The following is a 57,464-nucleotide window of genomic DNA, read 5'->3' as shown; positions in this document are numbered from 1 at the left end:
GGTGTCTCCTTCGTCAGCGTGGCGGGCGCCCGCCAGAACGCCGCCGCCGAGCAGCACACGGACTCCTACGACCAGGTCCGGCGAGCCGCGCGCGCCCGGTGGAACGACTGGCTCGGCCGCATCGCGGTCGGCGGCGGTACCGGCGCCCAGCGCCGAGTCTTCTACACCGCCCTGTACCACGCGCTCCTGCACCCCAGCGTCCTCAGCGACACCGACGGCCGCTACCCCGGCATGGACGGCACCCTCCACCGCGCCCGAGCCGGACACGCCCAGTACGCCGACTTCTCCGGCTGGGACGTCTATCGCTCCCAGGTCCAGCTGCTCGCCCTGCTGGCCCCCCGCGAGGCCTCCGACATCGCGCAGTCCGTCCTCAACCAGGGTCTCCAGGCGGGCTACTTCGACCGCTGGACCCTCGCCAACGGCGGCACCGGCGTCATGGTCGGCGACCCGCTGCCCGTCATCGCCTCGGCCGTGCATGCCTTCGGTGCCACCGACTTCGACGCCCGTGCCCTGCTGCGCGCCGCGCTGGCGGGCCGCCGGGACGAGCGCCAGCGGCCCGGACACGAGCACTACGACACCCTCGGCTACGTACCCGCCGGTGCCAAGGGCGTGTGGGGTTCGGCGGCCACCACCCTCGAATACGCGGTCTGCGACTACGCGTTGGCCCAGCTCGCGCACCGCCTCGGCGACAGCACTGCCCACGACACCCTGCTGAAGGCCTCCGGGAACTGGCGCCACCTCTTCAACCGCGCCACCGGCTACCTCCAGCCGCGCGCGGCCGACGGCACCTGGCCGGCCTTCACTCCCGCGCAGACCAAGGAGTACGTCGAGGGCAACGCCGCCCAGTACACCTGGATGGTCCCGCACGACCTGCCCGGCCTCTTCACCCTGATGGGCGGGAACGCCGCGGTCACCGCCCGCCTGGACACCTTCTTCACCCAGCTCAACGCGGGCGGCACCCAGCCCTACGCCTACCTCGGCAACGAGCCCTCCTTCGACACCCCCTGGGCGTACGACTACGCGGGCCGTCCCGACCGCGCCCGCGACACCGTCCGGCGCGCCCTGACGACACTGTTCAGCGATCGCCCCGACGGTCTTGTCGGCAACGACGACCTCGGCGCGATGTCCTCCTGGGCCGTCTGGGCGAGCATCGGCAGGTACCCGCAGGCGCCGGGCTCCGGGCAACTCGCCCTGGCCGATCCGGTCTTCCCCACCGTCGTCCTGCACCGCCCGGGCAGCCCGGCCGTCGCGATCACCCGTTCCCCCTCCGCCGCCCGGACCGCCGATGTGCGCGGCCTCATCACGGGGGAGCGGCCCGGCCGCTGAGCACGCGGCGGCGGGGCCGCCGGACGAGCGGCAGGTGAGGTGAGGCGAGGGTCGGGGTCGTCAGACGGCGACGACCGCGATCCCCACCTCCTCGAACCGCCGTACCGTCTCCTCGGGCACCGCCGCGTCCGTGACCAGTGTGTCCACCGACTCGGCCGCGCAGATCCGGGCGAAGGCGCGCCGGCCCAGCTTGCTGGAGTCGGCGGCGACGATCACGCGCTCGGCACGCTCGCACAACAGCCGGTTGACGGCGGCCTCGGCCTCGTCGTGGGCGGCCGCCCCGTGCGTCACGTCGAAGGCGACCACACCGAGGACGGCGACGTCGAGGGTGATCTGGCTGAGCACACCGTCCGCGAGGGGGCCGACCAGCTCGTAGGACTGCGGGCGGGCCACCCCGCCGGTCAGTACGATCTTGAACTGAGGGCGCACCGCCAGCTCGTTGGCGATGTTGAGCGCGTTCGTCACCACGGTCAGCGCGGGCGACCCCGAGCCGAGATCGGGGCGTACGGCCAGTGCGCGGGCCACCTCGGTGGTGGTCGTACCGCCGGTCAGACCCACCGCTTCGCCGGGCGCGACGAGATCGGCCACCGCCTTCGCGATGCGCTGCTTCTCCGGGGCGTGCCGGGCGGTCTTGTAGCGCAGCGGCAGTTCGTACGACACCCCGTGCACCACCGCGCCGCCCCGGGTGCGTACCAGCATCTGCTGCTCGGCGAGCTGGTCGAAGTCGCGCCGGATCGTCGCGGCCGACACCTCCAGCTCGGCCGCGGCCTGCTCGACATCCAGCCGGCCCCGCTCCACGAGCAGGTCCAGCAGCGCCTTCCAGCGGGCGTCGCGCGACATCCGCACCCCTCCGTTCCTCGATCCTCCGCGACCCTAGCGCACCGCGACACACGGCATTTCGCGGCATTTCCGACACATGAATGCTTGATTGTGCTCGAAAGCTCGCTGTATCTTGCACTATCTTGCATGTGCGGTATCGGTGGGAGGGGCACGGCATGACCCATGTCGAGAACGAACTGAGCAGTCAGCCCGAGTGCTGGATCCGCGCCGCCGAGCAGGCGACGGCCCACGGCGGCGCGCTTCCGGCGGCGGGGGAGCGGGTCGCGATCGTGGGGTGCGGAACCTCCTTCTTCATGGCGCAGTCCGCCGCCGCGCTGCGCGAGGGGGCCGGGCAGGGCGAGACGGACGCCTTCGCCGCCTCGGAGTTCCCGGACACCCGCTCCTACGACCGGGTGATCGCCCTCACCCGCTCCGGCACCACCACCGAGGTGCTCGAACTCCTCGGCCGGCTGCGCGGACGTACCCGGACCACCGCGATCACCGCCGACCCCGAGACACCCGTGACGGAGTCCGCGGACGACCTCGTCGTCCTCGACTTCGCGGACGAGCGTTCCGTGGTGCAGACCCGCTTCGCGACCACCGCGCTCACGCTGCTCCGCGCCCACCTCGGACTGCACTGCGACGCGGTCGTCGCCGACGCGCGCACCGCGCTCGCGACGCCGCTGCCCGAAGGGCTCGTCGACTGCGCACAGTTCACCTTCCTCGGCCGCGGCTGGACCGTCGGCCTCGCCAACGAGGCCGGGCTGAAGATGCGCGAGGCCTCCCTGGCCTGGACCGAGGCGTATCCGGCGATGGAGTACCGGCACGGGCCCATCAGCATCACCACCGGCGGCACGGCCACCTGGATGCTGGGCGCGGCACCCGAAGGACTGGCCGAACAGGTCCGGGCCACCGGCGGCCGGTGGGTGGCCGGCGCTCTCGACCCGCTCGCCGAACTCGTCCGCGCCCAACGGCTCGCGGTCGCCGTCGCCGCGGCCCGCGGACTCGACCCCGACCGGCCGCGCCACCTCACCCGCTCGGTGATCCTCGGCCGGGCGGCCCACCGAACCGGCCCGACGGGCCGCTGAGAAGGAGGAGTCGTGCCACTCGCAGCCACCGGTGACCTGGTCACCGCCGCGGCCGAGGCGCGGACCGCCGTCGCCGCGTTCAACATCATCACCCTGGAGCACGTCGAGGCCGTCATCGCGGGCGCCGAGTCCGTGGCCGCCCCCGTCGTCCTCCAGGTCAGCGAGAACGCCGTGAAGTTCCGCCACGGACGTCTGCTCCCGCTGGCCCGCGCCGCCGCCGCGGCTGCCGAACGCGCCTCGGTGCCCGTCGCCCTGCACCTCGACCACATCCAGAGCGACGACCTGCTCCGACAGGCACCCGGCGCCGGATTCAGCTCCGTGATGTACGACGCGGCCCGGCTGCCGTACGAGGAGAACCTCGCCGCCACCCGGACCGCCGCCGACTGGGCGCACGCCCAAGGGCTGTGGATCGAGGCCGAGTTGGGTGCGATCGGCGGCAAGAACGGTGAGCCGCCGCTCGACGCGCACGCGCCCGGCGCCCGCACCGACCCCGCCGAGGCCCGCACCTTCGTGGCCGACTCCGGCGTGGACGCCCTGGCCGTCGCGATCGGCAGCTCGCACGCGATGACCACCCGCACCGCCGCCCTCGACCACGACCGCCTCAAGCGGCTGACCGCGGCGCTCGGCGTGCCGCTTGTCCTGCACGGCTCCTCAGGAGTGCCGGACGGCGAACTGGCGGCGGCCGTCACGGGCGGTATCGCCAAGGTCAACATCGGAACCGCCCTGAACATCGCGATGACCGGCGCCGTACGGGAGTTCCTCGCCGCCCACCCCGAAGTCGTCGACTCCCGCACGTACCTCGGTGCGGGACGGGAGGCGATGGCCCGGACGGTGGCGCGCCTGATCGGCGTACTGCGTGTCTGACCTCAGACGGACCCGAGGTCGACCAGCTTCTCGAAGAAGAACTCGTGCTTGAGGAAGGACACGTCGTACTCGGCCCCCGGATACGGCGGGATCAGCTGCGCCGCCTGGAACAGCCGCCAGCCGTCCTTCAAGGCGTCCACACCCGACTCGTACGGCGGCTCGTCGCTGTCCCCGGTCGTGGGGGACGTACGGCCGGTGCCGTCGTAGACCGACCAGCCCACCACCTCCGCGTCCAGGGCGGAGGTGGCCAGGTAGAGGACCAGAACCTGCTGACGGACGCTCATACGGCTTCCTCCTGGGGGCGGTTGGAGACCCGGGTCACCCAGTGGTCCAGGTCGAAGGAGTCGTCCCCGGTGAGCGAGCGCCACAGCAGGACCCGGTTGTAGATCTCCAGGCGGCCCGTGGCGGGCTCGTACCACGGGAACATCGTGGAGAGTTCCTCGGCGACGCGCGGGTCGCCGAGGTCCGAGGTGTCCCACAGTCGCCGCTGCCGCACCGCCGGATTGAAGCGGATCTTGAACATCCGGCGGACCACGTTGCTGTCGTTGCGCCGCCCGCTGTGCCACAGGCCATGGTGCAGAAACACCACGGTGCCCGCCGGGCAGACCAGTCGGCTCTGGCCGCGCAGATTCTGGTAGCGCCCGGTGTCCGTCTCGTTCGTGCGCCGCAGATGACTGCCCGGCACACTGAGCGTGCCGCCCATGGCGAGGGTGACGTCCTGTGGGTAGTACATCAACTGCACGTCGAAGGCGTCGGTGCGCACATCGATGATCGCGTCACCGTGCAGCGGCTGCGCCCGCCCCTCGCGCGGCTCGCGGACGTGGACGTAGTGGTGGTCGACGCGGGGGCCGGGGCCGACCAGGCTCCACAGGGTCCCGGCCACGGCGGGAATCTCCAGCAGTCGCCGGACGAAGGACCCCGCCGGATAGGCGTCCGGCACGCCGCTGCCGTACGGCACCTCGGGCACGCCCGCGCCCAGGACCTCCATGCCCTCGGCATTCATCCCGGGCGGTACCACGGCGTCCAGCCGCAGCGAGCCGTGGGCCACGAAGTGCGCCATCCGGACCGAACTCAGGAGTGGGGTGCTCATGGTGCTCGTGGTGTGCTCCAACGTGTGGGTCATGTGACTCACCGTAGGGTCGGTGCCGTCGCCACCGCGTTGGCCCGGCTCACCACTGCTGGTAGTTTTTCACCATGCGGGAGACGGAAGTGCACCTCGGAGAGCCGCCCGCCGTCGTCAACATCGGCGTCGGTGTGCACGGCGTGGTGAACCGGACGGATGTCTTCCGGCTGCCCCGGCTGTGGCAGCTGCACCTCTACCAGTACGACGCCGAGCTCACCGTCGACGGCACCGCGCACACCATCCGCCCCGGCCGCGTGAGCCTCGTACCGCCCGGCACCACGGTGCGCTACCGCTACCAGGGCCGCTCCGAACACCTCTACGCCCATCTGCGCATCGCCCCCGTCGGCCGGCCCCGTACGGTCCCCGTGATGCAGGACGCCGGACCCGAACTCCCCATGCTCTCAGGGCTGTTGCTGAACGCGATCGCGGCGGCCCCCGCGGCGCCCGAGCACACCAGGGCCGAGATCTGGACCGCCCTGTGGCGCATCGCGCGGCTGACCCCGGACACCGCCGCGAGCCGCGGCCCGCATCCGGCGGTCGGCACGGCGATCGCCCACATCGAGGCGCGGCTGGCCGCGCCGCTGACGATCCCGGAGATCGCCCGCGCCGCCGGAATCTCCCACAACCACCTCACGCGGCTCTTCCGCGCCGAGACCGGGACCACCGTCGTCGCCTACATCCGCCGCCGCAGACTGGAGCGCGCCCACCATCTGCTGCGCGCCTCGACGCTCTCCATCCCGGCGGTCGCCGCGTCCGTCGGCATCCCCGACCTGCAGGCCTTCAACAAGGCGTGCCGTCGCGAACTCGGCGCCTCGCCCCGCGTGCTGCGCGGGGCCGCCTCCTGACGGCCCGAGGAGCCGCGGAGCGCCCGCCGGCTATTTCTTGACGGCCCGCAGCACCACGAACTTCGCGTCGCTCGCCATGAGTTCACTGTTGCCGAAGAGGCGGCGCAGCTTCAGGTGATAGCCGAGATGGCGATTGCCGATCACCCACAGCTCGCCCCCGGGCCGCAGCGCGCGCCGCGCTCCCGAGAACATCCGCCAGGCCGTGGTGTCCGTGGTCGCCTGGTGCGAGTGGAACGGCGGATTGTTGAGGACGAGGTCCACGCTTCCGGCGGGGACGCCCGCGACGGCGTCGCCCACGAGGAACTCCGCGCCGCCACCCCCGGTATTCGCCCGGTACGTGTCCTGCGCCGAGGCGACCGCCTGGTACGACTCGTCCACGAACAGCACCTCGGCCTCCGGGTTGGCCAGCGCGATCGCCGTACCGAGCACCCCGTTGCCGCAGCCCAGGTCCATGACCCGCTCGGCGCCGCGACTGCGCGGCAGATGCTGGAGGAGGAAGCGGGTGCCGATGTCGAGCCGGTCGGCGCAGAACACACCGGCGTGGTTGACGACGGTACGGCCGGAGACCGTTCCGATGCCGTCGGGGAGCTGGTAGCTGTACGGCCACGGGTTGGCGGCCCGGGCGATCCCCGGGTACGGGGTGCAGAAGATCAGCCGGGCCTTCTTCTCGGCCAGCGAGGTGCGGGTCGGGCCGAGGATCCGCTCGAAGAGGTGCAGCGTCGAGGTGTGGATCTCCTTGACCATGCCCGTGCCGACGACGACCGTGCCCTCGTGCACGCCGGGCGCCAGCCGGTGCAGCTGGTCCTCCAGCAGGGCGAGGCTCCTGGGTACCCGGACGAGCAGCACGTCGATGCGGCCGGGAGGTGTGTCCTGGGTGGTCAGCAACTGTACGGCGGCCGCATCGATCCCGTTGCGGGCGAGGTTCGCCCGGGTTGCCTCCTGGGCGAGGAACGAGTCGGTGATCTGGGTGGGCCGGTGTGCGGAGAGCGCTGTCGCCAGCGCGCCCCAGCGGTCGCCGACCACCACGACCGACCCGGTCAGCGGGGTTCCGCCGTCCGCGAGGTGCCGCAGCAGATAGGTGTCGGCGGCGTCCCAGGCACGCAGCTGGTCGCGGGGGTCCTCGGGGAAGCGGGCCAGCGCGTACTCGGCCCAGGGCGCGGTCATCCGGTCGTTCATCGTGGGTCAAGGCTAGCCGAGCCGCAGCTCAGCCAGGTTCGCGCCGGTCCGGCCCGGGTCCGGGCACAGTGCGGGCGGGGTGCGCGAGGATGGTGGCATGTCCATGGATGCGGAGCTGTTCCCCCGGAGCCGGACGGAGGTCGCACCGGGCGCGGTGCACCTGCCGGACTGGTTGCACCCCGACGCCCAGCGGGAACTTCTCGACGCCTGCCGTGAGTGGGCGCGCCCACCGGCCGGACTGCGCACGGTCCGCACGCCCGGCGGCGGCACGATGACCTCCCGGCAGGTGTGCCTCGGCTGGCACTGGTACCCGTACCGGTACGCGCGCACGGTCGTCGACGGCGACGGCGCCCCGGTGAAGCCCTTCCCGGCCTGGCTGGACGAACTCGGCCGCCACGCGGTGCGGGACGCGCTCGGCCCCGAGTCCGCCACGGCCCCGTACGACATCGCGCTGATCAACTTCTACGACGCCGAGGCCCGTATGGGCATGCACCGCGACAGCGACGAGCGGGCGGACGCGCCGGTGGTGTCGCTGAGCCTCGGCGACACCTGTGTCTTCCGGTTCGGGAACACCCGGTCGCGCTCGCGGCCGTACACGGATGTCGAGCTGCACAGCGGGGACCTGTTCGTCTTCGGCGGAGTGTCCCGGCTCGCCCACCACGGTGTGCCCCGGGTGTACGCCGGCACCGCGCCGCCCGAACTGGGCCTGACCGGGCGTCTGAACGTGACCCTGCGAGTGAGTGGCTTCCAGGAGCCGCCGGACGGGGTGCCGCACGAGCGGATCATGGGAGACTCGCCCTCATGAACGGCAAGGCGGGCCCCCGGACGGCGGGGGAAGGGAACACGCGGACGCGGCTGGACCGGGGGCGCGGGGCGCTCGGACCCGCCCTGGAGCTCGTGCACACCGGACGTGCGCCGACGCGTGCCGTACTCACCGCGGAGCTGGGCGTCACCCGGGCGACCGCGGGCGCGGTGGCCGCGGAGCTGGAGGCGCTGGGGCTGATCCGGGTCGACGCGCGGCCCGGCGCGGCAGCGGGATCGCAGGGACGGCCCTCGCACCGCCTGGAGGTCGCCGAGGACGGGCCGGTCGCGCTCGCCGCGCAGGTGCACGCCGACGGCTTCCGCGCCGCACTGGTCGGGCTCGGCGGCCGGATCGTCGCCACCGCGCCCGGCTGCGAGACCGTCGACGCCGATCCGGCGAAGGTGCTGGGCTCGGTCGTCGAGGCCGGCGCCGAGCTGCTGCGCACGACCGGGCGGCGCTGTGTGGGCGCCGGACTCGCCGTGCCGTCCGCCGTCGCCGAGCCGGAGGGGCTGGCGCTCAACCCCCTCCACCTCGCGTGGCCCGCGGGCGCCCCGGTACGCCGGATCTTCGCCGAGCAGGTGCGTGCGGCGGGCATCGAGGGCCCGGCGTTCGCCGCGAACGACATCAACCTCGCCGCCCTCGCCGAACACCGCCACGGGGCCGGACGCGGCTCCCGTGACCTGCTGTGCGTGGCCACCGGTCACCGGGGCGTCGGCGGCGCGCTCGTACTCGACGGGCGGCTGCACACGGGCAGTTCGGGCCTCGCTCTCGAAGTCGGCCACCTCACCGTCAACCCCGAGGGCCGCCCCTGCTACTGCGGCAGCCGCGGCTGTCTCGACGTCGAGGCGGACCCGCTGGCCTTCCTCGACGCGGCGGGCCGCGACCCCGGCCCCGAGGTGTCCCTGCTCCAGCAGGCCAACGACCTGATCCGCAGCCGGTACGCCACCGACACCGCGATCCGCACGGCCACCGAGGCGCTGATCGACCGCCTCGGCCTCGGTCTCGCCGGGCTGGTCAACATCCTCAACCCCGACCGGATCATCCTCGGCGGACTGCACCGCACCCTCCTCGACGCCGACCCCGACCGCCTGCGCGCCGTCGTCGCCGACCGCAGCCTGTGGGGTCAGAGCGGCGGCGTCCCCATCCTCCCCTGCACCCTGGACCACAACACCCTGGTGGGGGCGGCGGAGTTGGCATGGCAGCCGGTCCTGGACGATCCGCCGGCGGCGCTGGCTCAGGCCTGAGACGAGTCCGCCGGGGTGGTGGCGGCCACCGGCCCGGGTGTCCTCAGACTCCACAGGGCGGCCACCAGCGGTCGCCGCAGATCGGCCCGGCGGACGCACAGGCCGATCGGGAACGGCTCGGGCGGCGGATCGGCGGGCACCACGGACAGCCGGTCGCGCACCGCGCTGTTGTCGAGCACCAGTCGCGGGACGACCCCGGTGCCGCAGCCGAGCGCCACGAGCGTCAACAGCCCTTCGTGGCCGTCGGGTTCGGCGGCCGTCTCGGCCGTCCTGCCGCGCGCCCGGAACCAGCGGTCGGCCGCCTCGCGGACCAGCCCGCGCAGGGGGAGTACGAAAGGGCCTTCGAGGCCGGGGTCCGGACGGTCGCGGGAGGTGACGAAGACCAGCCCGGTCGTCGCCACCGTACGGCCGGCCAGCGGCTCCGGCAGTCGCGCCGGAAGGCCCGCGACCGCCACGTCCACCTCGCCCTCGTCGAGCCGGGCCAGCGCGGCCGCCGCGTCACCGGTGCGCAGGTCGAGCCGGACCTGGGGATGGGCGGCCCGGAACGGTGCCAGCAGATCGGGAAGCAGCACCTGACAGGCCGTCACCGTCGCGAACACCGCGAGACGCCCGGTGAGTTCGACGGGGTCAGGATGCTCCTCGCGGTACGCGCGCCACAACTCCAGCGCCTCGACGGCGTAAGCGCGGAAACGATGCCCCTCCGCCGTCAGCGACACACCCCGCGGGCCGCGGTCGAGGAGCCGGTGCCCGAGCTCCGCCTCCAGGCGCTGCACGGTACGGGTGAGGGTCGCCGGACCGACGTGACAGTCCAGACTCGTGCGCCCGAAGTTCAGCGTCTGCGCCAGGTGGAGGAAGAGCCGCAGCTCGCGTTGGTCGTCCCGCACGCCCCCACCTGCATCTTTCACTTCGCGCAACACGGCGCTGCAGAAGTTGCGCTTGTCGCAACACTCTGGCCGAGCCTACAACTCCACCATGACCTCGACGACGTACACCTCCCCGTACACCTCCGCCGTCTTCCCGCTCGAAACCATGGACGTCCCCGGCGGTACGGAGACCATCCTGCGCGGCGGCCGCCACCTTTTCCCGCTGCTGCCGACGGCCTTCGCGGGCGTCCGTCGCATCGGTGTCATCGGCCGGGGACCGCAGGGCCGCGCCCAGGCCCAGAACCTGCGGGACTCGCTCGCGGGCAGCGACATCCGGGTGGCCGTCGGCCTGCGCCCTGGATCCGCCTCCGCCGCCGACGCCCGTGCGCACGGCTTCACCGAGGAGGACGGCACGCTCGGCGACTGGCTCGCCGTCGCCGCCGACAGCGACCTCGTGGTCCTGCTGATCGCCGACGCCGCGCTCGCCGCGCACCACCGCGAGATCTTCGCGGCCCTCAAGCCCGGCGCCACTCTCGGCCTCTCGCACGGCTTCCTGCTCGGTCACCTGCGCGAGACCGGCGGCGAGTTCCCGGCCGGACACGGGGTGATCGCCGTCTGTCCCAAAGGCATGGGCGACTCGGTACGGCGGCTGTACCAACAGGGCACGGAGGTCAACGGTGCCGGGATCAACAGCAGTTTCGCCGTGCACGCCGACCCCGACGGCCGTGCCACGGACCGCGCCCTGGCCTGGTCGGTCGCCCTCGGCTCCCCGTACACCTTCCGCACCACGCTGGAGAGCGAGTACCACTCCGACATCGTCGGCGAACGCGCCATTCTGCTCGGCGCCGTCCACGGCATCGTCGAGAGCCTGTACGGCCGCTTCCGCCTCGCGGGCGACGACGCGGTGACGGCGTACGAGCGGTCCTGCGAGAACATCACCGGGCCCATCGCCCGTACCGTCTCGCGCGACGGGCTGCGGGCGGTGCGCGAGGGCCTCGACGCGGACGGGCGTGATGTCTTCGACCGGGTGTACACGGCGACGTACGGCCCCGCCCGCGAGATCGTCGCCGAGATCTACGACGAGGTCGCCGACGGCACCGAGCTGCGCAGTGTCGTCCTCGCCGAACGGCGGCTCGGCGCCCGCCCGATGAGCCGGATCGGCGGTTCGCCCATGTGGGGCACGGCGGGCGAGGAGGTGCGGTCCCGGCGGAATCGACGCGCCCTGCCTGTCGACCCGTTCACCGCCGGGGTGTTCATCGCCACCATGACGGCCCAGATCGACGAGTTCGCCGAGCGTGGCCACCCCTGGTCGGAGATCGTCAACGAGTCCGTGATCGAGGCCGTCGACTCGCTGCTGCCGTACATGCACGCCCGCGACGTGGCGTACATGGTCGACAACTGCTCCCGCACGGCCCGTCTCGGCGCCCGCCGCTGGGGCCCGCGCTTCCAGGCGGCGTACGAGCAGATCGCGTATCCGGGGGCCGACGCACCCGCCGACGCGGAGCTGATCGGGGCCTTCGTGGCCCATCCGATGCACGAGGCGCTGGCCGCGGCGGCGAAACTCCGTCCCTCCGTGGACATTTCGGTGGACCGTCCCGTGGAGAGCGCGGTGGGGGGTTCGGCGGCCTAGTGCCACGCCACGGCGAAGGCCCGCGCCGGGTTCGCGGTGAGGATGTGGTCCACCAGCTCCTTGCCCAGGGCGAGTTCGAGCCTCGGGCGCACCCGCCGGAGCAGATACGGCATCCCCGGGCCGCCGTCGACCGAGCGCGCCGCCGCGGTCGTCGTGTCGCCGCCGAGCAGCAGGCGGTGGCCGAAGCCGGCTTCGGCGAGGGCGCGTACGGCGTCCGGCATGCGCCGGTCCGTGGCGTGGTTGGCGCGTGAGGGGCCGTCGAAGGCGAGGTAGCAGCCGGCTTCGGCGGCCTGGCGGTGCACCACGAAGTCGGGGGAGCGGTTGAGGTGTCCGAGGACCACCCGGTGCGGGGGCACCCCCAACTCGCCGCACAGCAGATCGAGTACGTCGAGGGCGGCCGTGCCCAGCTCCAGATGGACGGCGATCGGCGCCCCGGTGGCGTGGTGGGCCTCGGCGGCCGCGGTCATCGTCCAGCGGGCGTGCGCGTCGAGCGCGTGGAAGCCGCCCGCGACCTTGACGAGTCCGGCGCGGACCCCGGAGGTACCGATGCCCGACGTGAGTTCGGAGACGAACACGTCCGTCAGCTTGCCGCGGAGTCGGGTCAGCGACTCCGGCGCGTAGTGGACCGCTTGGTGCAGCCCCGTCGCGGCGACCACCTGGACACCGGTGTCACGGGACAGCAGCGGCAGGTCCGCGGCCCGTCGGCCCAGTCCGTACGGCGTCCACTGCACCACCGCGGCGCCGCCCTGTGCGCGGAACGCCGCCAGTTCGGCCCGGGCGGCGGACGCGTCCCGCAGTTCCTGGCCGGGGAGTCGGGGGCTGCCGAAGAAGAGGTGGTCGTGGGCGTCGCACACCCCGAGGTGCTCGGGCGACACGTCCCCGAGGACCGTACGGACCATCGGACGGCCCGCTCCGCCGGCGCTCGGCGGGACCGCGCTCACCACTGCCGGCCCCGCGGCAGCCGGTCGCGTCCCGGCGCGGACAGGTGCAGCACCTGGAAGACCTCACCCGAGGCCTTGGGCGCGTCATGGTCCCAGAGCGAGAAGTGGACCAGCTCCCAGTGCCGCGGGTCGACGGCGGCGGCCGCGCAGACCGCGCCGTCCAAAGCGGCCAGCCGCGCGGTCTCGGCCACGGCCGCCGCCGTCACCTCGGACAGCTCACCCCCCTCCGGCAGGGGCTGACGCCGCCGCACCGCGACCTGGGCCGGCGCACCGGCGGCGCCGCCCTCCTCGTACGCGAGGCCCGTCCAGTGCTGCACCACCGGCCGACCGAAGTCGTTGACGAGCCCCTGGAAGGCGCCGCCCCAGAGGAAGGAGTTCATGCCCTCGACGGTGTTCCACAGGTAGAAGGGCGCGTACTGGTTGACCGGTGAGCCGTGCACCCCGCGCTCACGCATCAGATACGTCTTGAAGCCGAGTCCCGCCCAGTCGTCGAGGCGATGTCCGATGCGGGAGACCCGGGCACGGATGATCCCCATGTCGTAGTCGGCGGGGAACGTCAGTTCGTACTGCATCGCGTGCATGCATGCCTCCTTGAGTGGCCTTCAGCCGAGGCCCTGACGGGCGGGGGAGAGCAGGGCGAGCAGCCCGCGGACCGCGGTGTCGAAGGCGGCCGGAGAGCCGGACGCGCGCGCCAGCACATAGCCCCCCTGGACGGTCGCGAGGATCGTCGCGGCGATCTCCTCCGCGTCGAGCGACTGCGCGAACTGCCCCTGCTCCTTGCCCTCTTCGACGATCCCGGCCAGCCGCTCGCGCAGCCAGTCGATGGTCTCGTCGACGGGAGCGCGCAGCTCGGCACTGGCGATCACGTCCGGGTCCATCGTCAGCCGTCCGACCGGACAGCCGCGCAGGACGTCGCGCTCGCGACGCAGATACGCCGCGATGCGCTCGTACGGCGAGCCGGGCGCGCCCAGGACGCCCTCCGCGGCGGCCCGCAGCTCCTCGGCGGTACGGCGGATCGCGGCCAGGGCGAGATCCGGTTTGCCGTTGAAATGGTGGTACATGCTGCCTTGTCCGGCGCCCGCGTGCTGCTGGATCGCCTTGGGGCTGGTGCCCACGTAACCGCGCTCCCACAACAGCTCGCGGGTGGACTCGATCAGCCGCTCCGGAGTGCTCATGAACTCACTGTACATACTAGTAGGTACAGAATCGAGGTCTTTCGCGGCGACCCGAGGAAGCAGGCGGCGACGCCCCGCGTACTCCCACGGAGGTACCCGTACGACCGCTGGCCGTACGACGACTCGGACCCCCTCCGGGAGCGAGTCTCGATGCGTCGAAACAGCAGCTTCCACCTAGGAGATGACCCGAGATGCAGACCCTGGCGAACTGGGACGGCGGACCCGGCCCGTGGATCCTGTTCTTCCCGCTGATCTGGGCGGCCGTCGTGATCGGCGTCGTGACGGTCCTGCGCCGCACCGCCGGGCGCGGTCGCCGCGGACCATGGCGCGCGATGGGCGACTTCGGTCCGCCCCGTGACCTCCGCCCGACGGGCGACTCGCCGCTCGCCGTGCTGGGCCGCCGCTTCGCCTCCGGCGAGATCGACGAGGACGAGTACTGGCGCCGGCTCTCCGTCCTGGACGAGCAGTTCGGCCGGACGGGCAAGGGAGGAGCGGCATGAGCACCGCGACCGCGACGCGTCACGCCGCGGCCGTCGCCGACGCCGTCAAGGTGTACGGCACCGGTGACACCGCCGTCCGGGCCCTGGACGGGGTGAGCGTCGGCTTTCCGGCCGGACGCTTCACCGCGATCATGGGGCCCTCGGGCTCCGGCAAGTCCACCCTGATGCACTGCGCCGCGGGCCTGGACACCCTCACCTCCGGTGCCGCGTTCATCGGCGACACCGAGCTGGGCACACTGGACGACCGCCGCCTCACCCTGCTGCGCCGCGACCGCGTCGGCTTCGTCTTCCAGGCGTTCAACCTGGTTCCGACGCTGACTGTCGCGGAGAACATCACGCTGCCCCTGGACCTCGCCGGGGCCAGGGGCTCCCGTGAGTGGATCGACGCGCTCGTCGACGTGGTCGGCCTGCGCGACCGGCTCCACCACCGTCCGGCCGAACTCTCCGGCGGACAGCAGCAACGCGTAGCCGTGGCACGGGCGTTCGCCGGCCCGCCCGAGGTCGTCTTCGCCGACGAACCCACCGGCAACCTCGACTCCCGCGCGGGCGAGGAGGTCCTGAACCTGCTCGGTCGAGCGGTGCGCCGGATGGACCGCACGGTCGTCATGGTCACGCACGACCCGGTGGCGGCCGCCCACGCCGACGAGGTCGGGACCAGGGCACAGCTGCGCGCCATGGTCCGCTGGGAGTCGATCCTCGTCGCCGCCTTCGGCACGGTGGGCGGACTCGTCCTCGGCGCCTTCCTGGGCTGGGCGCTCGTCAAGGCCTCGGACGGCGCGTCGGACAGTGCCTTCGCCTTCGCCGTCCCGCCCGGACGGCTTGCCGTGGTGGCACTGGTGGGCCTCGCGGCCGGAGCCCTGGCGGGTCTGCGCCCGGCCCGGCGGGCAGCACGCCTGGACGTGCTGCGCGCCATCGCCACGGAATGACGTACGGCGGAAGGGCATACGACGGGAGCACGTAGGACGGAATGACGTATGGCGAAGAGTTGTGCGACGTAAAGGTGAGCAGCGAAAGGGTGAGCGACAGAAGGGTGTTCGAGGTGAGAGTCACCGCCCGGTCAACCGGCAACGGCGGACCGGGCGGGAGCGTGTTCGTGTATGTGCTCGTGCTCGTGCTCGCGTTCGGGCCTGAGTCCGTCGCGGGGGTCGAGCGTGTCGACGATGGGTCGGCGCTTGGTCTCACGGGCCGTGTCGTACGCCGGAAGGACGGGCGTCGCAACCGGAGGCAGGGCCGCCGGGAGCGTGAACCACACGACCTTTCCCGACTCGCCGTCCGGGCGCACACCCCAGCTCTCGCTGACCGCGGCGACCATCGCGAGACCGCGACCGCAGGTTTCCGTGATGTCCACGTCCCGCACCTCGGGCAGGCGGGGATCGTGGTCGTGCACCGAGACCGTGAGCCGGTCGAGCAGCAGCTCGATTTCCACGGTGCACAGTTTGTCCGGCTGGGCGTGCCGGTGGACATTGGTCAACAGCTCGGTCACTCCGAGTGCGGCCCGGTCTATCAAGGCGTCCAGATGCCAGTAGCGCAACTGCGCAGATACGATTCTGCGGACCTGGCCGATCCGCGACGGCAGGGCTTGGAGCTCCACCGTGCAATGCCTGCTTGGCTGGCTGATCACGGCTGCGACTCCCCGAATTGAGGTCCGGAAGAAGACGGAGATCGGATCCAGCAGAGTGGCTGCGTGGAGCGGCCGCCTGCTGTGGTGTCCGGCGGGCTGGTTCGCAGCGTTATCGCCGGTAAACCCAGAGTGATGTGAGAACAGCGTGACTCAGGGGATGCGGTCCTGCAACTCGCGGTGTGGTCCGCGGGTCCGCTCCGGCCGGAGCCGTCGCGGGGCGCGAGGCGAGGGCCTCGCATGAGCTGTGCCGCCCCGTGAGCCGGGGCTCGTCCGCCGACCGACGCCGACCGCGACCGACCGACGCCGACCGCCACCGACCGACGACGGCTGCGAACGGAGAGCGTACGGGCCGACAGGCGGTGGCCGGTGGTCAGCTGGGGGCTTTCGTGCCGGACGTCGCCGGTGCGCGCGCCGGTGGTTTCCCGGCCGGGCGTCGCCGGTGCCGGCGGACGGAGGCCCGTGCGCCGGCCTTCGCCGGTTGCGAACGGGTGCTCCGGCGCCGGTGGTTGCCGGTGGTGAGCCCGGGGCCGGCGTGCCCGGCGTGCCCGGCGTGCCCGGCGTCGCTGGTGTGCGCGCCGATGGCTTCCCCGCGGGTCGTCGCCGCTGCCGACGGCCACAGGCTCCCGCGCCGACGGTCGCCGATCGCGCACCGGGGGCTCCCGAGCCGGTAGCCGCCGGTTGCGAACCCGGTGCTCCCGTACCGGCAGCCGCTGTTCGCGAACCTTGGGCTTCCGTGTCGGCAGCCGTTGGTCGGGAGCCGTTGGGCCGTGCCTGCGTGGGGTCGCCCGTTGCGGGCCGTGGGTGCCTGTGGTGGCCCGCGCCGGTGGCGGACGGAGGGCTCCCGCGTCGGCCGTCGTGCGGCCGGCGGCTCAGCGGTTGCGCCCCGCCGCCTTGCGTACCGCCTCGATGAACCGGCGCGCCGAGGGCGGCCCCGGTTTGCCGGGCGCGGGGTCGTGCTCGCCGAGCGTGAGCGAGTAGCGCGTGCCGTTGACATCCGCCAACGCCCGGTCCTCGGGCGCGAACCAGGGCTTCGATGCACGCACCGCCTGCACCGGCGCACTGTCTATCTCGCTCCCGTAGCTGGTGAGCAACTGCAGCCTGCCGTCGCTGATCCGGACCTGTCCGGCCCGGGTGAGCGAACGCAGCCTCTTCCCGATCCGCACGCCCGTGGCCGTGAACTCCGGCTCCGCCATGATGCTCCGCCCCCTTGTGCGCGTCGGCTCTGCCTGTCCCGCGTCCCGGGCCCGTTTCCCGCGATTCCCGCACGGGTCCTGATCCGGTGTACGCGACCGCTCCGGGAGCGTCGTCCCGTGCGGTGCGACCGGACGCGGGCAGCGTCCATGCGGTGCAGTCTGCCCGCAGGCGGCGTCGAGCACCAGTGCGCATGACGAGGTGACCGCGGGGGCGGGAGCACTCGCCCGGGTGCGCCCCCGTCGCTTCGGACACCCCTGCTCCAGGGGCGCCTTTGAGGGACTCAAAGTTGTGTTTATGCAGGTGAGAAGCGTGTGCAAGGTGTTTATGATCGAGGCGTCCGACCAGCTGAACCGGCGTCGGCGCGATGCGTAAGGAGCCCCGCCGTGAGCAGCCCCCAGCAGATCCGGACCGGCGAAACCCTCGATGTCGACCACAGTGACGCGCGGTACCGCGGCTGGCTCAAAGAGGCCGTCCGCAAAGTCCAGGCGGATGCGAATCGCTCGGCCGACACCCATCTGCTGCGTTTCCCGCTGCCCGAGTCGTGGGGTATCGATCTCTATCTGAAGGACGAGTCGACCCACCCCACCGGCAGCCTCAAGCACCGTCTCGCCCGCTCACTCTTTCTCTACGGCCTGTGCAATGGCTGGATCCGGCCGGGCCGCCCCGTGATCGAGGCGTCCAGCGGCTCGACGGCCGTCTCGGAGGCGTACTTCGCGAAGCTGATCGGCGTGCCCTTCATCGCGGTCATGCCGCGCACGACGAGCGCCGAGAAGTGCCGTCTGATCGAGTTCCACGGCGGGCAGTGCCACTTCGTGGACGACTCCCGCAAAATGTACGAGGAGTCCGCCGCCCTCGCGGTCGACACCGGCGGACACTACATGGACCAGTTCACCTACGCGGAACGGGCCACGGACTGGCGCGGCAACAACAACATCGCCGAATCCATCTTCCGCCAACTGGAGTTGGAGCGTTTCCCGGAGCCCGCGTGGATCGTCGCCACGGCCGGCACCGGCGGCACCTCGGCGACGCTCGCGCGCTACGTCCACTACACACAGTCCGACACGCGCATCTGCGTCGCCGACCCGGAGAACTCCTGTTTCTTCGAGGGCTGGACCACCGGCGATCCGGACGTCACCTGCGACCGCGGCTCGCGCATCGAGGGCATCGGCCGGCCAAGGATGGAACCGAGCTTCGTGCCGGGCGCGATCGACCGGATGATGAAGGTGCCGGACGCCGCGAGCGTCGCGGCCGTACGGGCACTGGAACAGGCCATCGGCCGCAAGGCGGGCGGTTCGACCGGCACGGGTCTGTGGAGCGCGCTGAAGATCGTCGCCGAGATGGTGACCGAGGGGCGCAAGGGGAGCGTGGTGACACTGCTGTGCGACCCCGGTGACCGGTACCTGGACAAGTACTACTCGGACGCGTGGCTCGCCGAACAGGGGCTCGACATCGCGCCCTACACGGCGGCGATCGCGTCGCTGCTGGAGACGGGCGTCTGGCCGGACTGACGGCGAACCGGAGACCCCGGCCGGGCGGCCGGCCGACCCCCGGCCACCGGTGACGTCGTCCGCGTGCTGAGACCGTCCGTGGGCGAAGTCACGCGCGTACCAAGGCCGTTCGCCGGTCATGTCGCACGTATGTCGGCGGAGGCCGCCGGTCATGTCGCACGTATGTCGGCGGAGGCCGCCGGTCATGTCGCACGCACGTCGGCGGAGGCCGCCCGTGACGTCGCACATGTGTCGACGTCGGCCGTTGGTGACTGACGTCAGGCGTGTGTCGATGCCAGGCGTCGGTCCAGCGCCGTGACCGCCTGGTGGAAGGCGCGGCCCAGGCCCGCCCGCCCCAGCCTCAGGGCCAGCCGGAACGGGGCCGAGCCGTCGGCGGCGAAGGTCCACTGGACCCGTGTGCCCTTCCCGGCCGGTGTCAGCCGCCACTCCTCGACCAGCGCGCGGGGGCCCGGCGCGTTCGTGACGTCCACCCGGTACGCGTACACCTCGGGAGCCTCGGCCGTGAGGACCGACTCCTGGAAGCGCGTGCCGCCCCTGAGCCGGACCTCGCGCCCGGTGCCGTCCCCGGTCGGCCGGGCCAGTGTCACCGCCGAGAACCACTCGCTCCAGCCCGGCACGTCCTCGGCGAGAGCATGGAACACCGCCTCGGGAGAGGCGGCCACCTCCCGCGCGAACACCAGCCGCAGGGGAGCGGTCCCGGTGAACTCGACACCCACCGGGCGCAGACGGCGTGCCATGGACGAAACCCCCTCGTGGAGACGGATTCACGGGCAGCGTCACCATAACTGGCGGACCGTCAGATGTCTGTACCGTCCTCGGGTTCCCCGGCCACCACCAGCCGCCTCAGGTGCTCGGAGATCTCGGCGCGGGCCTCGGTCGGCAGTCCGGCGTCGGTGACCAGCGTGTCGACCTGTTCCAGTGCGGCGAACGAGCTCAGGCCCACCGTGCCCCACTTGGTGTGGTCGGCGACCACGACGACGCGCCGCGCGGACTGCACCAGCCGCCGGTTGGTCTCGGCCTCCGCCAGGTTCGGCGTCGACAGGCCCGCCTCGACCGATATCCCGTGCACCCCGAGGAACAGCATGTCGAAGTGGAGCGCCGCGATGGCCTGGTCGGCGACGGGCCCGACAAGGGAGTCGGACGGGGTGCGTACCCCGCCCGTCAGAACGACGGTGGCCGCGCCCTGCCGCTGACCGGAGACGCGCTGCGCCGAGTGGAAGACGTCCGCCACCCGTACCGAGTTGGTCACCACGGTCAGGTCCGGCACGTCCAGGAGCTGATGGGCCAGCGCATATGTCGTCGTACCGCCCGAGAGCGCGATCGCCGTGCCCGGCGCGACCAGTTCGGCGGCGGCCCGCGCGATGTCCTCCTTGGCGGTCAGCTCCAGACCCGACTTGGCCTCGAAGCCCGGCTCGTGCGTACTCGCCTCGACCACCGGCACCGCGCCGCCGTGCACCTTCTCCACCACACCCTGGCGGGCGAGCGCGTCGAGGTCGCGGCGGACCGTCATGTCGGAGACACCGAGTTTGCGGGTCAGCTCGTTCACCCGAACCCCGCCCCGACGCCGTACCTCGTCGAGGATCAGGGCGCGACGCTGCTCCGCGAGGAGGTTCTGATTCTCACTCACGTCCGCTCCGATCCCTTCGCCCCAAGCTGCTCAACACTCCGCCCGAACCCGCTCCCACGTGGACATTCTCCTTGCCCGAGGTCTGGAGGACGACCCATCCTCGCACGGGCCGCCGACACGCGCGCCACTCCCCGTACACACACCGCGTCCCTACCGTTGCGGCACTGTCACACGTATCGGGGAGATTCCGTGACCACAGGTGTGCGCGCACGCCTGATCGGAGATCCTTGTGCCTGCACATGACACACGCCATACACAGCACGGGGGAAGTGCGGATCAGTGGAGCGTGCACACGAACATGGTGCGGCGGGAGAGCTCAGCGGCCCCGCCCAGCGGCCCGACGCGGCCGAGACCGCCCTCGAACTCCTGGTCCACGGAGTCGGGGGCACCACACCCGAGCAGATGCTGGACGACCCGCGCACGGTCCGGATCAGCGGCGACGACACGGCGGCCGTCTTCCGGCGCCTCGACGACGCCGACGCGGAGCGCCGCCCCGACGACTACCGCGGCAAACCGGTGCCCGAGGCCTATGTGTGGTGCAACCTCACCTCCGGCAACGGCACCCGGGCCCTGTGGCTGTTGCTGCTGCCCTTCATGGTCGTCAACCTCGCCCACTGGATGCGTCCCGCCACCCGCGGCCGCACCCGGACGGTCCGCGTGTACGGCCTGCTCGTCCGGCTGGCCGGTCTCACCCTGACCGTGCTCCTGGTCGCCGCCGCCTGCGAGGTCGCCCTCGATCTGGCCGCCTGGCAGTGCGCGGGCACACGCGCGTGCGCCGAGGCGCACTCCTGGCTGGGCTTCCTCTCCCCGGACCTGTCCGACAACGGCTGGTGGAGCGGGCCCGGCCGCCGCCTCGCCCTGGCCGGCCTGGTGCCCGCGGGCCTCACCGGCCTGCTCTGGTACCTCTCCCACCGCACCTGGAGTGCCTACGAGTCACAGCAGCCGATCTCCCGCAGGCCCGAGCCCGCCGAGGAGATGGGCCGCACCGGGCTCGGCAGGCCCGGCTTCTGGTACGGGCGCCGGCTGGTGGCCCGGCTGCGCGCCGCGCACACCGCGGCGGGACTCCTCACCGTCACCGCGGCCGTCGGGATCCCCGCCGCCCGCTTCGACCGGGGGACCGGGGGTTCCGCCGTGCTCGGGAGCCTGGGCCTGCTCCTGTACGCGTCCCTGGCCGTGGGCGCGGTCGTGGTGCTGTGGGTGGTCTGCCGCCGCGGGCGCAGCGAGAACCGGCTGGACCGGGAACTGGACGCGACCCTGGTGCGCGGGCTGCCGCTCGGCTCGATCGTCCTGCTCGCCCTGACCCTGCTGTACGCCGGATGGTCACGGCCCGGCTGGCACTCGACAGGACGGCTGCCCGGAGACACGATCTTCGGCGTCCTCGCCCTCTCGCAGGGGCTGCTGGTCATCGCGCTGGGCGTGGTGGCCTGCCTCCTGCACCGCGCGCTGTCCCGAACTCTCCGCTCCGCACGAGCAGGGGACACCCCCGTCGGCACCCGCACCGCGCTGCACGGTCTGGCCGGACCCGCGGTCGCGATGCTGGCCTGCGCGCTGGGCGGCGTGATGTCCGGCGGGGTGGCCCAGCGCGTCGCCGACTGGCTGGACGGCACCAGAGGCTCGCTGCCCGGCCCGCCCGTCCTGCTGACCTGGCAGGCGTCCGTGATCCCGCCGACGCTCCTGGTGCTCCTCGTCCTGTGCGCCCGGCTCGCGGGGCGTGCCTGGCGGCTGCGCGGTCACGAGATGCGCGCGGTGGAACTCGACCACCGGGGGGAGGCCAAGGACACCGCCCGCACCCGCCGGATCGCGAGCACGCGGGCGATGGCGACCCTCACCGACCGGGCGCCCCTGATCGTCGGGGTCACCTCCTCCGCGACCCTGCTCCTCGGTGCCGGAGCCCTGGTGGGCGCCCTGACCACCGGGGACACACCGGCAGAGGCCGCGCGCGGGTCGTACGCCCTCGTCCGCGGCACCGCGGAAGCCGCGCAGGGGCTCGGGTCCTGGCTGATCGGGCTTGGCTTCATACTCCTGGTCACCTGGGGCCGCCGCGCCTACAAGGACCCGGCGGCCCGCCGCACCATCGGCATCCTCTGGGACGTCGGTACCTTCTGGCCGCGCGCCGCCCACCCCTTCGCGCCGCCCTGCTACGCCGAGCGCGCCGTGCCCGACCTGACCTGGCGGATGGTCACCTGGACCCGCGCCACCGGCGGGCGGCTCGTACTCTCCGGGCACTCCCAGGGCAGTGTGCTGGCGGCCGCCGCGGCCTGGCAGATCAAGCCGTCGGTACGCAGACGGGTCGCGCTGCTCACCTACGGCTCACCCCTGGAGCGGCTCTACGGGCGCTGGTTCCCGGCCCACTTCGGCCCGGCCGCCCTCAGCTCGCTGCACCGCGAGGTCGACTGCTGGCGCAACCTGTACCGCCTCACCGACCCCATCGGCGGCCCCGTACGGCTGCCCGGCGACTGCGGTCCGCAGGTCGACCGCGCGCCCCTGAAGGACCCGCTCGCCTACGGGCGCACCCAGGAGCATCCGTTGCCCGCGCCGATCCTCGGCCACGGGGACTACCAGAGGGACCCGGCCTTCGCCGAGGAGCGCGAACGACTGCTGGCACGGCTGCGGCCCGAGGCGGTGCCGGGCCCTCGTTTTGAAGGCGACGCGGAACTGAGGGCGACGTCCGGAAGCGAGGGGGACGCGCGGAACTGAGGGGGACGCGCGGAACTGAGGGAGACGCGCGGAACTGAGGGGGCGCCCGCCCGTCCACCGGGTGATGCTCAGGGCAGCTCCGGCAGGTCCTCCGGGTAGAGCAGCGTGAGGTCGTCGGTGCTCGGCTCGGCGAGCTGGGCGACCCGTCCCGCGTGCCGCTCGACCATCGCCTCGAAGGTCTGCCGCGCGGTGCGGCCGTTGCCGAACGCGGGCCCCTTGGGGATGGCCGTGAAGTACTTCAGCAGCGCCTCGGGCGCGCCGGGCGCGAGGCTGTACTCGTGCTCCTCGGCCTGCTGCTCCACGATCCGCAGCAGCTCCTCGGGGAGGTAGTCGCTGAAGGTGATGGTCCGTGAGAAACGGGACGCCACACCGGGGTTGACGGTGAGGAAGCGCTCCATCTCGGCCGTGTAGCCCGCGACGATCACGACGACCGCGTCCCGGTGGTCCTCCATCAGCTTGACGAGCGTGTCGATGGCCTCGCGGCCGAAGTCGCGGCCCGAGTCCTCCGGTGACAGCGCGTACGCCTCGTCGATGAACAGCACCCCGCCGCGCGCCCGGTCGAACGCCTCCTGGGTGCGGATCGCCGTGGAGCCGATGTGTTCGCCGACCAGGTCGACGCGGGACACCTCGACGAGATGGCCCTTCTCCAGGACACCGAGGGAGGCGAGGATCTCTCCGTACAGCCGGGCGACCGTCGTCTTGCCGGTGCCGGGGGAGCCCGTGAAGACCAAGTGGCGGCGGGCGGAGGCCGCCTTGAGGCCCGCCAGCTGTCTGCGGCGGCCCACCTCGATCATGTCGGTGAGGGCGCGCACCTCGCGTTTGACGCTCTCCAGTCCCACCAGGCCGTCGAGTTCACCGAGGACGACCTTCGACGTACGGGCCGGCTGCGCGGGTTCGGGCTCGGAGGCGGTGACGAGCGGTTCCTGCTCGGTGGTGCGCTGGCCCGGGATCGCGCCGAGCAGGCTCGAAGACGCGTTGGACGTCTGTACGGCCGTCTCGTGCGCCGGGGGTCGTACGCCGGCGCTCTCGTCGCTGGTGCAGTCCTCGACGACGGGGCCGCTCCCCGGTGCGTTGCCGCCGTCGGTGAACTCGTAACCCCCGCGCGCGCAGCGCTCCGTACGGCACTTCTTCAGCGTCGCCCGGCAGCCGTCGATGACATGGAAGCCGTAGCCCCCACTGCCCGTCACCCGGCAGTTGTGGAAGCTGCCCCGGCCACCCGCCGACACATAGAAACCGGCCTCGGCGGGCGAATCGACCGTGCAGCGCTCGAAGGTGGGGTCGGCGCCCTTGGTGACGATCACGCCGGTCTGGGTGCCGTCCACGGTGCAGCCGGACAGGGTGCCGCCGCTTCCGTGGTCACGGAACCAGGCGCCCGTCGCGGCGTCCCGGATCCGGCAGTCGTCGAGCTGCACGGTCGCGCCGTCGCTCACCGAGACGGCGGTGTTGCGTACTTGGGAGAGGTCGCTGTCGACGACGTCCACGCGTGAACCGCGGTCGAGGACGAACAGGGCGTCCGGCACGTCGTGCACCCGACAGGATTCGAGCACCGCGGTCGCGCCGTCACTGACCCACACCGCGGGGTAGTCGCCGGTGCTGTCGAAGATCTCGCACTGGTTGGCGTCCACGCGTGTGCCCGGGTCCCAGACCGACAGGCCGTTGCGCCCGAACTGCCGCACGGTGGTGCGGGTCAGGGTGAGGACCGAGCGGGAACGCAGATCCACCGCGTTCTCAGGGATGTCGTGGATGCGGCAGTCGGCGAGGGTGAGCACGGCGTCCGTGTCCAGCGTGATGCCGTCCGAGGTCGTGCGGTGCACATCGCAGTCGGTGAGATGGGCCGTGGCGCGCGCGGTGATCTGCACGCCGGAGCCCTTGACCTCGTACACCTCGCAGCCGACCGCCTCCAGCGAGGAGTTCTCGCCGGTCACCGACAGGCCCGCGCCGGAGGCGTGGTGCACCCGGCAGCGCTCCAGGCGGGGATGGCCGCCGCCACGGACCGCGATGCCGGACTGCCCGGCCGCGACGACCTCGCACTCCTCGAACACCCCACCGCCGCCGTCCAGTACGGCGATACCGATGCCGGCCGGATTGTCGACGGTGCAGCGGCGCACGGTCGGTCGGGCACCGCCGCGCACCTCGATGCCGGCGGCGGAGCGCGTGACGATCCGCACGTCCAGCAGTTCCGGGGTGCCCTCCTCGACGAGCAGCGCGGGTGCGGCCGAGTCCTGGCCCTCCACGTGCAGGTCCTGCACCACGGCGGAGGCACGGACGGTCAGCGGCACCCCGTCCACCGGCGCGATGCGCACGGAGCCGGGGGAGCCCTCGGGGCCGCGCAGCGTCACCGCGCGCTGGACCACGAGGTTCTCCCGGTAGGTGCCGGGCGCGACGGTGAGTACGTCCCCGTCGGCCGCGGCCTCCAGGGCGGCGGCCAGCGATGCGTACTCTCCTGTGCGGCGCCGCCACCGCGAGGTGCCGGTGTGCGTCACCTGGACCGTGCCCTGTGCCATGGCGCTGTTGTGCCCCCACCTCGTCGTACGCGGGTCCTGCGAGGCCGTGTTGAATCCCCGTCGCGATCAAGAACAGCTTCTCACGACGGTGCCGAACGGTTCGGTCGGTCCACCGTAGCGTGCGCGGGGACGGTGGGTTGACCGGAGCCGGAAGGCGGTCAGCTGCCGGTGCCGGTCCTGCCCCAGTCCGGACCCGCCTTGTCCCATGCCTGATCCCAACGGGCGTACCGGCGACGGACCATGTGCCAGAGGATCAGGCGCCTGCCGCTGTCGAGGAGCCCCGCGGCGATCAGGGCCGCTCCGAACCCCGCCAGCACGGCGTGCGTCGTCGCGGTGGCCGGATCCAGCGGGCGACTGACCATCTCGCCGTGCTCGTCGGTCCAGAGCGCGAAGTGGTCGCCCTTGTGCGGTGAGGTGAGGGCGGCCATCACCTTGCCGTGGTGCGCGGAGCCGTCCGGTGCGGTCCAGTCGGCGAGCACGCGGGTGTTCGGGTCCTGCGCCGACGAGGCCTCGGGATCGGGGCTCAGCGGGTCCCGCTCCACCTTCTTGACCACGGTGGCCGTCACCACGTGGCGAGCCCGTCGCTGGTCCCGAACGGCCTGTTGCAGGGCGTCCTCGGCCACCGCTCCGGTGAGGGCGCCGATCAGGGGTGCGACGACGACGATCAGCAGGACGGCCAGCAGGGCCAGCCAGGCCTCGACCAGATCGGTCGTACGGCGCAGCGGATTGTGCCGCCAGCGCCAGAGACCGCCGATGGTGCGCACCGATCCGCACCCCCTTCCCCGTCCGTGATAACGCCCCACGGAGCCGTTCACGTCCGGGCGCCGGGAAAGAGAGAGCGAGATCACCCTTTCCGCGGGCCCTTCATGAACTTCTCACGCAGTCTCAACGACCGCGCCCGGGGCCCGGGTTCCCCGGGGCGGACTGTTCGAGGACCGTGACCGGATCGCCGACCCGCACCGTGCCGGAGGACTCGGGCACCAGGTTCTGTCCGAAGACCAGCTCGGACCCGAAACGGCGGTGGCGCGCGAGGGTGCGCAGCGGCTCTTTGCCGCGCTCGGCGGTGTCCTGATCGGTGGTGGTCACGACGCAGCGGCCGCACATCTTGGGGATCCGGAAGGTGACCTCGCCGATGGCGATCCGTCTCCAGCCGTCCTCGGCCCAGGCCGCGGTGCCCGCCACCACCACGTTCGGCCGGAAGCGGTTCATCGGGAGGGGGCCCTCATGGGCGCGGTCCCCCTGGGCGATCCAGGTGTTGAGCGCCTCCAGCGAGGCGAGCGTGGTGACCAGCAGCGGATAGCCGTCGGCGAAGCTGACGGTCTCGCCCGTGCGTGCGTAGTCCGGGTCCACCGGTCTGCGTGTGGCGGGATCGTCCATGTGGAGGAGACGCACCTCGGTCCCCAGATAGCCGCTGCACCACGCATGTGCGGTGGCGTCCGCGGCGACCGCCTCCACCTTGTCGCCGAAGATGTCCAGCGTCGTCGTGCCGGCCGGCTCCGGGACGGGGACGGTCACCGGCTCACGGCCGGGCGCGGACAGCCGAATGCCGCCGCCGGGCAGCAGCTCGGCGGCGGCCAGCGCCAGACGTGGTTGCTGGCGTTGTGTGACGACCTTCCCCCCGGCGTCGATGAGTACCCACCGTCGGTCTCCGGCCAGCCCCCAGGGCTCCACGACGGCCTCCCGGGGTGACTGGCCCCGGAACGCCTTGACCGGATGGACATGGATCGAGTGCAGCTCCGCGTTCCCCATGACGCCATCGTGCCAGCAAGGACCGACAATCCGGTCCGAATGCCTCAGTGCCTCAGTCGCTCGGGTACGTCAGTGGTCAGTACCCGCGGTACTGCTGGTTGTTGTACGGGTCCTGGTACGGAGCCGGGGCGGGGCGGGGAGCCGCGGGGCGCATCGCCTCGTAGCCGGTGCCGGCCGCCATCGGGCGCTGCGGCTGCTGCTGGGGTCCCGGGTAACCGCGCGGGGCGGCCTGCTGCGGGATGTACGGCGCGGGGGCCTGCTGGAGCGGCGAGGGCTGCTGGGCCTGCGGGTAGCCACCGTACGAGGGAGCCTGCTGGGAGGGTCCGGCCGGCAGGGCGGGGAGCGCGGACGGGAGCGCGGGCAGGTAGCTGCTGCTGGTGTCGTAGGCGGCGGGAACCCGGATCGGGGCGATCTGGGGGGTGCCCCGCTCGGCGACGAGGGAGTCGTAGATCGGGGTGTCCGGGAAGGACGGCGCGGAGTAGTAACCGCCGCCATAGGTGGAGCGGGGGGAGGTCATGGCACATAAGTTAAGCCCACGATGTGCTGGTTGGGGAGACCGATAAGAGGGTTGTTTTCCGTGTCGGCCGTGACGCGGGATCCCCAATGCGAGCGAACTCGGCAAAAAAGGGCACCGCATGGCGTTCGGATCGTGTAAAGGCCGAGTTCCGCGGGGGTTACCAGGGGTTGACCAGCGGTCTTCCGAGGCCCGTCACGGCCTCCTCCGGAGCACCTCACGGGATCTTCCGGGGCTGGTCACAGGAGTTCGTCGCCCAGGGAGAATAGGTTGGGCGGGAAAGGGTCCGAGGGAGGGCCCGAGACACGGCCTGGCGCGGTGACACGTGATGGGGGCGGACATGACAATGCCTAAAGGTGCGAATGTTCCGGTGCCGACAGGTGCGCTGCGCGTCGAAATGGGCTGGCGTTCGGGACCCGGGGTGCCCGACGCGGATGCCTCCGCGCTGTTGCTGCTGTCCGGGAAGGTCCGTTCGGACGGCGACTTCGTGTTCTACAACCAACCGGCGCACTCCTCGGGTGCCGTGCGGCACGAGGGCAAGCGGAACGCGGGTGGTCAGGTCACCGACACGCTGTTCGTCGACCTCGCGCGCGTGGAGCCCGCGATCGAGACCGTGGTACTGGCCGCCTCCGCGGACGGCGGCACCTTCGGGCAGGTGCCCGGTCTGTCCGTCCGGGTGCTCGACGCACGGCAGGGCACGGAGGTCGCGCGCTTCGACAGCAGTGACGCGACCGTCGAGACCGCGTTCGTGCTGGGCGAGTTCTACCGGCGTCAGGGTGCCTGGAAGTTCCGTGCGGTCGGACAGGGATACGGCAGTGGGCTGGAAGGTCTGGCGAAGGACTACGGAATCACGGTGGACGAGCCGCAGCACGCGACGCCAGCCCCGGTCGCGCCCGCCGTCACCGGACCCCCCGCCGGCGCGCCGCCCATCACTGCGCCGCCCGTCACCGCGCCGCCCCCCACCATGACTCCGCCGCCCGCCCCGCCCAGGGCCCCGGTCCGTCTCTCCAAGGTCACGCTCACCAAGGAGGCTCCCTCGGTCTCGCTGGCCAAGCAGGGCGGCACCTCCGGCGCCATGCGCGTGAACCTCAACTGGGAGGTGCGCAAGCAGTTCACGGGGTGGGGCGGCAAGCGGGGCCGGGCCGTCGCGATGCACGCGGACCTCGATCTCGACCTCTGCGCCCTGTACGAGTTGTCCGACGGCCGCAAGGGAGTCGTCCAGGCGCTCGGCAACGCCTTCGGGGCGCTGCACCAGCCGCCGTACATCCACCTCGACGGCGACGACCGCACCGGTGCCGTCGAGAGCGGTGAGAACCTCACCGTCAACCTCGATCACCGCCAGAGCTTCCGGCGCATCCTCATCTTCGTGACCATCTACGAAGGAGCGCGCTCGTTCGCCGATCTGCACGCCACGGTCACCCTCCAGCCGCTGAACGGCGCTCCGGTGGACTTCTCGCTCGACGAGTGCACGGTCCCCTCGACCGTCTGCGCACTCGCCCTCATCACGAACAACGGCGGCGATCTGATCGTCCAGCGCGAGGCCCGCTACCTCGTGCCCGAGCGCGGCGTGAGCCCGCAGCGGACCGTCGACCGCATCTACGGGTGGGGCATGAACTGGACCCCGGGCAGGAAGTGACCCGCGGCCGGCGAACTGCGGTCGGCGAACTGCGGCCGGCGAACTGCGGCCGGTGATCCGCGGCCGGTTATCCGCAAGAAGTAAGCGTTCAGTGCTCGTCGAGGGCCGCGTCGGGGCGTGCGTAGGTGCGGCCCTTCCAGGCCGCGCCGCGCCCCCTGTAGTGCTGCACCGCGGAATCGACCGTCATGAGGAGGTACAAGAAGGCGGTGACCGGCAGCAAAGGCGCCAGCCACGGCGGCTGCCGGTAGTAGCGCAGCATCGGCAGATACGTGACCGTCATGAGCAGCCACGCGAGCCCGCCGAGCATCGCGACCTCCGGGCTCCCCGAGACGAGCCCGGTGAAGAGCGCGACCGGCGGAACCAGGTAGACGAGAGCGAGGCCGAGAACCGTACCGAGCAGCAGCAGTGGGTTGTGCCGCAGTTGGGCGTAGGCGCTGCGCGAGATCATGTGCCACAGGTCGCGCAGCCGCGGGTAGGGGCGCACGCTGTCGACGCGCTCGGCCAGCCCCAGCCAGATGTGGCCGCCACTCCCCTTCACCGCCCTGGCGAGCGCCACGTCGTCGATGACGGCCTGTCGGATGGCGTCCGGAATCCGCGCCCGCTCGGCGGCGTCCGTGCGCAGCAGCACGCAGCCGCCCGCGGCGGCAGCCGTCCGCGAGCCCTTCACCGCGATCCGGCGGAAGGGATAGAGCTGCGCGAAGAAGTAGACGAACGCCGGCACGACGAGCCGCTCCCACGCGCTCTCCACGCGCAGCCGGGCCATCTGGGAGACGAGGTCGAAGCCGCCGGTGTCCGCCGCGGCCACCAGCGTCCGCAGGCTGTCCGGCGCATGCGCGATGTCCGCGTCCGTCAGCAGCAGGTATACGGGGCCCTGCGATGCGGGACCTCGGGATTCCGGACCGTGCGATTCCGGACCGTGCGATGTGCCTCCACGCGCGCGTGCCAGCGCGATGCCGTGGCGTACCGCCCAGAGCTTGCCGGTCCAGCCCGCGGGCGGCTCCCCGGGCGAGTCGACGGTGAGCGGCAGCCCGCCGTGCGCGCGGGCGAGCTCGCGGGCCAGCTCCCCGGTGCCGTCCGAGCTGCCGTCGTCGACGAGGAAGACCTCCGCCCGCCCCGGGTAGTCCTGCGCGAGCAGCGACGGCAGGCTCTCGGGCAGCACCGCGGCCTCGTCCCGTGCCGGTACCACGACAGCGACGGACGGCCAGTGGTCCGGCTCCCGGCGCGGTGGCAGCCGCAGATCCGTACGCCAGAAGAAGCCCTGGCCGAGCAGCAGCCACAGCCAGGCGGCCAGTGATCCCACGGCGATCCACGCAACGGCACTCACGCCCGGAAGTCTGCCCCACCCCGGCGGCCCGCCGGGGCGGATCGTCTATGGTGACCGGGTGAAGATCGCGCTCATGGACTCCGGAATCGGACTGCTCGCTGCTGCCGCCGTGGTACGTCGACTGCGGCCCGACGCCGATCTCGTGCTCTCCTCGGACCCCGGCAGCATGCCCTGGGGCCCGCGTACGCCCGAGGATGTCACCGCCCGCGCCCTCGCCGTCGCCGAGGCGGCCGCGCGGCACCGGCCGGACGCCCTGATCGTCGCCTGCAACACCGCTTCCGTGCGTGCCCTGCCCGCCCTGCGCGCCCGCCTGGAGCCGGAGGTGCCCGTCATCGGCACGGTCCCGGCCATCAAGCCGGCCGCGGCCGGTGGCGGCCCCGTCGCGATCTGGGCCACGCCCGCCACCACCGGAAGCCCCTATCAGCGCGGACTCATCGACGAGTTCGCCGACGGGGTGTCCGTGACCGAAGTGGCCTGCCCGGGACTGGCCGACGCCGTGGAGCACGGGGACCAGGCCGGCATCGACGCCGCGATCACCGCAGCCGCCGCCCGTACCCCCGAGGATGTAAGGGCCGTCGTCCTGGGCTGCACCCATTACGAGCTGGTCGCCGAACGCATCCGCGCAGCCGTGCAGCGGCCCGGCCTCCCGCCGCTCGTCCTGCACGGCTCCGCCGGGGCGGTCGCCGCGCAGGCGCTGCGCAGGATCGGCGAGCTCCCGGATCCGGAGGCCCCTGCCGAAGGCTCCCTCACCGTGCTGCTCGGCGGCCGTGAGGGCGCGTTGCCCGTGACGGCACTGGCGTACGAGGAAGGCGGGCTTCTGCAGGCGGTCAGTCCCGCCCGCTGACCACCGGTCGCACGCCATTCAGGGCGGCGGCTGCCCGCTCCGGCCACGGCCCGTCACCCGCGACGGTCCGTCACCGGCCGAACGTCCTCCGTGCGAGGAGCCCCCACCCGGAGCAGTGACCCTCCGCTACCCGGTGCCCGCGGTGCGGAACCTGAGTAGTCTCTATAGGTATGAGGGACCATCGGCACGGCGAGCACTCCTCGCCCGAGGTCTGGACCGGGCGCGCGACCAACCGCGTCCAGTGGCTGCCCGCGATCGGCGGCGCCGCCTGCATCGCGCTCGGCATCGAGCTGGCCGTCGACTCCGAGTGGACGTCGGGTGTCGCGGCGCTCGCCATGTCCGTCGTCGGGTGCATCGCGGCGGGACTGCTCATCCTGTTCGGCACGCTCGCCTTCGTGCATGTCGCCGTGAAGGTCGACAAGGACTGCCTCGAAGTGCGCTGCGGCCACATAGGGCTGCCCCGTCGTCGTATCCCGCTCTCGCACGTCGTCGGCGCCGACTTCGCGCCCCAGGTCACGCCACGGCAGTGGGGCGGCTGGGGTTATCGCTGGCGTCCCGAGATGGGCACCGCGGTCATCGTCCGGCGCGGCGAGGGTGTGGTGCTGCTGCTCGGTGACGGGCACACGTTCACGATCACGGTGGACAACGCCGAGGCGATGGTACGGATCATCCGTGACCGACTGCGGCCGGCCACTCCCGGCACCGTGATCTGACCTCGGCCCCCCCGCACCGCCACGGAGGCTCACGGCTCCAGCCGGTTCCCCCAAGGATGGTCGCCCCTGCTCAGGATGTTCTCGGGTTCCCCGTCTTCCGCATCGTCGTCGTCCGCCAACGGCCGCGCCGTCGCGAGCCCGGCGAGCAGACCCGCTCCGGCCGTCACCGTGGTGAAACTCAGCGCGTTGCCCACCGACGCGATCACCGCGAGCGCCGCGAGAGCCGCGCCCGCCGTCAGCACGATCGGTGTGGACCGTGGCGAGCGCCACAGTGCGTAGAGGACCCAGCAGAAGACCGCGGCGAGCAGGGCCACGCCGACCACGCCCTGTTCCGCCGTCTGCTGCAAGGCCGCGGAGTGCGGCTTGCCGTCGGGCAGCAGCGACTGCGCGACCGTCGGACTGAGTTCCCCGTAACGCCCGGGCCCCACGCCCAGGACCGGATTCCGGCGGGCCAGCCGGAGGGCGTCGTGCCACAGCAGGACACGGTGCTCGGTGAGCTGACCCTCCAGGGCGGCGGCCAGCCCGTCGGGGAGCGCGTTCTCCGCGATCGCCCAGGTCGCCCCGGTCGTCAGCGCGGCGGCGAGGGCGAGGCCCCCGAGTCCCAGGGCGCGGCGGCGCATACGGTCGGCGGCGAGCGAGCACAGCAGCACTCCGGCGCCGGCCACGCATCCCGCGGTCGAGTCCAGGGCTGCCGCGGTCAGTGTGATCCCGACGGCCAGCAGCCGCAGCCCGAGCCGCGGCCCCGGCGAACGTGCCGCCCAGGCCGCACAGCACGCGGCTCCGGTGGCCAGGGCCAGCAGGGCGGCCGTGGCGCCGGTGTGTCCGAGCGGCGCCGTGATCTGCGGGCCCGGAGTGGTGTGCGGAGCGGTGAGCGCGAGGCCGAGTGCGGCGAGGGCCCCGGCGCAGGGGGCGGCTACCGGCAGGAGCGCGCCGAGGATCCGGCCCGAGGCATAGCCGGCGGCGACGGCGAGCACCGCCAGGAGCACGCCCTCGGGCCGCCCGTCCTGGGCGGTCGCCGTGATCAGGGACCAGACGGCGCAGGCCCCGAGCACGATGACGCCCGTGGCGTCCGAAACGTTTCGTCTGTCGCCTTCGGCCGCTGAACCGGCCGCGGACCTCATCCGCGTGGACCCCACCCCGTCGCCCCCCGACCTGTGACGGGCCCCGACCGTCGCGGCCGCATCCGGTCGCACGTCAGAGGCTCGGGCACACCGTAACGTCTGATGCGCCGGTTTGTGGACGAGTTGCGCAGGAACGGTGCATCGGAGGTGCATCAGGTGGTCGGCAGAGCGGACGGACGGCCCCCGGGCACCGGGAGGTTCGTGGTGCGGACCGTGCTGTCGGCGCCCAGGTCACGCGCCGTACACTCCCCGAGTGACCGCCACCGCAACCTCCGTAGACGAGCCGGAACAGCTCGAACCCCAGGCCGCGCCCGCATCGCGTGGGGCCCGACTGGCGCGACGCTACGCTCCGGCCGTCGCCGCGGCGCTCTCCGGAGTGCTCCTCTACGTCAGTTTTCCGCCCCGCACGCTGTCCTGGCTGGCCCTGCCCGCCTTCGCGGTCTTCGGCTGGACCCTGCGCGGTCGCTCCTGGAAGGCGGGCCTCGGGCTCGGCTATCTGTTCGGCCTGGGGTTCCTGCTGCCGCTGCTGGTGTGGACCGGCGTCGAGGTCGGTTCCGGCCCCTGGCTCGCGCTGGTCGCGGTGGAAGCGGTGTACGTCGCGCTCGTCGGCGCGGGCATCACGCTGGTGTCCCGGCTGCCCGGCCGGCCGCTGTGGGCGGCGGCGGTCTGGATCGCGGGCGAGGCGGCCCGCGCGCGTGCGCCCTTCGGTGGCTTCCCCTGGGGCAAGGTGGCCTTCGGCCAGGCGGACGGCGTCTTCCTTCCGCTGGCCGCGGTGGGCGGCACCCCGGTGCTCGGCTTCGCGGTCGTACTCTGCGGCTTCGGGCTGTACGAGGTCGTACGTCAGGTCGTCGAGGGCCGGCGCACCGGTGCCGTACGGCGCGGGGCCGCGGCGGCGGCTCTGCTCAGCGTGGCCGTCCCCGTGGTGGGGGCGCTCGGCGCGCGGTCGCTGGTGAGCGACAAGGCCGAGAACGGCACGGCGACCGTCGCCGTCATCCAGGGCAATGTGCCGCGCGCGGGGCTCGACTTCAACTCCCAGCGGCGCGCCGTGCTCGACTACCACGCGCGGGAGACCCTGCGGCTGGCCGCCGAGGTCAAGGCGGGCAAGGTCGCCCGGCCCGACTTCGTGCTGTGGCCGGAGAACTCCTCCGACGTCGACCCCTTCACCAACGCCGACGCCCGGCTCGTGATCGACAACGCCGCCAAGGCCATCGGCGCGCCCATCTCGGTCGGCGGCGTCGTCGAGCGCGACGGCAAGCTCTACAACGAGCAGATCCTGTGGGACCCGGTCAAGGGTCCCCTGGACACGTACGACAAGCGGCAGGTCCAGCCGTTCGGCGAGTACCTGCCGTTGCGCTCGCTGCTCGGCGCCATCAACAAGAACTGGACGTCGATGGTGCGCCAGGACTTCAGCCGGGGCCACAAGGCGGGCGTCTTCACCATGGACGGCAGCAGGGTCGGGCTGGTCACCTGTTACGAGGCCGCCTTCGACTGGGCCGTGCGCAGCACCGTCATGGACGGCGCGCAGCTGATCTCGGTGCCCAGCAACAACGCGACCTTCGACCGCAGCGAGATGACGTACCAGCAGCTCGCGATGTCCCGCGTCCGCGCCGTGGAGCACAGCCGTACCGTCACGGTGCCGGTGACCAGTGGTGTCAGTGCCGTGATCATGCCGGACGGGAGGATCACCCAGAAGACCGGGATGTTCGTCGCCGACTCGCTGGTCCAGAAGGTGCCGCTGCGCTCCTCCGAGACCCCCGCCACGCGGCTCGGCATCCTGCCGGAGATGCTTCTGGTGCTGGTCGCGGTGGGCGGGCTCGGCTGGGCCGGGACGACGGTGGTGCGTCGGCGCCGGGACAGCGGCGCGCGGGGCGACCTCGCGTGATCCCGGCCGGGTAACGGAACCGGACCGTTAGGGTCGGTCCATGGCTACTCCTGACTTCATCAGCACCCTTCGGGCGTCCGCGGGCCACCAGCTGCTCTGGCTCCCCGGAGTCACCGCCGTCGTCTTCGACGACGAGGGCCGAGTGCTGCTGGGCCGACGTACCGACACCCGCAAGTGGTCGATCATCGGCGGCATTCCGGACCCGGGCGAGCAGCCCGCGGCCTGTGCCGTGCGGGAGGTCCTGGAGGAGACGAACGTGCACTGCGCGGTGGAGCGCGTCGTGCTCGTCCAGGCACTGGACCCGGTGACGTACGAGAACGGCGACACCTGTCAGTACATGGACATCACGTTCCGCTGCCGGGCCGTCGGCGGCGAGGCGCGTGTCAACGACGACGAGTCGCTGGAGGTCGGCTGGTTCGCGGTCGACGCCCTGCCGGAGCTGAACGGTTTCGCGATGCTCCGGATCAAGCAGGCGCTGTCGGACGCACCCACGTGGTTCGAGCCCGTGATCTGAGGGCGGCCGCCGCCCGGACAGGACCGGTCACAGCCGGATGACGACGAGCGCGGTGTCGTCGTCGGGACCGTACTGGAGCGCGGGGAGGAGATCGGCGAGTACGGCGTCGGCGAGGGGCGCGGGATCGAGCAGGTGATGGCGTTCGACACTGCCGGCGAGACGGCGGAGGCCGACGTCGATGTCCTCGCCCCGGCGCTCGACCAGACCGTCGGTGTAGAGGACGAGGGTGCCGCCGGGAGCGTAGCCCACGGCCGCCTCCGACCTGGCAAAGGTGTCGTCGCACGCCCCCAGGGGCGGATCGGTGACCATGTCCAGCACCTCGACCGAGCCGTCGGCGTGGGCCAGAAGAGGTGGTGGATGGCCGGCGCGGCTGTAGGTGACCGTGTGCTCGCCGCGGTCGATGACGGCCTGGACCGTGGTCGTGGCGAGCGCGCCGTCGACCGTGTGCGCGTGCTCGGCGAGCGTCGTGAGAGCGGTGGCGGGCCGGCCGGAGGCGCGGATCGCCGCGCTCAGGGCGCTGCGCAGCTGCCCCATGGTCCCGGCCGCCTCCAGGCCGTGCCCCACGACGTCTCCGACCGCCACGGCCGGCCGCCGCGCGTCGAGGTCGATCAGGTCGTACCAGTCGCCGCACACGTTGAGGTAGCTGGTCGCGGGCCGGTAGCGCACGGCCACCGCCGAGTGCCCGGGCAGCGCCGTACTGGGCAGCATGGCGCGCTGCAGGGTGACGGCGACCTTGTGGGCGCGGGCGTGGGCCTTGCGCAACTCCTCGTTGAGTTCCTGCAGTTCCTGGGAGCGGTTCAGCAGGTCGGCGGTCATGGCGTCCTCGGGAGTGAGGCGGATCTCCGGCGCCGAACCGAGCGCCCGCCGTGCGCGGACCAGCGCGGTGACCTCCTCGACGCGATGGACGATGAGTGACACCCGGCCCTCGGCGTCGACCACCGGGATGTTGACGGTGCTCCAGTAGCGCTCGTCGTACACGCCGGGCCGATCGGGCACCTCGACGGAGTACTTCTGCGGGGCCATGGTGTCCTGCTCACCCGTGGACAGCACCCGCTCCAGCGATACGCGCAGCGACCGGGGGCCGTCGGCGTTCGGGTCGCCGGGATTGTCGGGAAACACGCCGAAGACACACTGCCCGAGCAGCTCCGCCAGGCTCCGTCCGGAGACCTTCGCATGGGCCCGATCGGCGTCGATGGCCACCAGGTCGGGGGTGAGCAGCAGCACGGGACCGGGCAGGGACTGGAAGACCGCCGCGTAGTCGATGTCGATGCCCGGGCCCTGTCTCCCGTCCGGTGCACCACTGTTGCTCATGTCCCATGTCTACTCCGACGCCCCGGCCGGTGCGACACGGTCACCGCTCACGCCCGATCGCCCGCGCTGCGGCGCCGGGCTCGTGCTGTGCGGTCGAGATCGTTACTGACCGATCAGGTCGCTTTCTGAGAACACGACAGTCGGCCGTTGCTGAACTCGGAGCGGTTTATGTCCATTCCTGGAGGGACCTCCGGTGCCGTTACGCCCAACTGCGTAGCGAGAATGGGCGCGGGTGACCGTGTATGGAGGAGTGCATGACGCGAAGGGGGAATTCGTCGGCCACGGGGTATTCAATGAGCCATCGGTGGGCGAAGTCCCGCCACTAACGGCAGATTCGCAGGGAACGTCTCCGGGGGGAATCTGCCGTGCGGAGGCACTGACGTTCTTGCACACAACTGGGGGATTGCTGTGGCGGTGGCCGGTGTCCACGTGCGGACCAATATCAATGTTGTCGTCCGCGCTACTGTCTATTCGGCGAATGAAATCGTACGTATCTTCTATGAGACGGTGTCCGACGTCGGGCTGAACGTCACCGAGCTGGCGCAGACCCAGCCCGTCATCGAAGCCGGCCTGCGAGCCTGGCTCTCCACGCGCAAGCTCGAAGCGGCGCATCTGGAGGTGTTCGATCCGGTGAGCCATGTGGTCCGGTGCCGTACGGATCTGAACATCAAGTACATCTCCGAAACCAATGAACGGCACCACACCGACATCGAGCGGGTGAAGTCGGCGACCGGCTCCCTGGGCAGATACCCGGGGTGCGAGTACCGCGTGGTCGTCTCGCTCGCGGACGGAGCACCGGACGTCGGGGGCTGGGAGACGACCACGCTCGGCAGCGTGGACCATCTGACCAAGCGCGACGTGGGCGATGTGATCGACACCGCCGCCGTACGGTCCCGCATGTTCACGTGGTCCTGACATGCACTCAGTCGGAAACCGGGGGAGGACGACATGCGGGTGAGCTACCTGCTGCACGGAGAGCGGCACGAACTGAGGGTCGAGGAGACCGACGACCTGGCGGAGCTGTGCGGCCGTGTCGAAAAGGATCTGCGCGCCGCGCACACGGAACTCGCGAGCGCGCCGTACCTGGCGGAGAAGGTGGCCGACGGGCTGCTGAACAGTCTGAGCCTGGATGCCGAGGACGCGGATCTGGGAGAGGTCGCATGACGGAGCAGGAGGGCGAACTGCTCGTCGTGTCCTGGCTGCCCGAAGCGCGCGAACGGCTGCGGAGTTCCTGGGACGCGGTGTGTCTGCCGCCCGGCATCAAGGCGCTGCTCCTGTCGTACACCCGCACGCTCGGCCGGTTGTCGAAGGTGCCGAGCCAGTCCTTGGGCCTGCGGCGCAGCGTGCTGCTGTACGGGCCGCCGGGATGCGGGAAGACCAGCCTGGCCCGCGGCCTGCCCGCGGCGTTCATGGAGGCGACCTCGACGGCGGCGATGGCCTTTCTGCACGTCAACACCCACGCGCTGTTCAGCGGCATGCGTGGGGGTGGTCAACAACGCGTGCTCCAGGCGTTCTCCCGCATCAGGGAGACCGCGCAGCAGGACTGTCCCGTGTTCGTGCTCCTGGACGAGGTGGAGACGCTGGGCACCGACCGCTCGGCGATCAGTCTCGAAGCGAACCCCGTGGACGCCCTGTTCCAGGTGAACGCGTTCATGGAGTCCCTCGACCGGTGTGTGGAGGAGTGCCCCCGGGTGATGTTCGTGCTGACCACGAACACGCCCCGTTCGCTGGACCGGGCGGTGCGGGAGCGCGTCGACTTCGCCGTCAAGATCCCGTTGCCGGACGCCGAGGCCCGCTCCGTCATTCTGCGGGACTCGCTCGGTGCGCTCGCCGTCGCCTACGACGTGGGCGAGGCACTCGCCTCCGCCCAGGTCCAGGACGACGCCTGGCGCGGACTGGTCGCACGCACCGAGGGGTTGTCGGGCCGGGCGCTGCGGCACGTCATGGTCCTCGCCGGAGCCCTCGCCGACGCCTCCCCGGTGATCGGCACGGATCAACTGGCCGCGGCACTGGACCAGATCCGGGGCGTCGAGGACGACCTCCTGCGCAGCGGCGGAAGCTATGTAGAGGCATACCAGAACGGCGGGAAGCGGTTGTGACATTCGAACGTGTCGTAGTACAGGGCCCTTTGCGCTCCACCAGCCAGGTCTGCGACGAGCTGATCGGATTCCTGGAGCGGTGTCTGACGGAGTTCGGGCACCCGGGCGCGGCACTGGTGCGGTCGGTCCTCGACCCCGCCCAGCCGCTGCTGCGGACCCTGACCACCAGAAGGGGATTCCCCGGCCCGGCGGTCTCGCTCCACGTGGCCGGGACCGAGGTCCTGGTACGTATCGCCTATGACCCGGAGGTGACCGAGCACCTCGCGATCCCCATCGTCAAGCCGCTGTCCGGGGAGGACGCCGGGACCGGCGCCCTCGTGATCGTCCACACCGCGTCCGAGGTGGAACCGGGGCTCCGTGACGCGGCGGAGTCCGCGGGCCACGATGCCCTCCGGCTGGAGGTGCGGCTCGCGCCGGCACCCGCCGACGTGCCGGTGCCTCAGGACATGCCGGTGCCTGACGACATGCCGGCGCCCGACCCCGTACCGAGTGCGACGCAGGACGAGGCAGCGGTCGAGGCCGTGCCCCAGGAGACGGCTGTGGCTCCGGCCCCGGCTCCGGCCCCGGCCCCGGAGGAGCCGGAACCGGCCGTGCGGTGGCCGGAAGGTTCCGCGGCCGCCGATCCGCCCTTGTACGGAGGGGAGGCGGACAGCCCGGCACCGGTGGGGCACGACGGATGATCGCCCGATCCGGCGCCTCAAGCGCGGCGGTCACCTTGTGCACGAGGGAAACCAGTCGTAGTACGGAATTGGTTCGGGCGGTCCGTGGTAACCATGGCAGTGCGAAACTCTGTGGTGGCCGAAAAAACGTGGGGGTGCGGCACCAATTTCACGCGGTCGATGTGACACCGGACGCTGCGCCATTCATTGTGTTCTGCCGCCGGTGGTGAATGTGTTCCCGAATCACCGGTTGGCAGATCGGTGACTGGCTTTTGCTGTCGCCGGTGAAAGGGGAACGGGGGAGGGGGAGAAAACCATGGCCCGGATTGCGGGAGAGGGAACTGCCGGAGAAGGAGAGGGAACTGCCGGAGAATGGGGGGACGGATCCCGTATGGATCGGCTGGTCGCGCTGCTGCTCACCGAGCTGCGAGGCGTCGACCCTGCGCCCGACGTGGCCGACGCGGCCGTGCCCGGGGCGCCCCAGGAGGGTCTCGACACCTGGATCGCGGCGGCGGCCGCGCTCGCCGCCGGGGAGCCGAAGAGGGCCCGGGCCGTCCTCGACGGACCGTCGTCCCCCGCCGACGGTGCCCACTCCGCGGCCTCCCACGGCCACGAGCGACCGGCGAACCTTTCCGACGCCTTACGGGCCGCCGCGTTCGCCATGGACACCAACTGGCAACCCGGGGTGTGCCTCGCCCCACTGCGGGCCGAGGCACATCCGGCGGCATCCGGGCCCACCGTCTTCGCCGACGAGCGACTGCGGCTGGGCGCGCACCTCGCCGGACAGTTCATCCCCGTCCTTCTCTCCGCGCGGATGACCCTGGGACACGCGGGGGGTGCCGAGGCCGCGCGCGAGCGTGCGTCCCGCTACGGAGCGCGCACCGAGGGCGCGGAATGGGACGTCTCGGAAGGCTTCGCCAAGCCGCTGGAGTGGTTCGACGGCCTGTACGAGCCGATCGCCGCGGCCGGTCACGAGGACGCTGCGGCCTGCCATCAGCTGCTCGCCGCGGATCTGCGCGTCCGGGCCGGCGACCGACAGGCGGCCCTCCCGCTGCTGTACACCGGACTCCGGGGCGCCGCGCGGCGCCCCGCCCCGACCGGTCTGGCCGAACTGCTGAGGGGCGACTGGGAACTGGGGGCTCCGGGAACGGCGGAGCAGTGCGTCGTCCCGCCGACCCCGTCGGCCGGGTCCGGGCCGGCACGGGCCGCCGAACACTACGAACTCGCGGAGGCCGCCTACCGTACGGCGGGCTCGCAGCGCGGACGGGCCGCCGCGCTGCTGCGTCTGGCGCACGTCCACCGCCTCCGCGGTCGGGCGGAGGAATGCCGCGCGACCGTGGCGTCGGCGCTCACCGCGGCCGTGGCGGCGGGCGACGGGGCCTGCGCCGCGCTGCTTCGGGTCCATCAGCTTCTGGACCTGATCGCCGCCGATGCCGATGCCGATGCCGATACCGACGCCGACACCGCTCCCGAGTTCGAGACGGAGGACGAAGTCGTCGAGTTTGTCGCGCTCTGGGCCAGGACGGTCGGCAGCACGTCATGGGCGCGCGGACTGGCCCGGCTCGTCCGCGACCGGGCGGAGTCGTGGAGCGCGCAGGGGCACGTCGTGCGCGCCGCCAGGGCCGAATCGCTGGCCCTCCGGCTCACCCCGGAGGGGGATGGCGACACCGCCGACACGGCGGCGCCGCCCGCGGCGGGCACCTTCGTGGAGGCACGGCACCGGCTGGCCGCCGTCGTCCTCACCGACCTGGAACAGCGGGATCACCTCGAACGGATCCGGCGTCGCACCGACCGGGGTGAGCCGCCCGACCTCACCAGCTCCCTCGGTGTCATCCAGGGTGCCAAGCTCTTCCACGACCAGGCCACCGCCCTGCAGGATCCCGACCTGCTGGCCGCCGCGCGCTCGCGCCTCGAACCCGCCCTCCACTTCGGCGGACTCCTCACGGCCTGGGCCGGCCCCCTGACGGAGGTTCTCGACGTCCTGCGCTCGGATCTCGCGGCCTGCCCCGCGCAGGAGAGCCTGTTCCGGTCCCGCCGGGTGCGTGCGGCGGGGCTGGAGGAGGAGGCGGACCGCCTCGCCCGCGACGCCCTCCACAAGTCCGAGCAGATCCCGGACACGACCTTCCGACACCTGGTGCGCTGCTCCGCCCTCGCCGACCTGCGCCAGTGGGAACCGGCCCGCGCGGAGGCGGCAGCGGTCGAGCCACTCCTCTCGGCCGTTCAGGCGGCCCATCTCTGGGTGCGGCTGGGCTGCCTTCGCCGGGCGCGCGGGCATGTGCCGCTCATCGGGGTCGGCGGCCCCGCCGAGGATCACTCGTGGGAACTCTCCGCCCTGCGGGCCGACCTCGCACTGGCCGAGGGCGCCTACGGCGACGCCGCCGACCAGGCACTGCGCGGTCTCGCCCAGTACGAGGAACACCGCGTCAGGCTGGCCAGGGACACCCTGCGTACCTCCTTCGCCGACGACCCGGTGCCGGCCGGGCTGCACCACGCCGCCACCCTCGCCCTGCTGCGGTCCGGCGGCGCGGACGCCGCAGCCGCCGCCTTCACCGAGGCCGAGCGCGGCCGGGCCGGGTTCCTCGGCGCCGTCCTCGCCCTCGACGCCGCGGGGACGGACCGGGCGGGCCGTACGGCGGTCAGGAACTGGTTGGCCGCCGAGGTGCGCTGGGCCGCCGAGTTCGAGGAGCACGCGGAGGCCGTCCGCCGTACCGCGAGGCACGGCGAGCAGCCGTACGAGGGCGTCGCGGGGGAGGCAGGCGAGGACGCGGTGGCGGAGGTGACCGGGCGACGTACGCGCATCGAGGCGACGAACCGGGCCCTGGGCGTCGCCGAGACCGCGGTGCGCAGGCGGGTACCGGCCGCGCTCACCGCCGCGAGCGACCGCGCGCTGCCGGACGCGGCCGCCGTCGCCGAGGCGCTGCCCCCGGACACCGTGCTGCTCTCCTACCACCTCTACGACGACTCCCTGGTCGGCTGGGCCATGACCCGAGAGGAGCTGCTCGTGGAGCGCCGGGCCAGTCCGCCCGACGGGAGGAAGCTCGCCCACCACGTGGTCGCGACCGCCCGCCGCTTCCGCGACTCGTGCGCCGCGGCGGGCGGCGGTGCCGCGGAGAACGACGGGTCCCACCTGGCCGAGTGGCTGCTGCGGCCCTTCGCGGCGCCGCTCCAGACCTGCCGACGGGTGATCGTGGTGCCGCCCGCGGCGCTCTCCCTGCTGCCGTTCCACGCGCTGCCCTGGAGCGGCGACGTCCTCGGCGCCACCCATGAGGTGTCGTACCTGCCCGCGGCCACCGCGCTCACACGGCGCCCCGCCCAGCGACCGGACCGGCCCTGGAGCGAACTCGGCGCCCTCCTGGTGGGTGCCCCCGCGAGCGATCGGCGGCGCGGCCTGCCGGAACTTCCGGGCACCGCCGTCGAGACCGCCGAGATCGCCCGGCTGCTGCCGCACGCCCGGCGGTTGACCGGGGCAGGGGCGACCCGGGCCGAGGTGCTGGCGGCGGCACCCGGCTGCGAGGTGCTGCACCTCGCCGCGCACGGCCTGGTGGACGAACTCGCTCCGAACCGCAGCCGGCTGCCGCTGGCCGGGGACGACTCCCTCGGCCTCGCCGACCTCCTGTCCGCCGCCCACGGCCCGCGCCTGCTCGTGCTCTCCGCCTGCGACACCGGGCGCGGCACCGCCACCGCGGGCGGCGACGTCCTCGGGCTGACCCGGGCCGCCCTGATCACCGGTGCCCGGAACGCGGTGGTCTCGCTCTGGCCGGTGCACGACAGCGTCGGCTGTCTGGTGATCACCAGGATGTACCGGCACCTCGTCAACGACCCGGCCGCCCGCGTCGGCGCGGCGCTGGCCCGGGCGCAGCGCGAGGTGCGCGCCCTGTCCGGGGCGGAACGGGACGAGGAGTTCCGTGCCCTCGCCCACCGGACCGGAACCGACCCCGGACCGCGGTTCCGGTCCCGTTCATGGGCCCGTTCATGGGCCCGCGACATGGAACCGGTGCGGCCCCCGGCCGCGGCCGACCGGCACCCGTACCACTGGGCGCCCTTCATCCACGTGGGGGTATGAGATGACCTTGAGGGCCGTACTGATCGGCGCCCAGACCTACGGTCTGACCGGCGTGCACACCGACGTCGAGGTGATGCGCCGGGTACTGACGGACCGCGGCTTCACCGACCTGGACGTCCGTACCGGCGACCGGGCCCGTTACGAGGGCGTCGCCGAGGCCCTGGCCCGTCTCCGGCACGCCGTCCGGCCGGGCGACGGGGCCGTCGTGTACTACTCGGGGCACGGCGCGCTCTCGGACGGACTGCAGTACCTGGTACCCGTCGACATGGGCGAGAGCACCGACACCGACTTCCGCGGCTACCTCGCGGAGGAACTCACCGCCGCGGTGCGCGCCATCACCGCGATCACCCCCAACGTCACCTGCGTCCTCGACTCCTGTCACTCGGGCGGAGCGGTACGGGAAGCGGCGTACGCGTCGGGCCGCTGGGCACTGAAATCCGTACAGCTGCCGCGGGTCCCCCCGGACGCGGCCCTCGACCGGGCGGCACGCCTGGGCGGCCGGGACGAGCCCTTGGTGCCGAACGTCGTACGGCTGACGGCGTGCGAGCAGCACGGCTCGGCGTACGAGGCCGAGCTCCGCCCCGGGGCCGGCCGGCAGGGGGTGTTCACCGCGGCCCTCGCCGACCTGCTCGACGCCACCGCGGGCCGTCGTGTCCCCTGGTCGGTGCTGGTGGCCCGGGCCCGCGACCGGATCAAGCAGCAGCAGGTACGGCAGTGGCCCGACGCCGGCGGGCCCTCCGGGCGGCTGCCGTTCTCCCTGGAGGAGCCCGCCGAGCCGGAGCGGCTTCCGCTGCTGCGCAGGGAGGGCCGGTTCCGTATTCCGGGCGGGGCCCTGTTCGGGCTCGGCCCCGAGGACGGAGTCAGGCTGGTCTTCCCCGACGACACCTCGGGGCACGAGGGCCGGGAGACATCCGTGCCGGCGACCGTGGAGGAGATGCACGCGGGCGACGCGGTACTGCGGGTGACGGGCGCCGCGGTTCCGCGGTCCCTGGCGGACGAACTGGCGAGCGCCCAGGTGCCGCCCGGCGCGCACGCGCTCGCCGTGCGGGTGCACGACCGGTGGCAGGTGCTGATCGACGCTCCCGGCCCCTTCGCCGACACGCTGCGCAAGGAACTCGCCCGCTCGCCGCGGCTGATGGAGACGACGGAGGCGAACCATGCCTTCGCCGTCGTACGGGTCCGCGACGACAGGCCCGAGGTGCTGAACCCGGAGGGCCGGCCCATGCGCGAGCCGTCCGACCCGGCGTACTCGGACGCCTCCCGGCTGACCGCGCTCCTGGACGAACTGGCCAGGGGCGAACGCGTACGGCGACTGCGCGACCCCCAGGACGCGAGCCGCCTCGACGCCGTGGCGGACGTCGTGTTCGAGGCCCTGCCGCCCACCGGTACCGGCGGCCGGCGCGTGCTCGCCCCGGAGAACGAGCGCCTCTACGACCAGGACCGCTACCGGGTCACCGTCACCAACCGGTCCGGCAGGCCGCTGTACTTCTGGCTGATCGGCGTCGGACTGAGCGGCCGCACCTCGCTGGTGACCAATGATCAGCCCAGCGGTTATCGGACGGAGCCCTACAGCGACCGTACGACCCCCGTGGTCACGGTGTACTGGCCCTCCGACGTACCCCGGCGGGGCCCCCGCCCCGAGACCGTCCATCTGATCGTGGGCGACCGTCCGATGGACCTCAGCGGTCTCGCGTCGCGCGAGGCCCGCGAGCGGTCCGCACACACGACCGACCCCGCCCTGGGCGCGCTTCTGCAGGAGGTCTGGGACGGAGTGCGGGACCAGACGATGGACGTGGGCGAGGAGTTCCACTACCGCGTGTGGACCCTGCACGCCGAGGTGCTGCCCCGGACCGAGGAGGCGGACGCATGATTCCGTGGCCGCCCACGGTGCAGCGGGTACGGGCCGACCGTCTCGCGAAACAGGAGCGCTGGGCCGAGGCGTACGAGCTGTACCGGCAGGCCGCCCGGCACTATCCCGACCGGGTGCTCGCCGCCGCCTGCTGGCAGGACGCCGCGCTCATGGCCGGTCACCTCGCCCGCCATCCGGAGCAGGCCGACTGCAGCGGACGCAGCCTCGCCCTCCTCGACGGTGTCCTGCTCAACACCCCGCTGGGGCGCCGCACCAGGATCCGGGCCCTGCTCGCCAGGGCCGAGGCCCTCTACCGCACGGGCGATCTCACGGGCGGCGAAGAGGCCGTCAGGCACGTCTTCGACCTGATGGCCCGCAAGGACCCCGACTTCACCGCGGACTGCTTCCACCGGCTCGGCCAGACCCTGATGCTCCAGGGCAGGATCGGAGACGCGCTCAACGCCCTGGCCCACGCCGTGGAGACCGCCCGGGCCACCGGCACCGGCCCCGAGGTCGCCCAGGAACTGATCAGCCTGGGCACCACGGTCGGCGTGGTGGGGGACACCGCCACCGCCCGGGACTGCGCGGACGAGGCCGAGCGACTGCTGCGGGGCTCCTCCGAGCGCGGCAGCACCCGGATGCTCGCCTCGGCGGTCAGTCTCCAGGCGGTCGTGCTGCGGCGCCAGGGCCGCGATCAGGAGGCGGTCGCGCGAGCGCGCGAGGCACTGCGGCTGCTCTCCGGGCCCACCGGACAGCAGGACGTGGCGATCCTCGGCCAGGCCCGCGACCGGCTCGCCGTCTGTCTGGCCCACTGCGGCGAACCGGAGCAGACGCGGGAGGCGATCGAGTTGCTCCGCGACAACCACGACCAGGCGGTCGAACGCGGTGACCCCCTCGTCAGGGCCGCTTCCGCCGCCAACCTGGCAGGCGTCCACGCCGTCCTCGGCGAGCTGGACGATGCGCTCGCCTGGGCCGAACGAGCCGTGTCGGCGGCGCGCGTCGGCCGGGGACCGCAGGTCGTGGCCGCCGCGCTGCTGACGCTGGGGACCGTGCTCCATGTGCGGGGTGACCAGGCCGGAGCGGAGGACCGCCTCCTGGAGTCGGTCACGCTGTGGGAGGAGGTCCGGGCCACCACTCGCACCGAGATCGAACACGTCGAACTGCTCGGCGAACAGGCCCAGGTGTACCGGGCGTTGCAGCGCTGCCGGGTCGCGCGGGGCGACACCGACGGCGCGCTGGAAGCCGCCGAACGGGTCCGTGGCCTGCTGCTCGAACAGCGGCTCCTGTCGCGGCACCCCGACGCCGGGCCGCCGGAGCCGGCCGGTACGGACCGGCGACGCCCGTCCGTGCCGACGGCCCGTCAACTGTCCGAGGAGGCCGTACGCCACCAGGACACGGTCACGGTCGTCTACAGCCTGTTGGGGCCCGCCAGGCCCACGGTGACCAGCGGTGCCACCACCGTCTACATCTGGGTCATCGCGCCCGACGGCACACGCCGGCACCACGAAGTGGACCTCTCCGCCCTCCGCGCGGCGTTGCCGACCGCGGTGTCGGCCCAGGGCCCGCGCCCGGACCCGCCCGCGACACCACCGGAGGCCCGGCTGCTGCGCAACCTCTCCGACGGAGCCGGGCTCGCCGGGGACGGCGCGCGGGACAGCCTCCCCCTGGCCGACGAGCACGAGAGCGCCGCCACGGAAGCCGAACTGCGGCTGCTCTCCGACACCTTCCTGCGGCCCGTGGAAAAGACCATCAGGGCGACCGGTGCACGGCACCTGGTGATCGTGCCCGACGGGTTCCTGCACTACGTACCGTTCAACGCACTGCCGCTCCGGGACGAGACCCCCTTGGTGGAGCGGTACGAAGTGGCCCTCGCGCCCTCCTCCCGGCTGAGCCCGGCCAGGGCCCGGGACGCCGCGCCCGTCACCGTCGCTCCCGGTCAGGCACTCGTCGTCGGCAACCCCGACCCGCCCGCGCAGCCGCTGCTGCCCGGTCTGCCGCCGCCGGTGCTGCCCGCCCTGCCCGCGGCCGAGCGGGAGGCCGGTGCCGTCGCCGGGCAGTACGGCGCGGGCGCGCTCCTCGGGCGGGCGGCCACTCGGGAAGCCGTGCTGTGCCGACTGCCGCAGGCCCGGTTCGCGCACTTCGCGACGCACGCGCTCGCCGGCGAGGACGTGCTGCGCATCCCGGGCGCGCTGTGCCTTGCACCGGGCACCCCGGCCGATCCCGCCGCGGTCCGGGGCGGCGGCTCGGACAGCCCGTATCTGCTGGCCGACGACATCGAGCCGCTCGACCTGTCGGGCTGTCGCCTCGTCGTACTCAGCGCCTGCCGCACGGGCTGGGGCAAGGTCTCGCCGGAGGGCAACGTCGGCCTCGCCCGCGCGTTCCTGGCCGCGGGCGTGGACTGTGTGGTCATGTCGCTGTGGTCCGTCCCCGACAGCGCCACGGCCGATCTCATGACGGCCTTCCACCACCGGCTGGCCGCGGGCGCGACCACGGGGGAGGCCCTGCGGGGTGCGATGCGGGAGACCAGGGGCCGTCATCCCGGGCCGGCGGACTGGGCGGGGTTCACCCTGCTCGGCGCCTCCGGGCTGCGACTCGTCCCGGCGGCCGGCGCCCGATGACCCGGGCCGGGGCGCGAGCCACGGGGACCCGGTCGTCCAGGACGGGTCCGGGCCCCCGCGCCGTCCCCCGGACAGCCAGAGTGCGCCCATCGCACCGACGCTCTCTCCGCAGCGGTGCGGAATGCGGGCGGCGGGTGCGACGGCCCCTTCCTCGGTCGGTGGCCGGTCGTATCCCTGTCCCCACTTGCGTGAAAGGCAAGGGCTGTTCGCACCTCGGTGGATACGATGCCGTACGTCACCAATGCCGGAGAAGACCTGCATGCCTGGGGAGATGCCGTGATGTCGCAGAGGTGCACGGAGGGCCCGGGGCGCGGCGACCGATGGCCGCACGGCACGTTCCTGGCCGATCTCACCGGTTCCCCGGAGGCCGCGAAGACCCTGCTCTCCCTGGGGACCGCACGCTCGTACGAGGCTGGCGAGCACCTGCTGGTCGAAGGCCTCCAGCAGACCTACGTCATGCTGCTGCTCAGCGGGGTCACCAAGATCACCGCGACCGCGGAGGACGGGGACTCGGCGCTGCTCGCGATCCGGCTCGGCGGGGATCTGGTCGGGGAGTTCGCGGCCTTCGACGACCGGCCCAGGGCGGCCACCGTCACCGCCGCCGGACCCGTGACCGCACGCCGCGTGGGCCAGCGGGACTTCCTCGACTGCCTGGACGGGTATCCGGCCGCCGCCCTGGCCGTCAGCCGGATGCTGGTCCGCAAGAACCGGTGGTCGGTGCGGCGGCGCGGCGACTTCAACGGCTGTCCGGTGGCGACCCGCGTCGCCCGCGTCCTCGTCGACCTGATGGAGGACTACGGACAGCCGGGGCGCGACGGAGCGCTGCTCGGACCCCGGCTCACCCAGGCGGAACTCGCCGGGCTGGTCGGCGCCAGGGAACGCCGGGTGCACCACGTGCTCGGGGAACTGGCGGAACAGGGAGTCATACAGGTCGGCTACGGCCGGACGACCGTCCTGTCTCCCGCCGGGCTGCGCCGGGCCGCGCGGCTGACGGAGCCCGACGGCTGACCGCATACGGCACCGGACGACCGGAGCACGGAAACGAGGGGGGAACCGCACGGATGCGGGACAACGACACGGCACCCACGAACGCGGCGGACGGCAGAGGCGACGGCGTCGCGGAACACGGAGACCGCGTGGCGGAGTACGGAGACGGCGTCGCGGGAAACGGAGACCGCGTGGCGGCGTACGAAGACGGCATGACGGCGTACGAAGACGTGCTCGGCACCCCGGACCTTCTCGCCCTCGACGGCGTGGTGTCCAAGGGAGGACAGACCGTCCACGACCGGATCGGCGGAGTCTCCCTCGGCCGCCCGCTGGTCTATGCCCTCCGCAACCCGGCCCGCGGCCACGCGCCGGCGGACCAGAACCGTGAGTTCCTGGTCTGCTTCCCGTTCGACCTGGAGGAACTGCCCGACGGACGCCGCTACGAACAGGTCACCCTCACCGTCCACCTGGCCGACGGCACACACGCGCTGAGCCTGTACCCGGCGGCCGGCACGACCGCCGCCGACGGGACGGAGATCGCGGTGTTCGGGCTCGGCGGGCAACGGCTCCGCTGGACCTTCCGGGCTCCGGGGCGCGGCGCGCTGCGCCCCGACGGCCGCTGGGCCCAGGCGGTGGTGCGGATGCCGGCGGCCACGGCCGACGTGTCCGGCCGGCTCAGCCTGAGCACGACCACCGTGCAACGGGTGCTCGGCGGCGCCCTTCGGCGCAGGGCGGCGGAGACCCCCTACGACACACCGTTCCACCTCCGCACGGCGGAGGCATGGCCGGCGGCCACGCCCCCCGAGCACCAGGAGGCCTTCCCCGGCGCCTGGGCGCTGGCCGCGTACGAGGACGAGAGCCCGACGGAGGCGTCCGAGGCGTCCGAAGAGGGCGAGCGGGACGACGAGACGCTGCCTCCGGGGCTTCGGCGGCTGTGTCTCGCGGTCGACATCGAGAAGTACAGCGCGCGCGACAACGCCGACATGGTCCGGCTGCAGCGCGTACTGCTGCGCACCCTGCGTGCCGCGTGCGAGCGCGTCGGCGTCGCCTGGGAGCGCTGTGGCCGACAGGCCCAGGGCGACGGCTATCTGCTCGTCCTGGAACCCGACGTCGACGAGACCAGGGCCGTACCCGGACTCCTGGACGGCCTGACCGCGGGCCTGGCGGCGGCCAACGGCCGGACCGCCGGGGAGAACTCCGCCGCCGGGCAGGCGAGTTCGAGGAAGACGGACGACGTCCGAATGCGGGTCAGTCTGCACCAGGGCATCGTGCACGAGGCGGACAGCGGCTACGCGGGCTCCGCCGTGGTCGCCCTCTTCCGCGTCCTCGACTCCGCCCCCGTACGCCGTGTCCTCGCCGAATCCCCCGACACCGACCTGGTGGTCGCCTTCTCGGACACGCTCTACCAGGATCTCGTCGGCACCGGCTACGAGGGACTGTCGGCCACCGGCTTCGAGAAGGTGGAGATCGAGATCGCGGCCAAGAACTTCACCGGCGTGGCGTGGGTCCGCGCGCTGCGCCCCGCCGTCGGCCCCTGACCGGCCCTGCGGTCCTCGGCTTCGTACGCCATCGGCACTCGGCTGCGTACGCCTTCGATTTCATGCATGTGCGTTCTGGTTCTATCGACAAGGGGGAACGGGTGGCAGTCAAAAGCTCGGAGGGCCGAGATGAGTGACACGCCGTCAACGGGTGCGCTGGACCTGGTCACCGTCCTGACCACGCAGGCCGTCGAGTCGGCCGACGGAGCTGAGCGCACACCCTGGCTCCTGGCGCGCTGCCTGCTGTGGGCCGGCCGGGGCGAGGCCCCCGGTCAGGACACGGCGGCCGTCGACCGCGCCCTGGCGGACTTCGACGCCCTGCCGGCGGACCTGCCCGGTCGCCCCAAGGTGGCGTCCGTGCTGGTGACCGTCCTCCTCACGTCGGGCACGCTCTTCGGATCCGCACGGATGGCCCGTGCGACGGCTCTCGCGGACATCGCCGACACCGACCCGTCCCCCCTGCCGGACTGGCCCGTGAGGTCGGCCGCGCTGCGGGCGGCGGACCTGGCCGTGGGCTGGCAGGAGAGTCGGCCGGGGTTCAACCCGCGCACCGCGCTGCGGGAGCTGGAAGGGTACGCGCGGATCGTCGGTGACACCCAGCCCTACGTCACCCTGGTCGACTCGGCACGCAAGGCATTGCAGCACCTGGTCGCCCAGGGCGACGCGAATGTGGGGGAAGCCCAGCGCGTGGCCGACGAGATGCACACGTTCGCCGCGGGGCTGGGCGACCGGCCCGCGCTGCACGACCGCGGCATGCTGGCGGCGCAGTTGCAGCAGGCGAGCGCCAAGGCCATGCGCGGCGACGTCGTGGGCGCCATGGAGAAGCTCGAAGAGATCCGTGAAGGCGCGCTCCGCCTGCCCGCGGGCGATCCGCTGCGGACGTCGGTGGAGCAGGCGTGGAGCTCACTCGCCCCGTTCCTGGGGGCGCTGCGGCCGAACGGTGCGGGAGGCGGCGGGCAGGGGCGCCGGGAACCGTACGTGAACCCGATCGGCGACTCCGACCTCCGCGTCTTCGAGGACATGGCCAACCAGCCGGGGCTTTCGGACAGCGAACGCGCCTTCCGGCTGGCCCAGTTCGCCACCGCCGAACTCGCCACGGACACCCCGCAGTCGGTGGACAGCGCGGTGAACCACCTCACCCAGGCGCTGGACGTCGCCGCCGACCACGATCCGCGACGGCCGTTCTACCTGCTCACCGCCGGGTCCGCGCACATCCGCCGGGTGGAGATGTCGGGCGGCAAGCGCGATCTCAGGACCGGCATCGAACTGCTCGAACAGGCCTGGCAGCTGGCCGAGTCCACCACCCACGCGCTGTGGACCATGACGGCCATGCCGCTGGCCCACGCCTACCGCCTGTCCGGCCGCCGGGAGTTGGGCCGGGCGACGGCGCTGCGCGGCCTGCGCGGGCACGCGTGGAGCGTGCTGCTGCAGTCGACACCCGACGAGATGCAGGCCACCGCGCGGCACGCGGCCGACGACGCCCTCGACACCGCGCGATGGTGCCTCATGGACCATGATCCGGAAAGCGCTGCCGCCGCCTTGGACGCGGGCCGCGGACTGATCCTCTACGCGTCGACGGAAACCCGTGACATCGCGGCACGGCTCACCGCCGAGGGCGACCCGGCCCTGGCCCGTGAATGGCTCCAGGCGCAGCAGACCCATGCGGCGAACGAGGTGCCGGGCGACCTGCGACGCCGGGCCATCAGCGCGCTCGCCGGCATCCCGCTCACGGCCGACGGCTCGCCGACGGCCAGTCCGGCCGAGGGCACGACCCGGCTGCTCGACCCGCCGGAGCTCCACGAGACGCGGGCCGCGCTGCGCTCGCTCGGCGCCGACGCGCTGGTCTACCTGGTCCCGGGGGACGAACTCAACGGCGCCGCGGTGGTCGTCCGGGCCGACGCACCCCCCAGCTGGCTCCTGCTGCCGAAGCTGAACGACACCGGGGTCGCGGCGTTTAGGACCTTCCTCTCCGACGCGGCGCAGGGCATGACGGACCGGGAGGCACGCAATCGCGACACCGCCCTGCGGGACGCGCGGATCAAGGCCCCGAGGATGCTCGACGGGATCTGCGAGTGGGCCTGGGAGGCGGCGATCGGGCCACTGGTCGAGGAGCACCTGAACCTGCCCGCGGACCGCCCGGCACGGTTGGTGCTGATTCCCGTACGAGAACTGGCCCGAGTGCCGTGGCACGCGGCGCGCACCCGGTCCGCCGACGGGACATGGCGGTACGCGATGGAGCGCGTCGTCTTCTCCTACGCGCCGTCCGCCCGGCTGCTGTGCGAGTCGGCCTGGCGGGAACCGGTGCCGCTCACCGGCCGGGGGCTGGTGATCGGCGACCCCGACCCGGCCGGAACGGCGCGGGACCTGCCCGCCGCACGCCTTGAGGCGCTGGCGGTCAAGGACTGCTTCTATCCGGACGCGACATACGTCGGCAGGCTGCCCGACGGGGAACCGAGCCCGGAGGGAGCGGGCACCCGGGACGAGGTGCTGCGCTGGCTCGCGGATCCCGACGGCGGCTCCATGATGCATCTGGCCTGCCACGGCATCGTCGAGCCGAGCACCTCGGCCGACGACAGTTCCTATCTGCTGCTCGACGGGGGCGAACACCTCGCGGCCGAGCGGCTGATCCGGACCCTGGGTGCCGACCCCGATCGGGGCATCGCGCTCGCCGTCCTGGCCGCGTGCAGCAGCGGCCGGTCCGGGCGCGGGTACGACGAGGCGTTCAGCCTGAGCACCACGCTGCTGGCCGGCCGGGTCCGGTCGGTGGTGAGCGCGACCTGGAGCGTGCCGGATGTGGCGACCTCGGTGCTGATGTTCATGTTCCACCACTTCCTCAAGGTGGAGGAACTGCCGCCGGCGGACGCCCTGCGCGCCGCACAGCTGTGCATGGTCGGCCGCCGGAAACCGCCGCAGGAGATGCCCAGGATGCTGCGCGGCCAGCTCCGCGACCACGACGAGTCGGACATCGCTGCCTGGGCTGCCTTCGTGCACACCGGGCGGTGAGAGCCTGATTCACAGGCTCTGAGCGGGGCGCCGCCGCGCGGCGGGGGAGTCAGGCCCCCGGGACATGGACCACGACCGGCAGCACGGTCGTGGTCCAGTCCCCCGACGAGGGATGCTTCATCTCCGCGTCCCGGTGCAGCGCGGCGAGGCCGAGCCGGTCGAGCACTCCGCCGAGGCCGTGCAGACCGCCGCGTACGGGCGGCTCCTCCGGTTCGCCGAGGCGGGCGAGGGCGAACGCTCCCGAGTTGAAGGGTGTCTCCGCCACCAGGACCTTCAGCCAGTCCATGCCCGTCGCGCCGGGCACGAGGGGGCGGTCCGGCGGCAGGGCCAGGGTGACCGCCCGGCCCCATGCCGCCGAGGCGGTGTGCCGGGGCGCGATCCAGTCGCCGGAGAAGAGCGCCGCGTGGATCCGGAACCGGTCGGTGAGATCCAGCAGGACGCAATACAGCTGCCGGTCGGTCGAGTTGCGCAGCCGGACGAACACCTCGGGCTCGTGCCAACCGTCCGGTCCCCGGCGGTAGTCGAGATGGATCGCCCCGTCGTGGCCGGGCCGCAGCGCGGACCCGCTTCCGGAATCGAAGGCTTCGCCCCCACGTACGGCCACCACTTCCACGGACACCGCGTTGGGCAGCGTGGACACGGGGTTGTGGAGTTCTTTGATGCGCCGCCACCGCGCGATGTGCTCCAGATCCGCGGCCACCCGGGCCGCCTCGTCCGGTGTTCCGCACGGTGTGTCGGGGACGAGCGGGCTGCCGTCGGCGGAGGTGACGCGGACCGTGCCGGGGCGGGAGACCGTGACCCGGGCGTCGGGCAGCCGCTCGGCGTCCGGCGCCGGGTCGACGACGCGGACATGGGGCGAGGGCCGTCCGCCGGGGGCCGCGGTGTCCAGGGCGGCGGCGAGCAGCCCCGCGGTCCGCCCGTCGTCGGTGCCGCCGTCCAGCGTCACCGTGCCGACGGGCAGCGGGACACCGGTCAGGACCATGGGGTACTGCTTCTCCGGGGCCGGCGTCCAGCCGATCGGCTCCACCAGGCCGCGGTCGGCCAGCACCTGGACCACCCGGACCTCCAGCAGGGGATCCGAGCCGTGCACCCCGAACAGTGCCGGGTCGCCCGGTGCGCCGGCCGGCACACCGTGGCAGGCTCCCGCGTCGATCTCCCACACACCGCGCAGCCACCGCATGGTCACCGGGGAACGGGCCGCCCTGACCCGGCCGCCGAGGAACGGCCGGTCCACGATGGAGTCGGTGACCGGGGAGAGGACGGGGACCTGGCCGCGGGCACCGTCCTCGACGCGGCAGCGGGCGCCGGTCATCAGCTCCCGGCAGGTCGCCTCGAAGCCAAGGGCGTCGAGCTGCTCCAGCAGCGCCAGGCTGAACAGACCGCGCTTCCCGTCCGGAGCGGGCACCTCGACGGCGTACTGGTCCGAGTGGCAGGCGGCGAGCAGGACGTGCGGGGCACCGAGCGGGCCGGCGGTCGCCGTACGGGGCCCGCCGCCCTGCCCGGTGCGCAGTTCGTGCAGCAGGGCCTCGACGGCGGGCGGCGCGGCGAGGGCCGGCTCACGGCGGATCACCAGGGGCCTCGACCCCGTCGGACCGGGGCTCTGGTCGTCGGCCTCCCGGGTGCCGCTGTCGGCGTGGCAGCAGTCCAGCACCGCGACGACATGGGTGCCCCGTGCGGTGATCTCGCCGATGAGCACCGCGAGTTCCTTGTCGTAGAGATCGGGCACACCGTCGTGCCGGCTGTCGGCGCACACGAGGGTCTGCAACAGCGCGGTGGGCTCCAGGTGCGCCAGTTCCGGGGGGACGGGGGCCTGCGAGCCGTGGCCGCTGAACCAGAAGAGCACGCTGTCGCCGGGCCCGGCCTGGCCCAGATGCCCTCGGAACCCGTCGATCAGGGCCGCGCGGGTGGCCTCGTCGTCCCGCAGGCACAGCGGCGCGTACTCGGCCGGGGAGAGCCGGCTGCGCAGGAGGGCGGCGACGGCCTCGACGTCGTTGCGGCAACCGTGGAGCCGCCGGACCGGCGCACGATAGCCGTCGATTCCCACCAACAGCGCGTACAGGGCCACGCTTTCCACCCTCTTCCCGATCGTGGTCGTACGGACGACCGCATGTGTTCACGCCGCGCCGTCGTAACGGCCGGACCCCAGACACCAGTCGACCAACGGGAGAATGCTGTCGTCGACCCGCTCCTGCCCGGCGGTGACCGCGGCGGTGAAGAAGAAGCGCACCTCCCGGAACTCCATCTCCATGGCGCGCGCCAGATTGCCCAGGCCCAGCTCCTCCACGAGCCAGGCCCGGGCCGCGTCGCTGTCGTCCGGCCGGCGGTCGCCCAGCAGCCGCTGCCCCCGCAGCACATCGGACTTGCTGATGGCCACCGCCAGCCGGGAGCGCGCGAGGTCGCCCTTCATGCGCTTCATCGTCTGGGTGCTCTGGCTGAAGACCAACTCCGGATCGACGGGCGAGGCGAGGGTGCGGTCCACACCGGCCTGCCGTTCGGCGGGCAACCCCTGCCAGAACGCGCCCACCGACAGCGGATCGAGCACGAAGACGAACGTGCGCGCGGCCCGCGCGTACCGCAGCGCGTCGGTGTCCTCCAGATTGACGAAACGCTCTCCCGCGGTGTCGAAGACATGCACGAGCCTGCGGGACCGCCCCCTGCCGATCAGCAGCGAGTGCGCGCGCGGCAGGGCCCGCTGGGTGCCGAGCGGGTTTCCGCTGATGTTCAGCACCTCCCGCAGCACCTCGTACTTGGCCGCGGTGTCCCGGTCGGCGAACCTGGCCGGGGGACCACCCCGCTCGGCCGCGTCGAACAGCGTCATCAGCATCGCGGCCATCAGCTGTGTCTTGCCGGCGGCGGTTCCGCCCACCATGGGCAGGACCGTCTCCGGGACGAGACCGGTGCTGTCGCTCATGGCGCCCTCGCAGTACGGACAGATCCCCTGCAGACGGTGGCTCCCGATCAGGATCAGCGTCGGCAGCTTGCGGCCGCAGGCACAGCGGCGCTTCAGCACGCCGTAGCGGCCCGGGCGGATGTCCCGGTGCCGACGCCGGCACGCGTCGCCCGGGCACTCGTACACCGGGTACTCCACCCGCTCGTAGCACTGCGGGCAGCCCATGCCGTCCTGCAGCCCCTTGGCCCGCAGCACCGCCCGGTCCACGGCGCGCAGCGTGCCGGCCGCGATCCGCACCACGCCCTGCGCGACATACACCAGGACGGCGTGCAGGAGGCACAGCAGCGCGAGGAGCAGCGCGGCCGTCCCGGCGCCGAGGGCGAGCCCCACGTACAGGGTGAGACCGAAGGGCACGGTGGCCAGCCGGCTGTACGGGGGCTGCGTGAAATACCGCAGGGTCGTCGAGGTGTAGGAGTCCGCGACGGTACGGCGGAAGCGGCCCAGGGTCAGCACGCTCGCGTTGCGCAGATCGCGGGTCGCGGGGCCGTGGAAGTACTGCCGGTAGGCGGGTTCCGGCTCGTCCTGCGGCCGGTAGGGCGGCAG

General features: G+C 72.7%; 47 protein-coding genes and 1 pseudogene (2 of these 48 only partly in view). 27 read left to right on the top strand and 21 right to left on the bottom strand.

Annotation, left to right across the window (positions count from 1 at the left end):
- Nucleotides 1–1,326 carry the 3' portion of a GH92 family glycosyl hydrolase gene (locus RV986_RS06460; protein ID WP_475916457.1) on the top strand. It extends 759 nt beyond the left edge of the window, so 1,326 of the gene's 2,085 nt are visible here — the last part of the coding sequence; the start codon falls outside the window, past its left edge; its stop codon occupies nucleotides 1,324–1,326.
- A gap of 60 nt (nucleotides 1,327–1,386) precedes the next feature.
- On the opposite strand, the gene RV986_RS06455 is transcribed toward RV986_RS06460, so the two are convergent.
- Entirely contained in the window at nucleotides 1,387–2,166 is a 780-nt protein-coding gene (locus tag RV986_RS06455) for a DeoR/GlpR family DNA-binding transcription regulator (protein WP_475916456.1), read from the bottom strand.
- 155 nt (nucleotides 2,167–2,321) lie between these two features.
- On the opposite strand from RV986_RS06455, the gene RV986_RS06450 reads away from it, so the two are divergent.
- Complete coding sequence (locus tag RV986_RS06450; RefSeq protein ID WP_475916455.1) at nucleotides 2,322–3,233, top strand: SIS domain-containing protein; 912 nt, start codon at nucleotides 2,322–2,324, stop codon at nucleotides 3,231–3,233.
- Nucleotides 3,234–3,245: 12 nt separating this feature from the next.
- Complete coding sequence (locus RV986_RS06445) at nucleotides 3,246–4,097, top strand: class II fructose-bisphosphate aldolase (protein WP_475916454.1); 852 nt, start codon at nucleotides 3,246–3,248, stop codon at nucleotides 4,095–4,097.
- A gap of 2 nt (nucleotides 4,098–4,099) precedes the next feature.
- Here RV986_RS06445 and RV986_RS06440 read toward each other — a convergent pair whose 3' ends face one another.
- Together RV986_RS06440 and RV986_RS06435 are read right to left on the bottom strand one after the other, a co-directional pair.
- Entirely contained in the window at nucleotides 4,100–4,381 is a 282-nt protein-coding gene (locus tag RV986_RS06440; RefSeq protein WP_475916453.1) for a hypothetical protein, read from the bottom strand.
- The gene (locus RV986_RS06435; RefSeq protein WP_475924193.1) at nucleotides 4,378–5,187 is read right to left on the bottom strand and encodes a phytanoyl-CoA dioxygenase family protein; all 810 of its coding nucleotides are present in this window, start codon (nucleotides 5,185–5,187) and stop codon (nucleotides 4,378–4,380) included. The genes RV986_RS06440 and RV986_RS06435 overlap by 4 nt, the downstream gene beginning before the upstream one ends.
- Before the next feature lie 104 nt (nucleotides 5,188–5,291).
- Here RV986_RS06435 and RV986_RS06430 point away from each other — a divergent pair, with 104 nt between their 5' ends.
- A complete protein-coding gene (locus tag RV986_RS06430; protein WP_475916452.1) occupies nucleotides 5,292–6,065 on the top strand; it encodes a helix-turn-helix domain-containing protein in 774 nt (257 codons plus the stop codon).
- Between the two features lie 30 nt (nucleotides 6,066–6,095).
- On the opposite strand, the gene RV986_RS06425 is transcribed toward RV986_RS06430, so the two are convergent.
- Nucleotides 6,096–7,241 carry a methyltransferase gene (locus tag RV986_RS06425; RefSeq protein WP_475916451.1) on the bottom strand — a complete coding sequence of 382 codons (1,146 nt, stop codon included), beginning with the start codon at nucleotides 7,239–7,241 and terminating at the stop codon, nucleotides 6,096–6,098.
- A gap of 103 nt (nucleotides 7,242–7,344) precedes the next feature.
- On the opposite strand from RV986_RS06425, the gene RV986_RS06420 reads away from it, so the two are divergent.
- Together RV986_RS06420 and RV986_RS06415 are read left to right on the top strand one after the other, a co-directional pair.
- Nucleotides 7,345–8,046, top strand: coding sequence for an alpha-ketoglutarate-dependent dioxygenase AlkB family protein (locus tag RV986_RS06420; protein WP_475924192.1), 702 nt, complete (start codon nucleotides 7,345–7,347; stop codon nucleotides 8,044–8,046).
- Complete coding sequence (locus RV986_RS06415) at nucleotides 8,043–9,287, top strand: ROK family protein (protein ID WP_475916450.1); 1,245 nt, start codon at nucleotides 8,043–8,045, stop codon at nucleotides 9,285–9,287. The genes RV986_RS06420 and RV986_RS06415 overlap by 4 nt, the downstream gene beginning before the upstream one ends.
- Here RV986_RS06415 and ilvY read toward each other — a convergent pair.
- Nucleotides 9,278–10,171 (bottom strand): HTH-type transcriptional activator IlvY, encoded by an 894-nt coding sequence (gene ilvY, locus RV986_RS06410; protein ID WP_475916449.1) that lies wholly within the window; start codon nucleotides 10,169–10,171, stop codon nucleotides 9,278–9,280. The two genes, RV986_RS06415 and ilvY, sit on opposite strands and share 10 nt — an antisense overlap.
- Nucleotides 10,172–10,259: 88 nt before the next feature.
- Between ilvY and RV986_RS06405 the strand changes: the two genes are divergently transcribed.
- Nucleotides 10,260–11,780: a ketol-acid reductoisomerase gene (locus RV986_RS06405; protein WP_475916448.1), complete on the top strand. Its 1,521-nt coding sequence runs from the start codon at nucleotides 10,260–10,262 to the stop codon at nucleotides 11,778–11,780.
- Here RV986_RS06405 and RV986_RS06400 read toward each other — a convergent pair.
- Genes RV986_RS06400 through RV986_RS06390 form a run of 3 tightly spaced genes read right to left on the bottom strand, consistent with a single transcriptional unit; the run spans nucleotide 11,777 to nucleotide 13,896 of the window.
- A complete protein-coding gene (locus tag RV986_RS06400) occupies nucleotides 11,777–12,679 on the bottom strand; it encodes a phosphotriesterase family protein (protein ID WP_475916447.1) in 903 nt (300 codons plus the stop codon). The genes RV986_RS06405 and RV986_RS06400 overlap by 4 nt on opposite strands.
- A 38-nt stretch (nucleotides 12,680–12,717) precedes the next feature.
- Nucleotides 12,718–13,302, bottom strand: a complete 585-nt coding sequence (locus RV986_RS06395) for a DUF4865 family protein (protein WP_475916446.1) — start codon at nucleotides 13,300–13,302, stop codon at nucleotides 12,718–12,720.
- Between the two features lie 21 nt (nucleotides 13,303–13,323).
- Nucleotides 13,324–13,896: a TetR/AcrR family transcriptional regulator gene (locus RV986_RS06390; RefSeq protein ID WP_475916445.1), complete on the bottom strand. Its 573-nt coding sequence runs from the start codon at nucleotides 13,894–13,896 to the stop codon at nucleotides 13,324–13,326.
- A 191-nt stretch (nucleotides 13,897–14,087) separates the two neighbouring features.
- On the opposite strand from RV986_RS06390, the gene RV986_RS06385 reads away from it, so the two are divergent.
- From RV986_RS06385 to RV986_RS06375, 3 genes and pseudogenes are all read left to right on the top strand, one after another.
- On the top strand, nucleotides 14,088–14,396 hold the full coding sequence (locus tag RV986_RS06385) for an SHOCT domain-containing protein (RefSeq protein ID WP_475916444.1): 309 nt from the start codon (nucleotides 14,088–14,090) through the stop codon (nucleotides 14,394–14,396).
- Nucleotides 14,393–15,088, top strand: a pseudogene (locus RV986_RS06380) (ABC transporter ATP-binding protein); the annotation flags it as partial. The gene RV986_RS06385 and the pseudogene RV986_RS06380, both read left to right, overlap by 4 nt.
- Nucleotides 15,071–15,322 (top strand): FtsX-like permease family protein, encoded by a 252-nt coding sequence (locus tag RV986_RS06375; RefSeq protein WP_475924191.1) that lies wholly within the window; start codon nucleotides 15,071–15,073, stop codon nucleotides 15,320–15,322. The pseudogene RV986_RS06380 and the gene RV986_RS06375, both read left to right, overlap by 18 nt.
- Before the next feature lie 131 nt (nucleotides 15,323–15,453).
- Here RV986_RS06375 and RV986_RS06370 read toward each other — a convergent pair whose 3' ends face one another.
- Complete coding sequence (locus RV986_RS06370; RefSeq protein WP_475916443.1) at nucleotides 15,454–16,017, bottom strand: ATP-binding protein; 564 nt, start codon at nucleotides 16,015–16,017, stop codon at nucleotides 15,454–15,456.
- Nucleotides 16,018–16,886: 869 nt separating this feature from the next.
- Nucleotides 16,887–17,210: a hypothetical protein gene (locus RV986_RS06365; RefSeq protein WP_475916442.1), complete on the bottom strand. Its 324-nt coding sequence runs from the start codon at nucleotides 17,208–17,210 to the stop codon at nucleotides 16,887–16,889.
- 384 nt (nucleotides 17,211–17,594) lie between these two features.
- On the opposite strand from RV986_RS06365, the gene RV986_RS06360 reads away from it, so the two are divergent.
- Nucleotides 17,595–18,719 carry a PLP-dependent cysteine synthase family protein gene (locus tag RV986_RS06360; RefSeq protein ID WP_475916441.1) on the top strand — a complete coding sequence of 375 codons (1,125 nt, stop codon included), beginning with the start codon at nucleotides 17,595–17,597 and terminating at the stop codon, nucleotides 18,717–18,719.
- A gap of 257 nt (nucleotides 18,720–18,976) precedes the next feature.
- Here the strand turns inward: RV986_RS06360 and RV986_RS06355 are convergent, their stop codons facing one another.
- Nucleotides 18,977–19,456 carry an SRPBCC family protein gene (locus tag RV986_RS06355; RefSeq protein ID WP_475916440.1) on the bottom strand — a complete coding sequence of 160 codons (480 nt, stop codon included), beginning with the start codon at nucleotides 19,454–19,456 and terminating at the stop codon, nucleotides 18,977–18,979.
- A gap of 59 nt (nucleotides 19,457–19,515) precedes the next feature.
- Entirely contained in the window at nucleotides 19,516–20,346 is an 831-nt protein-coding gene (locus tag RV986_RS06350; protein ID WP_475916439.1) for a DeoR/GlpR family DNA-binding transcription regulator, read from the bottom strand.
- A gap of 279 nt (nucleotides 20,347–20,625) precedes the next feature.
- Between RV986_RS06350 and RV986_RS06345 the strand changes: the two genes are divergently transcribed.
- Nucleotides 20,626–23,043: a hypothetical protein gene (locus tag RV986_RS06345; RefSeq protein ID WP_475916438.1), complete on the top strand. Its 2,418-nt coding sequence runs from the start codon at nucleotides 20,626–20,628 to the stop codon at nucleotides 23,041–23,043.
- A gap of 68 nt (nucleotides 23,044–23,111) precedes the next feature.
- Here RV986_RS06345 and RV986_RS06340 read toward each other — a convergent pair whose 3' ends face one another.
- From RV986_RS06340 to RV986_RS06325, 4 genes are all read right to left on the bottom strand, one after another.
- Nucleotides 23,112–25,547 (bottom strand): right-handed parallel beta-helix repeat-containing protein, encoded by a 2,436-nt coding sequence (locus RV986_RS06340; protein ID WP_475916437.1) that lies wholly within the window; start codon nucleotides 25,545–25,547, stop codon nucleotides 23,112–23,114.
- Nucleotides 25,548–25,705: 158 nt separating this feature from the next.
- A complete protein-coding gene (locus tag RV986_RS06335; protein ID WP_475916436.1) occupies nucleotides 25,706–26,311 on the bottom strand; it encodes an Rv1733c family protein in 606 nt (201 codons plus the stop codon).
- Between the two features lie 121 nt (nucleotides 26,312–26,432).
- Complete coding sequence (locus tag RV986_RS06330; protein WP_475916435.1) at nucleotides 26,433–27,296, bottom strand: MOSC domain-containing protein; 864 nt, start codon at nucleotides 27,294–27,296, stop codon at nucleotides 26,433–26,435.
- A gap of 76 nt (nucleotides 27,297–27,372) precedes the next feature.
- On the bottom strand, nucleotides 27,373–27,813 hold the full coding sequence (locus tag RV986_RS06325) for a DUF6643 family protein (protein ID WP_475916434.1): 441 nt from the start codon (nucleotides 27,811–27,813) through the stop codon (nucleotides 27,373–27,375).
- Between the two features lie 337 nt (nucleotides 27,814–28,150).
- On the opposite strand from RV986_RS06325, the gene RV986_RS06320 reads away from it, so the two are divergent.
- Nucleotides 28,151–29,446, top strand: a complete 1,296-nt coding sequence (locus RV986_RS06320; RefSeq protein WP_475916433.1) for a TerD family protein — start codon at nucleotides 28,151–28,153, stop codon at nucleotides 29,444–29,446.
- A gap of 88 nt (nucleotides 29,447–29,534) precedes the next feature.
- On the opposite strand, the gene RV986_RS06315 is transcribed toward RV986_RS06320, so the two are convergent.
- Entirely contained in the window at nucleotides 29,535–30,770 is a 1,236-nt protein-coding gene (locus RV986_RS06315; RefSeq protein ID WP_475916432.1) for a glycosyltransferase, read from the bottom strand.
- Nucleotides 30,771–30,828: 58 nt separating this feature from the next.
- Here RV986_RS06315 and RV986_RS06310 point away from each other — a divergent pair, with 58 nt between their 5' ends.
- Together RV986_RS06310 and RV986_RS06305 are read left to right on the top strand one after the other, a co-directional pair.
- Entirely contained in the window at nucleotides 30,829–31,614 is a 786-nt protein-coding gene (locus tag RV986_RS06310; RefSeq protein WP_475916431.1) for a glutamate racemase, read from the top strand.
- Between the two features lie 170 nt (nucleotides 31,615–31,784).
- Nucleotides 31,785–32,327: a hypothetical protein gene (locus RV986_RS06305; protein WP_475916430.1), complete on the top strand. Its 543-nt coding sequence runs from the start codon at nucleotides 31,785–31,787 to the stop codon at nucleotides 32,325–32,327.
- A 29-nt stretch (nucleotides 32,328–32,356) separates the two neighbouring features.
- Here RV986_RS06305 and RV986_RS06300 read toward each other — a convergent pair whose 3' ends face one another.
- A complete protein-coding gene (locus RV986_RS06300) occupies nucleotides 32,357–33,448 on the bottom strand; it encodes an O-antigen ligase family protein (RefSeq protein ID WP_475916429.1) in 1,092 nt (363 codons plus the stop codon).
- Nucleotides 33,449–33,701: 253 nt separating this feature from the next.
- Here RV986_RS06300 and lnt point away from each other — a divergent pair, with 253 nt between their 5' ends.
- Nucleotides 33,702–35,330, top strand: a complete 1,629-nt coding sequence (gene lnt / locus RV986_RS06295; protein ID WP_475916428.1) for an apolipoprotein N-acyltransferase — start codon at nucleotides 33,702–33,704, stop codon at nucleotides 35,328–35,330.
- Nucleotides 35,331–35,370: 40 nt separating this feature from the next.
- Nucleotides 35,371–35,844: an NUDIX hydrolase gene (locus RV986_RS06290; protein ID WP_475916427.1), complete on the top strand. Its 474-nt coding sequence runs from the start codon at nucleotides 35,371–35,373 to the stop codon at nucleotides 35,842–35,844.
- Between the two features lie 27 nt (nucleotides 35,845–35,871).
- Here the strand turns inward: RV986_RS06290 and RV986_RS06285 are convergent, their stop codons facing one another.
- Nucleotides 35,872–37,155 carry a PP2C family protein-serine/threonine phosphatase gene (locus RV986_RS06285; protein ID WP_475916426.1) on the bottom strand — a complete coding sequence of 428 codons (1,284 nt, stop codon included), beginning with the start codon at nucleotides 37,153–37,155 and terminating at the stop codon, nucleotides 35,872–35,874.
- A gap of 408 nt (nucleotides 37,156–37,563) precedes the next feature.
- Between RV986_RS06285 and RV986_RS06280 the strand changes: the two genes are divergently transcribed.
- From RV986_RS06280 to RV986_RS06235, 10 genes are all read left to right on the top strand, one after another.
- Entirely contained in the window at nucleotides 37,564–38,070 is a 507-nt protein-coding gene (locus RV986_RS06280; protein WP_475916425.1) for a hypothetical protein, read from the top strand.
- Nucleotides 38,071–38,103: 33 nt separating this feature from the next.
- Complete coding sequence (locus RV986_RS06275; RefSeq protein WP_475916424.1) at nucleotides 38,104–38,319, top strand: hypothetical protein; 216 nt, start codon at nucleotides 38,104–38,106, stop codon at nucleotides 38,317–38,319.
- Nucleotides 38,316–39,254: an AAA family ATPase gene (locus tag RV986_RS06270; protein WP_475916423.1), complete on the top strand. Its 939-nt coding sequence runs from the start codon at nucleotides 38,316–38,318 to the stop codon at nucleotides 39,252–39,254. The genes RV986_RS06275 and RV986_RS06270 overlap by 4 nt, the downstream gene beginning before the upstream one ends.
- Entirely contained in the window at nucleotides 39,251–39,934 is a 684-nt protein-coding gene (locus RV986_RS06265; RefSeq protein ID WP_475916422.1) for a hypothetical protein, read from the top strand. The genes RV986_RS06270 and RV986_RS06265 overlap by 4 nt, the downstream gene beginning before the upstream one ends.
- 370 nt (nucleotides 39,935–40,304) lie before the next feature.
- Nucleotides 40,305–43,976: a CHAT domain-containing protein gene (locus RV986_RS06260; protein WP_475916421.1), complete on the top strand. Its 3,672-nt coding sequence runs from the start codon at nucleotides 40,305–40,307 to the stop codon at nucleotides 43,974–43,976.
- Nucleotide 43,977: 1 nt separating this feature from the next.
- Nucleotides 43,978–45,846: a caspase family protein gene (locus RV986_RS06255; RefSeq protein WP_475916420.1), complete on the top strand. Its 1,869-nt coding sequence runs from the start codon at nucleotides 43,978–43,980 to the stop codon at nucleotides 45,844–45,846.
- The gene (locus RV986_RS06250; RefSeq protein ID WP_475916419.1) at nucleotides 45,843–48,443 is read left to right on the top strand and encodes a CHAT domain-containing protein; all 2,601 of its coding nucleotides are present in this window, start codon (nucleotides 45,843–45,845) and stop codon (nucleotides 48,441–48,443) included. The genes RV986_RS06255 and RV986_RS06250 overlap by 4 nt, the downstream gene beginning before the upstream one ends.
- Nucleotides 48,444–48,722: 279 nt before the next feature.
- The gene (locus tag RV986_RS06245) at nucleotides 48,723–49,451 is read left to right on the top strand and encodes a Crp/Fnr family transcriptional regulator (protein ID WP_475924190.1); all 729 of its coding nucleotides are present in this window, start codon (nucleotides 48,723–48,725) and stop codon (nucleotides 49,449–49,451) included.
- A gap of 53 nt (nucleotides 49,452–49,504) precedes the next feature.
- Nucleotides 49,505–50,968, top strand: coding sequence for a hypothetical protein (locus RV986_RS06240; RefSeq protein WP_475916418.1), 1,464 nt, complete (start codon nucleotides 49,505–49,507; stop codon nucleotides 50,966–50,968).
- A 129-nt stretch (nucleotides 50,969–51,097) separates the two neighbouring features.
- Nucleotides 51,098–53,971 carry a CHAT domain-containing protein gene (locus tag RV986_RS06235; RefSeq protein ID WP_475916417.1) on the top strand — a complete coding sequence of 958 codons (2,874 nt, stop codon included), beginning with the start codon at nucleotides 51,098–51,100 and terminating at the stop codon, nucleotides 53,969–53,971.
- A 49-nt stretch (nucleotides 53,972–54,020) separates the two neighbouring features.
- On the opposite strand, the gene RV986_RS06230 is transcribed toward RV986_RS06235, so the two are convergent.
- Both RV986_RS06230 and RV986_RS06225 read right to left on the bottom strand, forming a co-directional pair.
- Nucleotides 54,021–56,036: a caspase family protein gene (locus tag RV986_RS06230; protein WP_475916416.1), complete on the bottom strand. Its 2,016-nt coding sequence runs from the start codon at nucleotides 56,034–56,036 to the stop codon at nucleotides 54,021–54,023.
- Between the two features lie 48 nt (nucleotides 56,037–56,084).
- Nucleotides 56,085–57,464, bottom strand: the 3' portion of a protein-coding gene (locus tag RV986_RS06225) for a TRAFAC clade GTPase domain-containing protein (protein WP_475916415.1). Its footprint extends 183 nt past the window's final position; 1,380 of the gene's 1,563 nt are visible here — the last part of the coding sequence; the start codon falls outside the window, past its right edge; the stop codon is at nucleotides 56,085–56,087.

This window comes from Streptomyces sp. RLA012, from assembly GCF_056270325.1.
This window is presented reverse-complemented; position numbering and strand designations above follow the sequence as displayed.

What these genes read in the sequence shown, in the direction of transcription:
- RV986_RS06365 (WP_475916442.1), bottom strand. Translation starts at nt 17,210, where the DNA reads ATGGCGGAGCCGGAGTTCACGGCCACGGGCGTGCGGATCGGGAAGAGG.
- RV986_RS06450 (WP_475916455.1), top strand. Translation starts at nt 2,322, where the DNA reads ATGACCCATGTCGAGAACGAACTGAGCAGTCAGCCCGAGTGCTGGATC.
- RV986_RS06270 (WP_475916423.1), top strand. Translation starts at nt 38,316, where the DNA reads ATGACGGAGCAGGAGGGCGAACTGCTCGTCGTGTCCTGGCTGCCCGAA.
- RV986_RS06235 (WP_475916417.1), top strand. Translation starts at nt 51,098, where the DNA reads ATGAGTGACACGCCGTCAACGGGTGCGCTGGACCTGGTCACCGTCCTG.
- RV986_RS06390 (WP_475916445.1), bottom strand. Translation starts at nt 13,896, where the DNA reads ATGAGCACTCCGGAGCGGCTGATCGAGTCCACCCGCGAGCTGTTGTGG.
- RV986_RS06375 (WP_475924191.1), top strand. Translation starts at nt 15,071, where the DNA reads ATGGTCCGCTGGGAGTCGATCCTCGTCGCCGCCTTCGGCACGGTGGGC.
- RV986_RS06245 (WP_475924190.1), top strand. Translation starts at nt 48,723, where the DNA reads ATGTCGCAGAGGTGCACGGAGGGCCCGGGGCGCGGCGACCGATGGCCG.
- RV986_RS06330 (WP_475916435.1), bottom strand. Translation starts at nt 27,296, where the DNA reads ATGGGGAACGCGGAGCTGCACTCGATCCATGTCCATCCGGTCAAGGCG.
- RV986_RS06285 (WP_475916426.1), bottom strand. Translation starts at nt 37,155, where the DNA reads ATGAGCAACAGTGGTGCACCGGACGGGAGACAGGGCCCGGGCATCGAC.
- RV986_RS06395 (WP_475916446.1), bottom strand. Translation starts at nt 13,302, where the DNA reads ATGCACGCGATGCAGTACGAACTGACGTTCCCCGCCGACTACGACATG.
- RV986_RS06290 (WP_475916427.1), top strand. Translation starts at nt 35,371, where the DNA reads ATGGCTACTCCTGACTTCATCAGCACCCTTCGGGCGTCCGCGGGCCAC.
- RV986_RS06425 (WP_475916451.1), bottom strand. Translation starts at nt 7,241, where the DNA reads ATGAACGACCGGATGACCGCGCCCTGGGCCGAGTACGCGCTGGCCCGC.
- RV986_RS06255 (WP_475916420.1), top strand. Translation starts at nt 43,978, where the DNA reads ATGACCTTGAGGGCCGTACTGATCGGCGCCCAGACCTACGGTCTGACC.
- RV986_RS06320 (WP_475916433.1), top strand. Translation starts at nt 28,151, where the DNA reads ATGACAATGCCTAAAGGTGCGAATGTTCCGGTGCCGACAGGTGCGCTG.
- RV986_RS06440 (WP_475916453.1), bottom strand. Translation starts at nt 4,381, where the DNA reads ATGAGCGTCCGTCAGCAGGTTCTGGTCCTCTACCTGGCCACCTCCGCC.
- RV986_RS06325 (WP_475916434.1), bottom strand. Translation starts at nt 27,813, where the DNA reads ATGACCTCCCCCCGCTCCACCTATGGCGGCGGTTACTACTCCGCGCCG.
- RV986_RS06435 (WP_475924193.1), bottom strand. Translation starts at nt 5,187, where the DNA reads ATGAGCACCCCACTCCTGAGTTCGGTCCGGATGGCGCACTTCGTGGCC.
- RV986_RS06415 (WP_475916450.1), top strand. Translation starts at nt 8,043, where the DNA reads ATGAACGGCAAGGCGGGCCCCCGGACGGCGGGGGAAGGGAACACGCGG.
- RV986_RS06430 (WP_475916452.1), top strand. Translation starts at nt 5,292, where the DNA reads ATGCGGGAGACGGAAGTGCACCTCGGAGAGCCGCCCGCCGTCGTCAAC.
- RV986_RS06300 (WP_475916429.1), bottom strand. Translation starts at nt 33,448, where the DNA reads ATGAGGTCCGCGGCCGGTTCAGCGGCCGAAGGCGACAGACGAAACGTT.
- RV986_RS06400 (WP_475916447.1), bottom strand. Translation starts at nt 12,679, where the DNA reads ATGGTCCGTACGGTCCTCGGGGACGTGTCGCCCGAGCACCTCGGGGTG.
- RV986_RS06385 (WP_475916444.1), top strand. Translation starts at nt 14,088, where the DNA reads ATGCAGACCCTGGCGAACTGGGACGGCGGACCCGGCCCGTGGATCCTG.
- RV986_RS06405 (WP_475916448.1), top strand. Translation starts at nt 10,260, where the DNA reads ATGACCTCGACGACGTACACCTCCCCGTACACCTCCGCCGTCTTCCCG.
- RV986_RS06455 (WP_475916456.1), bottom strand. Translation starts at nt 2,166, where the DNA reads ATGTCGCGCGACGCCCGCTGGAAGGCGCTGCTGGACCTGCTCGTGGAG.
- RV986_RS06355 (WP_475916440.1), bottom strand. Translation starts at nt 19,456, where the DNA reads ATGGCACGCCGTCTGCGCCCGGTGGGTGTCGAGTTCACCGGGACCGCT.
- RV986_RS06340 (WP_475916437.1), bottom strand. Translation starts at nt 25,547, where the DNA reads ATGGCACAGGGCACGGTCCAGGTGACGCACACCGGCACCTCGCGGTGG.
- RV986_RS06275 (WP_475916424.1), top strand. Translation starts at nt 38,104, where the DNA reads ATGCGGGTGAGCTACCTGCTGCACGGAGAGCGGCACGAACTGAGGGTC.
- RV986_RS06420 (WP_475924192.1), top strand. Translation starts at nt 7,345, where the DNA reads ATGGATGCGGAGCTGTTCCCCCGGAGCCGGACGGAGGTCGCACCGGGC.
- RV986_RS06250 (WP_475916419.1), top strand. Translation starts at nt 45,843, where the DNA reads ATGATTCCGTGGCCGCCCACGGTGCAGCGGGTACGGGCCGACCGTCTC.
- RV986_RS06305 (WP_475916430.1), top strand. Translation starts at nt 31,785, where the DNA reads ATGAGGGACCATCGGCACGGCGAGCACTCCTCGCCCGAGGTCTGGACC.
- RV986_RS06260 (WP_475916421.1), top strand. Translation starts at nt 40,305, where the DNA reads ATGGATCGGCTGGTCGCGCTGCTGCTCACCGAGCTGCGAGGCGTCGAC.
- RV986_RS06240 (WP_475916418.1), top strand. Translation starts at nt 49,505, where the DNA reads ATGCGGGACAACGACACGGCACCCACGAACGCGGCGGACGGCAGAGGC.